Below are 48,462 nucleotides of genomic sequence, written 5' to 3'. Positions count from 1 at the left end.
TATGGACCCGAAGACCTCGAACACGTCGCCCAGGAACTCAACGCCCGCCCCCGCAAAACACTGGGCTGGAATACCCCAGCCGAACAACTACGTGATCTACTAAGAGCCAGCTAAACCCGGGTGTTGCAACAACCCCTAGAATTCAAGCCACGTTCGTGCGCAACCATGACGAACTTACCCTGGACAAGCTCTCTGAGACCGAGCGCCAGGAGGTGTTCGCTGCCTTCGGGCCCGAGGAGCGGATGCAGCTGTACGGGCGCGGGCTGAAGCGGCGGTTGCCGCCCATGCTCGACGGCGATCCGCGCCGGATCCGGATGGTGTACTCCTTGCTGTTCTCCCTGCCGGGGACTCCGGTGCTGTTCTACGGCGAAGAGATCGGCATGGGGGAGAACCTGGAGGTGGAGGGGCGCCTGGCGGTTCGCACGCCGATGCAGTGGACCGACGGGCCCAACGGTGGCTTTTCCACTGCTGATCCGGCCAAGTTGGTGCGGCATGTCGTGCAGGGCGGCTATGGACCAGCACATGTTAATGCTGCCGCAGCCAGACGCGATCCGGACTCGTTGTGGAATTTCATGGCGCGGCTGATACGACGCTACCGTGAGTGCCCAGAGCTTGGCTGGGGACGGTTCGAGGTTCTGAAGCAGCCATTGCATTCGGTGCTGGCACACCGGTGCGTCTGGGATCAGAACAGCATGATCCTGGTGCACAACCTGGCCGCTGAGCCAGCCACCGTAGTGCTCAACCTCGATCTGAAGGACCTCCCGGAGAAGGCGAAGGAGCGGCCCCTTCTGCTGGACCTGTTGCTCGATGCGGACGTTCCCTTGTCCCCGGACGGCACGATCGAACTACAGTTGGGCGGTTACGATTACCGCTGGCTCCGCATTCCGAATTCCGCCGACTCACGGCTGCCGTGAAGCGCCCGCGATTCCGCCTGCTAAACCGGTTCAAGCCTGCGAAATGGCGCTGTGGCCAAGAACCGCATGGACCCCCCAGGTCTCGTTGGCAATTTGGGTGATCCGCAGATCCACCACGGAACTCGCCAGCGCCAGGGCACTGGTCCGTTCCATTCCATAGAGGGCCTGCATCCAAGTCAGCATCGCTTTGAGTGCCTCGGCCGTGGCGGCATTCAAATCCGGATTGAAGCCAAAGGTGATTCTCGCCGTGGGCGTGATCGCATGTACCGAAGGCAACGCCGGATCAGCGACCAGGTCCACAATAATGCGGGATTCCATCCCGCACTCGATGGCCGTGCCACCAACTTCTCCATCTCCCTGGGCGGCGTGACCGTCGCCAACGCACAACATTGCCTCCGGGACAGTAACCGGCAGGAACAAGGTGGATCCGGCCACGAGTTCGCGGCAGTCAATGTTTCCACCGCCGTCCGCACGCGGAGGAGTTGTCGAAAACGAGCCCGGCCGCTGCGGAGGAACGCCGACGACGCCCAAAAACGGGCTCAGCTTGATGCTCTGCCCCAAATCATTGGTCCCCGTTTGCCGCACCGCATCCAACTGCCACAGCAGCCATTGCGGCACCCCTGGCTCGACGCCAAGGGCCCGGGTAAAGGCGTCGCTGCGGCGTCCGGCCGCGGTCCAGCCCCAGGAATCCGGTGTGAAGGAGACAAAATTTACTGCCAGCATGTCGCCCGGCATGGCGCCCCGGACGGCAATTGGTCCGGTCAGGCAATGCCCCAGGCGTTCGGGAAACATCTGGGCCTTGACTTCCCCGGGAACAGTCTGCGGCTCCAGGTGGCCCCAGGCATCCAGCGAGCGCACGGCTACCGTGTCGCCTGGATCAATTGTCAGGGCCGGTGGCGTCTTCCGGTCGAACGTCTGCGTGACGGTGTCGGGGGTGGGAATGAGTTGGTGAGTTCGCACGGTGGCCTTTCCACAGTTGTCCATCGGGAATGAAGGCAATACACGATTGCCTGCAACACTACGAAAACTACCCCCTTTTGTATACCAACCGCGCATCGGACCGTGCCGGAAGTGCCGATAATCGCGTCCCCGACTGCCCGCTGGCTAGGCTGGACTGAGCACACGCCCATGCGGGTGGAAACGCAGCAGTCGAAAAGATGGCAAACGAAGAGGATGAGACATGAGCACGCCCGGATTCACCGTCCACACGGCTATGGTGCTGGCGGAGGTCGCACACGATCGGCAAAAGGACAAGCTCAAGCGCCCGTACCGCGAGCACGTTCAGGCCGTGGGCGACGCGTTGGCGGACTTCGACGACGACGTCCGGATGGCGGGCTACCTGCATGACATTGCCGAGGACACTCCAATCTCCAAACGGGCACTGTTGGAAATGGGCGTCCCGCCCAGGGTCGTGGCGATCATCGAAAGGGTGTCCATAAACCTGCAGGACACCCCGGATGACTATCCTGCCTTCATCCGCTTCATTGCCGAAGACCGCGACGCCACACTGGTGAAAATAGCCTCCAACGCCCACCATTCGCTGCCCGAGCGGGTGCAGGCCTTGGCGGAAAAGTGGCCAGATAAGGCCCCCACCACGAGGTACAGCGAAGCCCGTGAAATCCTCTACCGGGCGGTTCCGGAAGCTGATGTGCTGCTGATCTTGAATCGGATCAATCCCGACCTGATCGCAGAACTCAGCCGGATTCCCGGCCACGACCCGCAGGCCTGACGCCGTCGAACGCTGACCCGCGGCGGTTAAGCTGTGGCCAAACCGCAACGCGACCGGGACGGCCACCGTGACCTCGGCGCGCAGGGGTGGGATAGGCTTCGGACCACTGCGCTACTTTGCACAGCTCAATGGAGAGAAGCATCATATGCGGTCCCGAATTGTCATCACCTCCGTTTTTGCCGCCGCTGCCCTGCTGCTCACGGGGTGCGTCGACAACAGCACGCCGTCGGCCGCCGGCCCCGCGTCGGACTCGGCCGGCACCACGACGGTGGCGAAGAACGACTCCATCGCCGCCCTGCTGCCGGACAAGATCAAAACCGCCGGCGTCCTGAACGTGGGGATGGCCAACAACTACCCGCCCAATGAGTTCAAGGATGACAATGGCAAGCCGGCCGGCTGGTCGGTGGACCTGACCAACGCACTGGGCCAGATGCTGGGGCTGAAGGTCAACTTCGACATAGGCACGTTCGACAACATTTTGCCCGCTATTAAGGCCGGCAAGGACGACATGGGGATGTCCTCGTTCACCGACACTGTGGAGCGGGAAAAGCAGGTGGACTTCGTGAATTACTACACTGCGGGCATCCAATGGGCCTCACCGAAGGGCAAGACGGTGGACCCGAACAACGCCTGCGGACTCAAGGTCGGGGTTCAGGCCACCACCTACGAGGACACGCACGAGGTGCCGGCCAAGTCCAAGGCGTGCACCGATGCCGGCAAGGCCGCCATCAAGATTTTCAAATACGATGCGCAGGATCAGGCCACCAACGCCCTGGCCGTTGGGCAAGTGGACGCCATGAGCGCGGACTCGCCGGTCACCTTGTATGCCATCTCCAAGACCAAGGACAAATTGCAGACCGCCGGCGATGCCTTCGAGGTAGCGCCGTACGGGATGCCTGTTGCTAAGGATTCTGCCTTCAAACCGGTGCTCCAGAAGGCGCTGCAAGCCCTGATCGACGACGGAAGCTACGGCAAAATCCTGAGCAAGTGGGGCGTTGAAAGCGGCGGATTGAAGACGGCGACCATCAATGTCGCAGCCAAACCGTAGGCTGCCATGACGTCGCGGGCACAGCGCGGAGCAGCCAAGCCTGATCCGGATTCCCCCTCTCCGGATCAGGAGGGAGAGGCCATCGAGGCCATCCCGCTGCGCCACCCCTGGCGGTTCCTGATCGCCGTCGTCCTGATCATTCTGGTGGCGGTGTTCCTTCTCGATGCGGCCCAGCGCGAGGACTACGGCTGGTCCGACGTCGGCAAGTACATTTTCGATAAGCGGATCTCCCAGGCGGCGCTGGTCACGCTCCAGCTCACCGTGTACTCGATGGTTCTCGCGATCGTGCTGGGACTGCTGCTGGCGATCATGCGGCTGTCACCAAACCCGGTGGTCAAGAGTGTCGCATGGCTTTACCTGTGGATCTTCCGCGGCACTCCGGTCTACGTCCAGCTGGTGTTCTGGGGCATCGTGTCGCTGATCTATCCGGTGTTCACCATCGGAATTCCGTTTATGGCACCGTGGATTTCGGTGCCAAATGGCATCTTCACCAACCTGTTCCTGACCGCCGTCATCGGGCTGGCCCTTAACGAGGCCGCCTACATGTCCGAAATCGTGCGTGCGGGGCTGCTCTCGGTCGACGACGGCCAGGAAGAAGCCTCGCGCGCGTTGGCCATGTCGTGGGGGCAGACAATGCGTTATATCGTCGTGCCGCAGTCCATGCGGATCATCATCCCGCCCACCGGCAACGAAGTGATTTCGATGCTCAAGACCACCTCGCTGGTGGCGGCGATACCGCTGAGCATCGATCTCTATGGCGTCTCGCGCGGCATTTCAGCCGTGACCTTCACCCCCGTGCCACTGCTGATCGTTGCGTCCATCTGGTACCTGCTGTTCACTTCGATCCTGATGGTGGGACAACACTTCATCGAGAAGCGCTTCGCACGTGGAACTGGTCAGCACAAGCCAGGCAGACGACGCTCCAGGATGATTGCGATGCCTGGCGCCGGCACCGGCATAGGTGAGCCTCCGGGCAACGACTTTGGAGGCAAGCATTGAGCCAGACAACCATGGTTTCCGCCGACCGCGTCTCCAAAAGCTTCGGCTCCAACCAAGTGCTAAAGAGCATTACTCTGACGGTCAAGGCCGGCGAGGTGCTGTGCATCGTGGGACCAAGCGGGTCCGGGAAGTCCACCTTCCTGCGCTGCATCAACCATCTGGAGAGGGTGGACGCCGGCCGCCTCTCGGTGGAGGGCCAGTTGGTCGGGTACCGCGAAAAGGCCGGCAAGCTCTACGAGCTCAAACCCAAGGAAGCCGCCTTCCAGCGCCGCGACATCGGCATGGTGTTCCAGCGCTTTAACCTTTTTCCGCATCTAACCGCGCTGGAGAACATCAGCCAGGCGCCGATGCGGGTTAAGGGACTGTCCAAGGCCAGGGCCACCGCGCGGGCCAATGAACTGCTGGAGCGCGTGGGCCTGGGGGATAAAGGTGACCACTACCCTGCCCACCTCTCCGGCGGCCAGCAGCAGCGCGTGGCGATTGCCCGCGCCTTGGCCATGGACCCGAAGCTGATGCTGTTCGACGAACCCACCAGCGCCCTGGACCCGGAGTTGGTGGGCGAAGTCCTGGATGTTATGCAGGAGCTGGCCAAGAGCGGCATGACCATGATTGTGGTAACTCACGAAATGGGCTTTGCCCGAGAAGTAGCCGACGCGCTGGTCTTTATGGACGGCGGCGTGGTGGTGGAATCCGGGAATCCACGCGAAGTGCTCGCCAATCCGCAGCATGCCCGCACCCAGGCCTTCCTCGCAAAGGTGCTCTGACTTTGTATAGTGAGCACATGGCACCTCAACGTCCCCTTGGATATTGGCTGAAGCTGGTTGATGGGCTCATCAACGAACAGTTCGATGCGCTCGTCGAAGAACACGGCGTGACCCGACGGCAATGGCAGATTATGAATGTGCTGGCCGGCAGTCCGTCATCGGAAGCGGAACTGACCGACGTCCTCAAACCCTTTTTCGGCTCCGGGCCGGAGGTTTCCGCGGCGGAACCCGTCGCCGAGCTGGTCGAGAGCGGATGGGTGGCGGTGGAGGACGACCTGTACACCTTGACCGAACTCGGCCGCGAAAGCCTGCACCGGCTCACCGGCGTCGTGGATCAGCAGCGGCAGGGGATCACTGCGGGGATTCCGGCAGATGAATACGAAGCTGCTCTGGATGTTCTGCAGCGGATGGCCCGCAATCTGGGCTGGAGCGAATAACGCGCCGTCCACGGCACGGCGGACATTGCCCGGCCCCGTATGGCACGCCGCTTAGAACGCGACGCCGCAGTACAGCGCCGCGTTGGCGTAGGCGGTTGCCTCGCCGGTGCGGATGAACAGTTTCGCCGAGGCACTGAGGTCCTTAAGGCTGTCGTGACTGATGTAGTCCAGCTGCGCAAAACGCCGCGTCAGCCAAGGCTGCGCCAGGGTCGATTTAACTTCCTCTGCGGCGACGCAGCGTTCCACCACAATGTCGGCCAGCAGTGCATCCAGCACCTGCTCCAAGCGCGGTATTCCGCGCACCAGGGCCAGATCCACCACCGTCACACCGGCAGGTGCGGGCAGGCCGCAGTCGGCCACCAGAATCAGATCGGTGTGCCCAAGCTTGCTGAGCGCAAAATTCAGTTCGGCATTGAGGATACCGGTTTTCTTCACGTGTGCACCGCCGGAAGCTCGTCGTTCAGCATGGGATAGGACGGCTGAGTTCCCTCGCTCAGCACCGCGAAGGCTCCGACACGCACGGCCAGCCGCACCGCCGCCGCGAGGGTGTCCCCGACAGCCAGCCGGGCGCTCAGCGCACCGACGAATGCGTCGCCGGCGCCCGAGGTATCCACAGCAATCACCGTCGGCGCCGGCATCTCCTGCGTGCCGGCGTCGTCCGCACAAATCGCACCGAGCGCTCCGCGCGTGAGAACCACGGAGGGAACGCCGCAGGCGCGCAGCCCCGCCACCAGTTCCACATCGGCCAGTTCCACACCTGCCAGTTCCACACCGGCACTGGATGGCTTGGTTTCGGCCCGCAGCGCGGACAGGACGAGGGCGGCTTCGTGCTCGTTGACCACCAACGGATCCGCGCGCAGGATCACCGCCGTCTCCAGCTCGATCACCGGCGCCAGGTTCAGCACCAACCGGCCGGTGGCCAAGCGCGCGGCGGCGGCGATGCCGGCAGCCGGGATCTCGCCCTGCAGCACCAGCACCGCTGCCCCGGCGATGACGCCGGCGGATCGGGTAACGCTCTCGCCGACCACCGCGGCGTTGGCGCCGGGCAGCACCACAATGGTGTTCTCGCCGTCGTCGGCAACGGTGATCAACGCCAGGCCTGAGGGACCCGGCACCCGCTGCACCGCGGTCAGATCCACTCCGGCGTCCAGCAGCAGCGCCGTCGCATCGTCGGCCCGGCCGTCGCTGCCCACCGCACCGACCAGGGCCACCGCGGCTCCAAGGCGGGCGGCTGCCACCGCCTGGTTGGCGCCCTTACCGCCCGGCAGCAGCACCATAGAGGTCCCGATCAGGGTCTCGCCCGGGCGTGGGTGCCGGTTCACGCGGACCACCTGATCCACATTGATCGAACCGACCACCACCACCTGACCGGAGACCGGAGAAACTACGGCAGGTTTATTCACTTGGCGTAGTCGCCCACATTTGCCTTGGTTACCGAGACAACCTGCACCGGAACCGTCTTGTCGACCTTTTCACCCTTGATGGCCTTCGCGGCCAGTTGGACGGCGAGCTGGCCAAGTTTGGCCGGCTGCTGAGCGATGGTGGCAACCAGGGTGCCCTTCTTGATGGCAGCCAGTCCGTCGGCGGTGCCGTCAAAGCCGACAACCTTGACGTCCTTACCGGCCTTGGCGCCAAGTGCCTGGATCGCGCCCAGCGCCATTTCATCATTTTCCGCGAACACGCCTGTGACGCCGGGATGAGCCTGCAGCAGGTTGGTGGTGACATCCAGTGCCGTTGCCCGATCGAAATTCGCCGTCTGCTTGGCCACCACCTTGATGTTCGGGAAGGCCTTCAGTCCCTCCGTGAAGCCCTGCCCACGGTCGCGGCTGGCCGAGGTCCCGGCCACGCCCTGCAGCACCAGAATGCTGCCCTTTTCGCCCATTGCCTTCGCCAGTTCCTCGGCCGCCTGCTTGCCGCCGGCCACGTTGTCGCTGGCCACCAGCGAGGTGAGGTCGGCGCCATTGACGGTCCGGTCCACGGCGATAACCGGCAGTCCGGCCTTGATCAAGGTGTTCACAGAGGACGCCGCGGCGTCCGAATCCACCGGATTCACGATGACGGCCTTGGTGCTTCCAGTGGCGGCGGTGGCCAGCTGGTTCGCCTGGGTGGCGGAGTCGTTCTGTGCATCGACTATCTCCAGCTGTACGCCGGCATCCTTTGCCGCGGCCTGTGCACCGTCACGGACCTCGACGAAGAACGGATTATTCAGCGTGGACAGGGCCATCACCACCTTGGGGCTGGCCGCACCGGCCTCTCCCCCACCTCGGTTGCAGGCCGTCGCTCCGGTGAGGAGAACGGCGGTGGTGGCTGCGACTGCGGCCAGTTGGCGGAATGAGAGCTTCATTGTTCTTTCCTTAGGTTGGGATTTTATCTGCGTTAGTTCTGCGGGAGTTGAGCGTTAGTTCTGCGTCAGGTTCTGCGGGAGTTGAGCGAAAGTTCAGCTGCTGCGGGTCTTGCGCCGGAGCACGTCGATGCCCACGGCCAGGGCGATCACGACGCCGATGACCACCTGCTGCCAGAACGAGGTGACGTTGAGCAAGTTAAGACCGTTGCGGATCACCACCAGCACCAAGGCGCCGACAAAGGTTCCGGAGATCCGGCCCAGCCCGCCGGCCAGTGAGGCACCGCCGATCACGACGGCGGCAATGGCGTCCAGTTCGTAGCCCGTGGCGGCCTGCGGCTGGGCCGAGTCAAGCCTCCCGGCCAGCAGCACGCCGGCGAGGGCAGCGAAAAGCCCGGCCAGGCCGAAGACGATGACAAGGATCCGCTTGACTGGCAAGCCCGACAGCCGTGCAGCTTCGGCGTTGCCGCCTACGGCATACATGGAGCGGCCGACGACGGTCCGGTTCAGCAGGAACGACGCCACCAGGGCGGCAATCACCAGGATCACGATGGGCATCGGGACCGGTCCCAGATTGCCACCCAGAAAGGAGACTTCCGGGGAGGTCTTGATGGGCCGGCCGTCGGATATCACCAGGGTCAACCCGCGGGCGACGCTCAGCATGGCCAAAGTGGCGATGAAAGACGGCAGTTTGCCGTAGGCGCTGGCCAGGCCGTTGACCACGCCGGCCAACAGTCCAGCCGCCAGTCCGCCCAGCAGTGCCAGCCAGCCGGGCAGCCCGGCGCTGACAAAAAACCAGCCGGAGACCATGGCGGAGAGCGCCGCGACCGATCCGACCGACAGGTCGATGCCGCCGGCCACAATGACAAAGGTCATGCCGAAGGCCAGCACCGCCACGGTGGAAACCTGAATGCCGATATTGAGCAGGTTCCGGCCGGTCAGGAAATCCGGTGTCGCTATGAACAGGGCGAGGCAGAGCACCACCAGGCCCACCAGCGCACCGTTGTTGGCCAGGAATTTTTTGTAGTCAAAACCGCGTCGTTTTGCGTCAAGGGTTGCAGCGGACATGAGGAACGTACCTTCTCTCTCAGTGCTCTTCGTCGACATCGCGGGCGGCGAGCGTCATGACTTTGTCTTGGGTGGCCTCGGCGGCGCTGAACTCGCCGGCGAGCCGGCCGTCCCGCAGCACCAGGATGCGGTCGCTCATGCCCAACACTTCGGGCAGTTCGCTGGAGACCATCACGATCGCTCCGCCCGCGTCGGTGATCGCATTCATCAGCTCATAGATCTCCACCTTCGCGCCGACGTCGACTCCGCGGGTAGGTTCGTCCAGCAGCAGCACTGTGGAGGCAGCAATAATCCAGCGGCCAAAGACGGCCTTTTGCTGGTTTCCACCAGACAGGGACCGGACCGGCTGATCGATGGTGTGCATCCGGATCCGCACGGTCCTGGCCACAGCTTCCGCCCGGCCGCGCTGGCCGGAAAAATCGGACAGCCCCATCCGTGCACTGGATGAAAGGGTGGCGTAGCCCAGGTTTTCATTGACCGAGGCGTCCAGCACCAGCCCCTGACCCTTGCGGTCCTCCGGGACGTGGCCAAGTCCGGCACGGATGGCGGCCTGCACACTGCCCTTGGTCAAGCGGCGTCCGCGGACCTTCACCTCCCCGGAGTCATACCTATCCGCCCCCGCAATGGCCCGGATCAGTTCCGTGCGCCCGGCTCCCACCAGCCCGGAAATCCCCAGCACTTCCCCTGCCCGGACGGTGAAACTGATGTCCTCGAACTTCCCTTTCGAGCTCAGGTGCTCCACGGCCAGGATCTCGGCGGGCAGGTCAGCGGCCGAAGACCGGCGCGGAAACTGGTCTTCGATGCTGCGCCCCACCATCAGCCGCACAAGTTCATCCTCGTCCGTGGACGCAGGAACTTCGGCGACAAATTCGCCGTCGCGCAGCACCGTCACGCTGTCGCCGATTTCGGCAATCTCATCCAAGTGGTGACTGATGAACAACATCCCCACGCCCTGCCGGCGAAGGTCCGCCACCACCTTGAAAAGACTCTGCGTCTCGTGCCGGGTCAAAGCGGCCGTGGGCTCGTCGAGAATGAGGATGCGCGCGGAAATGCTCAGGGCCTTGGCTATCTCCACCAGTTGCTGGCGGGCGATGCCCAGTTCGCCCACCGGGGTATCGACGTCCACGTCGAGCCCGATCAGCTCCATAGCAGCGCGTGCCTGCCGCCGCATCGCCTTCCGGTCGACCAAGCCGAACTTTTTCGGCATCCGGCCCAGCATCACGTTTTCCGCGACGCTCATGGTACCCACCAGGTTCAGTTCCTGGTGGATGGTCGCAATTCCGTGCTCTTCGGCGGCCCGCGTGGAGGGCAGGCTGACCGGCTTCCCGTCGATCAGGATTTGCCCGCCGTCAGGCTGGTACACCCCTGCCATCATCTTGATCAGCGTGGACTTGCCGGCGCCATTCTCGCCCAGCAGCACCTGTACCGCACCGGCGTGGACACTGACCGTCACATCCTTGATCACGTTCACCGGACCAAAGGATTTGCTCACCTGCTTCAGCGTGAGAAGGGGATGCTCGCTCATGTTAGTTCTTCCTTAGGCTGGAGACTGATCCCGCGGGGTTGGGCGTGCTGGAGGAGGCCCGGACGATGAGTTCGCTGGGCAGCACCACCGACTCCGGCGTGCCGCCGTCGATGACCTGCAGCAGCAGCTCCACGGCGGCGCGGCCCATGTTCTCCACGCTGTGCGAGATAACGCTCAGTGCGGGATTGAGCAGGGCAAACCACTCGATGTCATCGAAGGCCACCAGTGCGATGTCCGCTCCGATCCGCACATCCATCCGGTGCAGCATGGCCACGGCTCCCACGGCCATCGGAGAGTCCGCGGCCAGGATCGCCGTGGGCGGTTGATCCAGCCTCAGCAGCGCGTCCACGCCGGACGAACCGCTGGCTGCCTGGAAGTCGCCGAAGTACACCAGCGAGGGATCCTGCGACAGGAAATTATCAGCGACGGCTTTGGTGTAGGCAGTGAATCGTTCCCGGCCCGTGGAGATGGTCTGCGGACCGGCGATATAGCCGATCCGTGTGTGGCTCTGGCCGGCGAGGTGCTCCACTGCCTGCCGGATTCCGTGTCCGCTGTCGGTGGTGACGCTGGGAAGGTTGATGCCCTCCACCGTCCGGTCCACGAAAATGGTGGGGATCCGGCGGTTCAGGAGCGACCGGATGGCGCCGCTGCCATCCCCTTGCGGTGCGACAATGATTCCGTCCACCCGCTGTGAGATCAGCGTATTCAGGTAGCGGTCCTGCTGATCTTCACGCTCGTTCGCGTTGCCGAGCAAAATGACATATCCATGAGCCAGCGCGGCCTGCTCCACGGAATGGGCCAGATCTGCGAAGAAGGGGTTTCGCACATCGGAAACCAGCAGACCAATCGTGTGGGTGCGGGCGGAGCGCAGCGAACGGGCCTGGGCATTGGGGTGGAAATCCAAGCGTTCGACGGCGGCCGCGACACGTTCGCGGGACGCGGCCGATGTGGCGGGATTGCCGGACAAGACGCGGGAGGCGGTGCCGACGGAGACGCCGGCGGCCGCCGCAACGTCTTTGATGGTTACCGTCGTCATCCTTGCCACTTCCTCGTGAACATTCATGGAACCGATTCCATGGAACCGTTTCCACGATACGAGGACCACTCCGAATATGTCAAGAAAAAGCAGGTTACGGGCAGAGCGGCCCCGCTGTGCGCTCCAGCAACCCGGCAACCCGGAAGCAGCTGGCGCGGTACCACAGCGCTAGCCGACGCAGTCAGCTCGACGGGCACCGGGGGATCGGCGGAATAGTGCCCCGCAGGCCGTCGTTGGCGCAGGTATGACTACCGAATACCTAAAAACCTCCAGCCCGGTCTCGACCATCGATCTGCTGGACCTCGGGAAAGTGCACAGGCTCGGCTTCGGCGCCATGCGTATCGTCGGCGACGGCATCTGGGGAGAGCCCGCCGACCGGAAGACCGCCATCGCCGTCGTGCGCCGCGCCGTCGAACTGGGCGTGGACTTTATCGACACCGCAGACTCCTACGGACCGAACATCAGCGAGGAGATCATCGCCGAAGCCGTGCATCCATACAAGGAAGGGCTGCGGATCGCCACCAAAGTAGGCTTTACCCGCACCGGCCCTAACGCGTGGGTGCCGGTGGGGCGGGCGGAATACCTGCGCCAGCAGACCGAGCTGAGCCTGCGCAAGCTCAAAGTCGAGGCGCTGGATCTGCTGCAGCTGCACCGCATTGACCCCAAAGTCGACGCCGAGGAGCAGTTCGGCGTGCTGCGCGACCTGCAGCAGGAAGGCAAGGTCAAGGCTCTGGGATTGTCCGAGGTCAGCGTGGAGCAGCTGAAGGCAGCCGGAGAATTTTTCACTGTCTCCACCGTGCAGAATCGCTACAACCTCACCGACCGCAGTTCCGAGGTCGTGCTGGATTATGCGACCCAGAACGGAATCGGCTTCATCCCCTGGGCTCCAATTTCCGCCGGCAAGCTCGCACAGCCGGGCGGCCCGCTGGATGCAGCGGCCAAACGTCTGGGCGCCACCGCATCGCAGGTTGCCTTGGCTTGGCTGCTGCGACGCTCACCGGTCATCATGCCGATTCCCGGCACCGGTTCACTGCAGCACCTGGAGGAAAACGTGGGTGCCGCCGCAGTTGAGTTGGATGACGCCACCTATCAGGAACTCGACGCCGCGCGCTAAGAATTCGGCCTTGGATTCGCCGCTGCATAGTAATAAGACTGACCTGCGGTCCCGCATGCGCCGGGACCGCAGGTCAGTCTTGAATGCGGAACTCAATGCAGTCCGGGTCAGCGGATGAAACGTCTTGGACGATCCGTTCCACCCGCCCGGGTGCCTCCCTCGACCTCAGACGGAGCACGAGCTCCTCAACACTGGCCCGCGGACCTTGCGCGATCAGCCGCACTGATCCGTCCGATTCGTTGGCCACGGAGCCCGTTAGAGCCAGTTCGTCGGCCTGCCTTGCCGTCCACCAGCGGAATCCGACGCCCTGGACGGTGCCCCTGATCACGACCGTCGCGCGGATGAGATCCGCACCCTCCGCGTGTGCCGATGAATCGGATTCCGGACCAGACGGCATGTCACCCGCGGAATCCGGGGTCAGCGGATGGGTGGGATCGGCGTTACCGGCTGCTCCGGCCAGCCGGGCGGGTCCTCGACGGGATCCTTGCCTGGATCTCCAACGTGGCCTGCGTCCGGGTTTCCCTGGGGATCACCCAATGGATCAAGATCCGGATCCTGCGTCGGATCCCCCAGTGGCTTGGCATCCGGGTTCTCTGTGGGGTCACTGCCCGGAGGAGGCTCCGGCGCCGGCGTGGAACCGCCAGGTACGGTGTCCTCGAAGGGTTGCCTACCGCTGTTCGTCCTGTTTTCTGCTGCTTCCATTTCGTCTCCTCCTTGAGTGGTGCCGAGCCGACTAAAGAACCGGGCCCGAGACCTTCCTTTCACCCTACGCGTCGCCGCAGCAGCGCGAAAGGGTGGTGGGTAGGATCAGCGGATGGTCAGTTCCCCCATCCGGCCCCACCCTTCGGCGCCGATCTTTTCGCTGATAATCTGCGGGGTTTCAGCCAGTGCCTGCGGCATATCATCCATGGCTTTGGTGAAATGTCCGCTGTCCACATGGTCGCCAGCAGCGTCGTCCTGGAAGGCTTCCACAAGGACGAATTCATTTGGATTCTCCACACTGCGGGACCAGTCGAACCACAAATTCCCCGGTTCTTTCCGGGTCGCTTCCGTGAAGTCACGGGTCAATTCCAGCCAGCGCTCGCTCCAGTCCGGCTTGACGTTGAATTTGACGACGATGAAGATCATGTCCGGTTTACCTTCCCACGTTCGCAGCATCGCGCGCCGAAGCCCGGCCCGCAATTGCAGCTGCTTCTGCCATTCTGCCCCGGGCCATACCGGGCAGCTAAAATTCGCGGCTAGGAAACCGCTTCGGACTCGGTTCCCTCGCGGTGTTCAAATTCCTCATCGATATCCCAATGCCGGAATTCGGTTTCCGGGTCTGGCTCGCCCTCAACGATATATTCGCGGTCGAGCTGGCGCTGCACCTGACTGTCGAGAACCTGCAGCACCGGGTCAGAAAGGACGCTGAGATCTTCAGGGAAACTGTCTTCGGGGGTAAGGCGCAGCTGGCTCATCGCGGCGTTTCTTTCTCTGACTGGGACAATGCTCCGATTCTCCGGCAGATTGCCTTCCGGAACAAGTTACTGCGCCGGAAATCGGTGCGGTGTAGTTTGGTGCCGTGAACACGCACCACGTTCTCGTTGTCGGAAGCGGAGCAGCGGGCGCCAGCACGGCCTATGCCCTGGCTCGAAAGGGCGCCCGGGTCACGTTGGTGGACTCAGATTATGAGGGCCAGGCCACGGCCGCGGGCGCCGGCATCGTCCAGCCTTGGAGCACCGAGGCCACGGGAACGTTCCAGCACTTTTACACCGCCGGGGCGGAGTATTATCCGACGCTGATCGCGGATCTCAACGCATCGGGTGTGCCGGATATCGGCTACCGGCGATCTGGTGCGCTCATCGTCAGCAGGGACGCCGGCCGTTTGGACCAAGTTAATGACCGGGTGGCGGCACGGGCGCGCGGATCGGCGCTGGCCGGCGAGGTTGCGCGTATGGGTAATGCACGGGCCAGGGAGCTGTTCCCTCCGCTGGCCAAAGACCTCGAAGGCCTCTATATCAGCGGCGGTGCGCGGGTGGACGGCCGCACTTTGCGCAACGCTCTCATTCGTGCCATGTGCCGGCATGGCGGAAGCCTCGTGGCTGGCGTAGCACGACTGGAGCACTCCTCCTCCCATTCCGGCTCCTCCCACCCCGGCGTTTCGGTGTGGGTCGGTGACCACGCGATTCCGGCAGACGCCGTCGTCGTTGCCGCCGGCGCCTGGACGAACGCCGTGCTGCGCCCGCTTGGACGTAGGCTGCCCATCGAGCCACAGCGCGGGCAGATCACCCACCTGCGGCTGCCTGGTGCGGACACCGCGCGGTGGCCTACCGTGCATCCACTCACCGGCCACTATCTGGTGGCATTTGAAGATTCCCGTATCGTCATCGGCGCCACCAGGGAGACGGGCAGTGGTTTTGACCCGCGGGTGACAGCCGCCGGCCAGCTCCAGATCCTCACCAACGCACTCGAAATTGCACCCGGGCTGGCGGACGCGACGTTCATCGAGACACGCGTCGGACTGCGCCCGGTGTCCGGAAATGAACTGCCCTTCATCGGGCCAGTTACCGGCATTCCGGGCCTGTACGTCAATGCCGGCTTCGGTGCTGTCGGTCTTACCATGGGCCCCTACGCCGGGAATCTCCTCAGCGACCTGATTTTGCAGACAACCCCTGGAACTGCACCGAAAACTGATGAGGGCGGTCTGCTGACTGCGCTATGAGCACCGCGGCAGGTGGCTGATGGCAGCTGGCCGGGGACAGGTAACTGATGGCTGATGGCTGCTGGCCGGGGACAGGTAACTGATGGCTGATGGCTGCTGGCTGCTGCGAAGACGGACAGTTCTTACCCCGCTGCTGCCGGACCATAGCGTGGAACGGTGACGAACGCAGACATCAACTTTTACTTCGATCCCGTGTGCCCGTTCGCTTGGATGACCAGCAAATGGGTCCGGCAAGTGGTCAAACAGCGCGACTACACCGTGGACTGGCGCTTTATTTCCCTTCGGCTGATCAATGCGGAGGTGGACTATGACGCACGATTTCCGCCGGAATACGAGGCCGGTCACACCGCCGGTCTGCGGCTGCTGCGGGTAGCCGCCAAGACCCGGCAGGTGCACGGCGCACAAGCCGTCGCCGACCTTTATGCAGCCTTCGGGGCCCACATTTTCGACTCAGAGCCCGTCGCGCTGGATGACGCCCCGAACCGGGAACGCCGCGGTACCCGCAGCTTCGTCGAACCGATCCTCGCCGAGGCAGGGCTGCCGACGCAGCTGGCCGAGGCTCTGGATGAGAACTCCTTCGACGCTGTCATCCAGGCGGAGACGGATGAGGCACTGGCGCTCACGGGCAAGGATGTTGGCACCCCAATCATCCACTTCGAGCCGCCGCACGGGTTGGCATTTTTTGGGCCCGTCATCAGCCGCCTCCCCAGCGATGAGGACGCGCTGCAGCTCTGGGACCACGTTATTGGACTGGCCGGATTTGCCGGCTTCGCCGAGATGAAGCGGAGCCTGCGGGAGCAGCCACAGCTGCGCGCCCTCGGCGTCGCAACGGGACAGATTGGTAAAGCCGAGGATTGGCACGGCGGCAGCAGGCGGCTTCCGTAACGACCCCTGACAACGACGTGGCTTACGACGCCGGCTCCCCGAACCACGGACGCCGGGCTCACGGCAGCAGGGTTGACGGCTCACGGCAGCAGGGTTGCCGGCAGGGGTAACGTGGGCGGCGGTATCACTGGTGGGGGCGGTGGGAGTGGGTTGAAGTAGGTATTGCGATGGGGTGTTTGGGTTGGATCTACATCGGGCGGAGCCGTCCAATAAGGGATGCCCTCGATCAGGGTGACCGTGGCGCCGCCGTGGTGGATGACGTGGTGGTCGTAGCTGCAGGTCAGGACGCCCTCGTCGACGGTTGTGTTGCCGCCGTTTTCCCAGTAGGTGACGTGGTGGACCTCGCACCAGGCCGGTGGCATGCTGCAGCCGGGGCGGATGCAGCCCTTGTCCCGGGCGATGATGGCCAGTCGTTGGGATTGGGTGTGCAGGCGTTGTTTACGGCCTTGGTCCAGGATTTGTCCGGCGCTTCCCAGGACCAGGGGGATGAGATCCGCGTCGCAGGCGAGTCTGCGCACTCGTTCGGCGGTGACGGGGCCGGTGAAGGCGAAGGCCCCGGTGGCCTGCCCGGTGGTGAGAACGCCGAAGAGCTCTTCGTAGCCGATGGTGACCATGACTTGGGGCCGGTGCCCTCCGGTGCGGGGGAGTTCGTTGGTGCGAAGTGCGACCTGACAGGCACCGGTGAGGGCGTCCAAAAGTTTTTGCGGCCTTGTCCGGGGGTCCAGGGCTCGTTCTTCCAGGGTTTGGCTGCGTGGGTTGGTGCCGGTGTTCATCACGGTCGTCAAAGCCTCGTACTGAGACTGGTCCGCGTGGATGTCCAGGTGATGCAGTCCACGGTATTTACCGTGATAGTGGATGCCCTGACGGGCGGTAAGCTCGGCCGGGGACGGTTCTGTCCCGTTTTGGTCGATGCTCAGTTCCAGCGCCGCGGCCAAAGGCTTGAGCACACCTGGTTCCACGACCGGGATTTGGGAGACCAGGGCCTGTTCCATCCGGTCAAGTTCAGCCGCAGTCGCTTTCGGACGGACGTGGTTCAGGGCCGTAGCCACCAGGTACAGTGCCTCCGTGGACGCTTCGCCTCCCGCAGCGGCTTGGGCCAGGGTTGGGAAACGCGCTTCGATTGGCTGCCCGCTCAGTGACTGTGTGGGCAGGACATCGCGGCCAAGATGAACGCGCCGGTTGGCTTCGAAAAACGAGATCCGCAACCGGTCAACCAGGAAGCTCTGGACGTTGCGGTGCAGGGATTTCCGCTCCGTCGGGGTGTCCCACGTGAAGGCACTGTCGGTATCGGCGGTGCTGAACAGGTTCTGGGTATCCACGGCGTGGGCGGCGATTACCTGCAGATGCTGGACCAGCCTCGAGCCGCGTTCAATCAGGTCCGTGGCCTCCAGCAGCTGCGTTTTGCCCATCAGCGGAGCCGCGGAGGTGAACGACGCCGTAAAGGACTCAAGGACGGCCACCGCGTCCGTCAACTCGGCGGTGTCAGTAACTCCTGGGAATCCTTCGAAGGGCATACCCCAATCCTTCTCCGATTCCAGGCACAACAACAGCCGCAACCACTCGTAAGTGCGAAAACTGAGCGCCGAAACCGCCTGTGGAGGAGAAGATGACCATCCGCCACAAATGAACCGTCGGCAAAGCCAACCCGTCCGACGGACCCCGGAAACCCTACAGGCGGAGTCAGCCGGGGACGGCCGGCCCGCCAGACGCCCCAAACCCGGTCAGGGCCAGGTACGGCCCGCCGGCCCGCCAGACGCCCCAAACCCGATCCAGTCGGCGGAAGCCGGCCGCTGCTAAGCGCGGGTGCAGCTTGGGGCCCGGCCGGAAGCCGGACCCCAAGTCGTTGTCTGCGGTCGCTACACCTAGATCAGTGCATCAGAGAGGTGGTTCGGCGTGCCGAAGCGATGCGCCGTGATACTGACGGCCTGCTCCCGCACGAACGGAAGGATCTCGATCCGGCCGGCCGGCGTTACCGGCTGGGCGTAGATGGCCACGTCGGGCCGTCCGCCCGTGGCTTCCGCCAGCGCTTTGGCGTCGCCGCCAATCAGACGGATGCGCCCGGCGCCGAGCCCAACCGCCGCAGCCAGCCAGTCGTCGTCGTTCGCCACGGTGACTTCCAGCGACAGCTCCGCCAGCACCGCCCGCACGGCGGCGGGCAGCTCCAACGCGGACGAGACCCTTAGTCGGGAACCGGCCAGCAGACCCGCGGCCAGTACGCGCAGCAGGGCCACCAGAGGCTCGCCGTCCGAGAGGCGGACGGTGACCGGGACAGGGAGGTAACGGAACACGTTGCGTTCAGCCGTCAGGGCCGAGACGTCCTTTGCCACACCGAATTCCCCGGCCCAGATGTGGGCGTCGCTGCGCACTGCGCGGTGCAGCGACTGCACATCCGCTTCGGGCAGCACACCGCCGGCGGACTTCGCCGCGGTCAGCAGCCGCTGGGCAGCCGAGGTGTGCTGGGTGGACAAGCCATGCAGCGGGGCGTCGTAGATGCCATGCTCGGACTCAGGCGCGTCTGCTCCGCTGAGCTCGGCCGGTACCCAATCCCCCAGGCCAAGGAGATAGTTGGGTCCTCCCGCTTTGGTGCCGGCCCCGACGGAGGACTTCTTCCAGCCACCGAAGGGCTGGCGCTGGACAATAGCGCCGGTGATGCCGCGGTTAATGTAAAGGTTCCCGGCCTCGATGTTGTCCATCCAGTAGCCCAGCTCCTCAGGATTGAGCGAGTGCAGGCCGGCGGTGAGGCCGTAGTCGATTTCGTTCGCCATGGCGACGGCGTCCGCCAGCGTCTCGGCGGTCATCACGCCGAGCACCGGACCAAAGAACTCAGTGAGATGGAAATAGGATCCGCGCTTCACTCCACTGCGCACACCCGGGCTCCACAACCGACCAGTTTCGTCCAGCTTTTCCGGCTTGATCAGCCAGGATTCGCCCGCGCCGAGGGTGGTCAGTGCGTTGAGCAGCTTGCCGTTGGCGGGCTCAATGATCGGCCCCATCTGCGTGCTCGCATCGTCGGGATAGCCCACCTTCAGCGAGCTGACGGCGTCGATCAGTTGGTTGCGGAAACGTGGAGACTTGGCGACGGAGCCAACCATGATCACCAGCGAGGCAGCGGAACACTTCTGCCCCGCGTGGCCAAAGGCCGAATAGGCAACGTCCTTGGCCGCAAGATCAAAGTCTGCGCTGGGCGTGACGATGATTGCGTTCTTTCCGGAGGTCTCCGCGAGCAGCGGCAGGTCCGGGCGGAACGAACGGAACAGCTCGGCGGTTTCGTAGCCGCCGGTGAGGATGACGCGGTCAACGCTGGGATGGGCCACGAGCTGGCGGCCCAGCGCGCGCTCGCTCAGCTGCACCATCGCGAGCGCCTCGCGCGGCACGCCGGCGTCCCAGAGAGCCTCCGCCAGCAAGGCACCGGTGCGGGCGGCCTGCTTAGCAGGTTTGAGCACGACGGCGGACCCGGCGGCGAGCGCTGCGAGCGTTGAGCCGGTGGGGATGGCCAGCGGGAAGTTCCACGGCGGGGTCACTACGGTTAGCCGCGAGGGAACGAAGGTGGCGCCGTCGACCTTGTCGAGCAGGCGGGCCTGCTCCGCGTAGAAGTGCGCGAAATCGACAGCCTCGCTGACCTCGGGATCGCCCTGGTCGATGGTCTTGCCTGTTTCACTGGCCATGACCTCGATCAGCGCACCCCGCCTGGCGGCCAGGACATTCCCGGCCCGGTGCAGGATTTCGGCGCGCTCGGCGCCGGTCTTTTCTCCCCACGCCCTGCCCTGCTCGACGGCGGCACTGACCACTGCGTTCAGCTCAGCTTCGGTGTTCACGGTGGCTGCCACGACGCTGGCCTTACCCAAATCAGAACCTGCGACGCGCGCCAGAATCGTCCGGCCCCACGTCTGATTAACCGGCAGCGATGGATCGGTGTCCGGGGTGTTGGCGAAACCAAGCGCGGGCGCCGGCTGTTCCGGCTGGGTCCGGTCCTGCCTGCGGTTAGGCTCCGGAACCCGGTCATCGAGGTTTTCCAGCGAGGCCAGGAAGCGCAGCTTTTCGCGCTCGAAAAGGGCTTCATTTTCGCTGAGCTCAAAGACTGCGGACATGAAGTTGTCCTGGCTGGCGCCCTCCTCCAGCCGTCGGATCAGGTAGGCAATAGCCACGTCGAACTCGGCGGGGTGCACCACAGGCGTGTAAAGCAGCAGCGAGCCCACGTCGCGGCGCACTGCCTCGGCCTGACCGGTGGCCATGCCGAGCAGCATCTCGAATTCAATGCCGCTTTCCACCCCGCGCGCCTTGGCCAGCAGCCAGGCATGGGCCACATCGAAGAGGTTGTGTCCGGCCACGCCGATCTTGACTGCGTCCACGTGCTCCGGTGTCAGTGCGTAGTTCAGCACGCGCTTGTAGTTGGTGTCCGAGTCCTGCTTGGATCCCCAGGTGGCCAGCGGCCAGTCATGCACGGAGGCCTCGGCCTGCTCCATCGGCAGGTTGGCACCCTTGACCAGGCGAACCTTGATGCGGGCACCACCGGCGGCGCGGCGGGCCGTGGCCCAATCCTGCAGCCGGATCATGGCCGAGAGTGCATCCGGCAGGTAGGCCTGCAGGACGATGCCGCCCTCCAGGTTCTTGAATTCGGGCTTGTCCAGGATCTTGGTGAAGACCGCCATAGTCATCTCCAGGTCCTTGTACTCTTCCATATCCAGATTGATGAACTTGGGCTTGGCCGAGGCGGCGGCACGCTGATACAGCGGTGTCAGGCTTTCCACCACGTGCTGCACGGCTTCATCGAAGGCCCAGGCAGAGTGCGGGGCCACCGTGGAGGAGACCTTGATCGAGACGTAGTCCACGTCCGGGCGCGCCAGCAGCTTGTGCGTGCCCTCGAGCCGGCGGGAGGCCTCGTGCTGTCCCAGCACGGCCTCACCGAGCAGGTTCACGTTCAGGTGCACATTATCCTTGCGGATCTTGCTGATCGCCGGTCCCAGCTTGGCGTCTGTGGCGTCCACAATCAGGTGACCCACCATCTCACGCAGGACCCGGCGGGCAATCGGGATCACCAACTGCGGCAGCACCGGCGCCATGGCACCGCCCAGCCGGACGGCACTTCGCATGTACCAGGGCAGGAAGACCGGGACCTTGGGGGCGAGCCGGGCCAGGTTGCGGGCCGCGACATTGAGGTCCTCAGGCCGAATGACGCCGTCAACGAATCCAACAGTGAAGTCCAGACCGTTGGGATCCTTCAAAACGCCGGCCAGCTGTTTGGCGGACGCGTCGACCGGGACCTTGGCTCCTTCGGTCAGCCAGTGGCGCACGAGCGTGATGGCTTCGAGGGCCAGCTCATTCGGGGACTCTTGCGGGGTATCGCCGGAATTCACGTTGGTCTCCACAAATGTGTTGGTCATGAGGTATGGAACCGATCTTTCTGCTTCATGCATAGGTCTGCTTCCATCAGTATGGGACTAGAATTCGTGCAGGAAAAGTGGTCTTTTCTGATGGATATCCATTACTTTTACCGATGATTGAGGCAACCATGCTGGACGTACGCCGCCTGCGCCTGCTGCGGGAGCTCAAGCTCCGTGGAACGCTGGCCGAAGTGGCTGACGCGCTGCGGTTCAGCCCGTCCTCCATCTCCCAGCAATTGGCCCTGCTGGAGAAGGAAGCAGGGGTTGAACTGCTGCGCAAAACCGGCCGCCGCGTCCAGCTCACACCGCAGGCAGAAATACTGGTGGCACACACCGGTGAGCTGCTGGAAACCTTGGAACGGGCGGAGTCGGACTTGGCCGCGTCGCTGACCACCGTCACGGGCACCGTACGGCTGGCGGTCTTTCAGTCCGCCGCGCTGGCCTTGATGCCTGACGCCCTCACCACCATGTCCAACCTTTATCCGGACGTGCGGATTGAAATGGTCCAGCGGGAACCCGAGACCGCCCTGTATGAGACCTGGGCGCGGGACTTTGACCTGGTGGTGGCCGAACAGTACCCCGGCCACGCGGCACCGCATTATCCGGAACTGGACCGGAAGAGATTGACCACTGACGCCATCCGGCTGGCCGTGCCGCCGCCGGCGCTGAACCGCTTCGACGTCAGGTCGGTGGCTTCCGCCGCAAATGCCCCGTGGGTGATGGAGCCGCGCGGAGCCGCCTCCCGGCATTGGGCGGAACAGGCATGCCGCGGCGCTGGCTTCGAACCAGACGTGCGCTTCGAAACGGCGGACCTGCAGGCGCAGATTCGGCTGATCGAATCCGGCAATGCCGTAGCCCTGATGCCGGACCTGGTCTGGACCGGTCGTGAAACCGCCTGCCAACTGCTCGAAACCGACGGCAGTCCGCGCCGAACCGTCTTCACATCGGTCCGGCGGGCAAGCGCGCACCGCCCCGCCATCCTGGCCTTCCGCGACGTGCTCGAACACACGGCGGCAGCCGTCAATAAACCGGAATTGCAATAAATCGGCGGCCGCCACGCCGCGCCTGGTTGCGCGCGCCACTGACCGGGTGCACACTTTTAACCGAGTGCGGGAAACGATCGTTCCGGCACGTCCGCGTTTTTGCCGCAGGCGATACAACGCCCTCTCGACAATGCCGTCGTTAACCAGATCAAACGCATCCGTACGGTAACTGGGGCTAAACCCGTACGACCACCCGAAAGAACGGCACCATGAGCGAGAACACGACGGACCTGGTCTTGGAGGTCACCGCCACCGACAAGGCCTCGATGGACAGCGGGCTTGATTCAGCGGTCCAGATTGCCCGCGAGCATGCCATGCCGGACGGACGGCGCGGAATCTTGGTCACCCGTCATGGCGCGGAATTTTTTACCGTGGCGGTGAGCGAGCACGTTCCGTTCGGGCTCACGCAGGAGAAGCTCGCCTGGTGACCACCGCGTCAGGCACGCCCCGACGCAGCATGAGAGCATCAAGGAGTGCCCAACACCTCCCCGCCCCCGGCCTGGAAAAAGAGTCTCAACTTCCTGGTCCCCGGAGGGTCCGATGCCCGGAGGTCCGACGGCGACCCTGACACGGGCGCCGGGCCGGCTGGGACCAGCGGCCATGGGCCCGGCCAGGGTCAGGCGGACACGGCGATGGGGTTGCAGTTCAATTTGCAGGCCCACCCCCGGAACGGGGGTTTTCGGCTGGGCGTGCGCCCGGTGCTGCGCAACAACCGCGGCAAATGGGCGAAGGGCACGCTGAGCTGGAATACGGTCAGCTATCAGGCAAACCGGATGCATCTGGTTCCGGAACATCACCGCTGGTTCTGCCAATTCGCTCCACTGCACCGGGCCACCGGGCAGGTCTATTTCGCCCAGGACAACGACTGGCTCTATCTGGACGACTTCAGCAGTCCGCTCCTGTGGCCGCTGTTCGACGAGGCCGCCCGGCTGGATATTGCCCTGCTGGGCACCACAAAGGACGTGACAGTCGTCGTCGGGCGGCAGGCGGAAATTAGCCTGGATGTGACCACCATCGGGAGCGCCGGCGCGGACCTGCTGCTGGCTCCGGCGCTGAGCTTCGATGGCCGACCGCATCCGCCCGAGGGCGCCGGCATCATAGGCAACCACGGAATCTACGGTTACTCCGCAGCACCCACCCGGATAATACTTGCGCCGCTGGCCCGACCGGTCACGGCGGAACAGCGCACGCTGCTGGAACGGCATTCCGCCGTGAGCATTCCGGCAGTGGACATCGATGATTTCATGACCGGCTTATATCCGCAGGTGCGCCAGAGGGTCACCGTCACCAGCTCCGACGATTCGGTCCACTTCCCGGCACCCCCGCCACCGGTCCTGGTCCTGACCGCGGCCTTCGAACCGGCAGATAAACTGCGGCTGAGCTGGGACTGGGACTACCGGTACGGTGCAACCAGCAGCAGGAAAACGCTGCTCCCGCGTCCCGGCGAGCCGGGCTGCCGCAATGCCGTGGCCGAAGCACGGCTGCTGGAGCTGGCTGGCGCTGCTCTCGCCGCGGAGTACCCGGAACCGGAAAATCAGGCAACGGTAAACCCGGCGCCGGAAAACCCCGAAAACAAAGCACGGGAGGCGGAATCGGCCGCCGCCCGGTCTGACGAATCGGCCCGGCACGGGTCCACACTTGCACAGCTGCGCGCTCAGGAAACCCTCCTCGAGGGCATCGATGCGGCCGAGTTCTCCGGCCACATGCTGCCCACCCTGGAAAGGCTGGAGGGGCTGCGGGTGGATGTGCTGGGGCAGCGTCCGGATTACCGCGAGCTGACAGGTGTTCCACAGCTGACAATCAGCACCGTGGAATCGCACCGTCGGGATTGGTTTGACCTGGGGGTGATGGTCAAAATCAATGGCAGGACGATTCCGTTCGCCCCCATTTTTCGTGCTCTTGCGCAGGGAAAAACCAAGCTGCTGCTGGTGGACAAAACGTATCTTTCGCTGAACCAGCCGGTCTTTGAGCGGCTGCATCAACTCATTGATGAGGCCCGGGCGATGCAGGAATGGGACACCGGGCTGCGGATCAGCCGCTATCAGGCGAGTCTGTGGGCGGATTTCGAGGATCTGGCGGAGGAAACCGAGCCAGCGGTATCCTGGCGCGCCGCAGTGGGAGGCCTGCTGGATATGGCCGGAGTGGAACCGGTCCCGTTGCCATCCGGGGTCCACGCCGCGCTGCGGCCATACCAGCAGGAGGGCTTCAACTGGTTGGCGTTTCTTTGGCGGCATCGGCTGGGAGGAATTCTCGCGGACGACATGGGGCTGGGCAAAACGCTGCAGACGCTGGCGCTGCTCGCGTACGCCAAGGAGCGGCAGGCCGGTGGCGACGGCGGCCGGCACAGTAACGACGACGGCGGAGAAGGTGGCGACCGCGGCGGCGGAGGGCACCTGCCGTTTCTCGTCGTCGCCCCCACTTCGGTCGTCTCCAACTGGGTCACTGAATCCCGCCGCTTCACCCCCGACCTGGCCATCGTCGCCGTGGCCGACACGCAGGGCAAGAGCCGGGTGCCGCTGGCAGCGACAGTGGCGGGGGCCGACGTCGTCGTAACGTCCTATGCCCTGTTCCGGCTGGACTTCGAGGCCTACCGTGGCCTTGGCTGGAGTGCCCTGATCCTGGACGAAGCACAGTTCGTGAAAAACCGTGCCGCCCGTGTGCACCAGTGCGCCCGTGACCTGGACGTCCCCTTCAAGCTCGCCATCAGCGGCACCCCGATGGAGAACAACCTGATGGAGCTGTGGGCGCTGTTCTCCATCGTCTCCCCCGGGCTCTTTCCGTCCGCCCGGAAATTCACCGAAGATTACCAGCGCCCCATTGAATCGGGGGATGACTCCGCCCGGCTGGCCCAGCTGCGGCGGCGGATCCGGCCGCTGATGATGCGCCGCAGCAAAGAAGCGGTTGCCGCGGAACTGCCCGCCAAGCAGGAGCAGGTACTGGAGGTGGAACTGGGTGCGGCGCAGCAGAAGATTTACCAGACCTTCCTGCAGCGGGAACGGCAGAAACTTTTCGGTCTGATCGAGGACCTGGATCGGAACCGCTTCATCGTCTTCCGCTCGCTGACCCTGCTGCGACTGCTGAGTTTGGACGCCTCGCTGGTGGATGACCAGTACGCGTCAGTCCCCTCCGCCAAACTTGAGGCCCTCCACGAACAGCTCGAGGATGTATTGGCAGAGGGACACCGGGCCTTGATTTTCAGCCAATTCACCTCGTTCCTGAAAAAGGCGGCGGCCCAGCTGGATGCGCGGGGCATCGACTACTGCTACCTGGACGGATCCACCACGCAGCGGGCGGAGGTGATCAACCGCTTCAAGGCCGGCTCAGTTCCGGTGTTCCTGATTAGCCTGAAGGCAGGCGGATTCGGCCTGAACCTGACCGAGGCGGACTACGTCTTCCTGCTCGACCCCTGGTGGAATCCGGCCGCCGAGGCGCAGGCCGTGGACCGCACGCACCGCATTGGGCAGCAGCGGAACGTGATGGTTTACCGAATGATTGCCAAGGACACCATTGAGGAAAAAGTGATGGCACTCAAAGAGCAGAAGGCCAAGCTTTTCGACGCGGTCATGGACGACGACGCCATGTTCAGTTCCACGCTGACGGCAGAGGACATCAAAGGATTGCTCGCGTAGGGCCCGCGCGCGAGGACGTGCCGAAGTAGGCTACGGCTTTACGGCCAAGCGGTTGAAGGCCAACTGCGCAAGCGCCGCCGCCTGATCGCCCAGCACCGCGTCGTCGAACAGGACCCGTGGGGAGTGGTTCCATGCCGCCGTCGCCGGATCCACGTCCGCCGGGGAGCACAGGAGGAACAAAAAAGTGCCCGGGATTTCGTTCAGCACCAGCGAGAAGTCCTCGGAACCCATCAGCGGATTGTCCGCCTCCACCACCCGGGTATCGCCGAAAAGCGACCGGAGCCCGTCCATGGCTTCACGCGTCCGCTCCACATCATTGACTGTGACCGGATAATTCACGTCGAAGCGCACCTCCGCCGTGCAGCCATGGGCCGCGGCAATACCGTCGGCCAGTTCCTTGGTCGCTGTGATCAGTTTGTCCACGGATTCCTGCGACAGTGTCCGGACGGTCGCCCCCAGTCGAGCGGTATCGGGGATAACGTTGATTGCGCTCCCCGCCGCCAACTGGGTGACGGTGACCACGATCGGATCGAAGACGGAGAACCGGCGGGTGGCCATATTCTGCAGGGCGGTGACCATCTCCGCCAGCGCGGGCACCGGATCCATGGCGGTGTGCGGCTGCGAGCCGTGGCCTCCAGAGCCATGGACGGTGATGCGCAGTTCATTTGCGCCGGCCATCAGCGGTCCGCCGCGGCTGGTGAACACGCCGCTGGCGCCCGGCGCCACATGGATGCCGTAGGCGGCGATAGGCCGATCGCCCGCCGCCTGCAGTACGCCCTCTTCGATCATGAGCCCGGCACCGCCGTCGCCCTCTTCTCCCGGCTGGAACATGAAAATCACATTTCCAGCCAGCTCGTCCCGGTGCGCGGCGAGCAACTTCGCAGCACCAACCAGACCACTGACGTGCAGGTCATGCCCGCAGGCATGCATGCTGCCATTGGTCGAGGCGAAGTCAACCCCGCTCAACTCGGTCACCGGCAACGCATCCATGTCCCCGCGCAGCAGCACCGTTGGCCCGTCCTGGCCGCCGCGCAGCACGGCAACCACTGAGGAAAGTTTCTTCCCCAATGTGATCTCCAGATCCAGCCCGGCCAAAGCGGCGATGATGCGGGCCTGGGTGTTGGGCAGCTCCAGCCCCACCTCGGGCGCCAGATGCAGTTCGCGGCGCAGGGCCACCAATTCGGGGAGGAGTGCAGCACCCTCTTCGATGAATGTCATTCGCTGTGCCTTTCGTCCGCTGACCCGCTTCTCATCCTCCGACGGTATCAAGTGCAGCGCCGACCTGCGACGTCAGCTCCAGCCCGCGTCCAGCAGCGGAGAGTATGCTCGCGGCAAACCGTCGTCCGCTCGGGTGCAACCTGCGCGTCGGCGCTGGGCGGCGCACGGCGGCGCACGGCGCTGGTCGGCGGCGCACGGCGCTGAACGGCGCTGAAGCCACTGCACGCCGGTGGACGGCACCGCCGAACATGGTTAACGAACGGGGAGTAGTCCATGACTGAATCCATTCCGCTGCCTCTGCGCCGGGACGGCAAATGCCCGTTCGACGTGCACCCCAAGGTGGCCAGAATGCGCGATGCGGGCGGGGATGCGGGCGGGATTGGCCGCTTCGAGCAGCGGTTGGAGGGCGGTGCCGGAACGGCGAACGGACATTTGGTGTCGCGTTATGAGCAGGTGCGCGCCGGTCTTTCCGACCCGCCCGCGGCTAGCCAACGGTGCACACGTGGCCGCGCAACCCGGGATGTTGCTGCGAATGGACGGTCCGGAGCACCTCGCAGTGCGCCGCATGGTGGCCAAACACTTTACGGTCCGGAAAATTGCCTCTTGGGAAGCGCGCATCGCCGCGTTGGTGGAACACTACCTCGACGAGATGGAAAGCGCGGAAAGTCCGGCGAATCTGGTGTCAGCGTTTGCGCTGCCAATACCCTCCATTGTCATCTCCGATCTTCTGGGCGTACCGGAAAGGGACCGGACCTCGTTCCAAAAAAACAGTGAGGTTCTGATTGACTTGGCACAGCCGCAGGAGATCCGGGGCGCGGCCGCCGCTGCCATGCAGAATTATGTCTACACACTGGTGCAGGCGGCCCGGGATTCCCCCGGCGGTGACATTCTTGGCGAATTAGTGCGGGACCACGGTGCCGAACTCAGCGACGCCGAAATCACCACGATCGGCTTCCTGCTGCTGATCGCCCGCCACGAAACCACGGCCAACATGATTGCACTCGGCGCGGTGGTGCTGATGGAACACCCCGAACAGTTGAAGGCCATGCTGGCGGACCCGGAGGCGGTGGGTCCGGCAGTGGAAGAGCTGCTGCGGTACCTCTCGGTCGTTACGGCCAGCCTGGAACGTACGGCCACCGAGGATATCGACATTGCCGGCCACCACATTTCCGCAGGGGATTATGTGACGTTTTCACTGCTGGCGGCGAACCGCGATCCGGCCCAGCTGGGCAACCCCGACAGCTTTGACATCAGCCGCCGGCCCACCGCCCACACGGCCTTTGGTTTTGGGCCGCACCACTGTCTGGGTCAGCAGCTAGCCCGGCTGGAACTGCGGATCGCCTTTCCCGCCCTTTTCCGCCGGTTCCCGCACCTGCGGCTGGAAAAGCCCGCAACGGATCTGGACTTCCGGAAGACAACCTTCGTCTACGGGCTGTGGGACCTTCCCGTTGCCTGGTGAGCGATCCGCCTCCGTCAGCTCCGTCAGTTACTGCGGCTTGCTGATCAGCCCCTCATCCAGCATCCAGTTGAAGGCGACATCCGCCGGTTCCTCGCCCGCGACGTCCACCTTGTAGTTCAGCGACTGCAGCACATCATCGGTCAGCTTCGGGGTAATCTGGGCGAAAATATCCGTCAGCTGCGGGTACTTCTGCAGCGTTTCCGTGTAAAACTCGGGTCCCACGTTGTAGGCCGGGAAGAAATTCTTGTCGTCCTTCAGGATAGTCAGGTCCAAGGCCTTGATCCGCCCATCGGTGGCGAAGACTTCGCCAAAGTTGCAGGCCCCATTATCGGTGGCGCTGTACACGGCTCCGGTGTCATAGATGCCGATGTTGTCTTCCGGAACTCCCTTGGCCGCACCGCGTTTCAGTCCGTACTTCTCCAGCATCGGGTTAAAGCCGTCCGGACGGGAATTGAACTCGGACTCGATGCAGAAGGTGCGGTCCTTGACGGGGAGCTTGGCTATGTCGGAGAGCTTGCTGATCCCACCCAGCTTGTCCACGGCCTCACTGCGAACGGCCATGGCGTAGGTGTTGTTCATTGGCGCCGGCTTGCCCCAGGTGATGCCGTTTTTCAGATCCGCGTCATGGACGGCCTGCCATTGTTTCGCCTTATCCGCGATGCCGGCCTTCTTGCCCAAATAGGTCAGCCACGCGGTTCCGGTGTATTCCCAGCCGATGTCGGCCTCTCCCGACAACAGCAGGTCGCGGGCAGGTTGGCTGCCGGGCACATTCGTGAGGTCCGTGACATGGAAGCCGGCAGCCTTGGTGGCCAGCACGGCAATCTTGCCCAGTACCAGCTGTTCCGTGAAGTTCTTGGAGGTGACGGTGATATCCGCCTTCCCCAGTCCCTCGATGCGCTTGATGCTGCCGGGGCCAACCGCCGGAACGTAGGACGTGGCTGGCTGCAGTCCGCAGCTTGAGAGCAGGAGGACGACGGCGGCAAGGCCGGCCGCCGCGGCGGTCCGCCGGGCTAGGCGTACAAACATGTCACAATCCCTTCGGTCGGGCGAGGTGTTCAACAACCCGGCCGACCCAATCGATAAACAGGGCGAGCAGTGCCACCAGCACGGAGCCGGTGACTAGTACCCCTGTCAGCTTCAGGTTCACTCCGGTGGTGATCAGGATGCCCAGACCACCGCCATTGATGAAGGTGGCCAGGGCGGCCGTACCGACCAGCAGCACCATGGCGGTCCGGATACCGCTGAGCATCACCGGCACGGCCAGCGGAAGCTCCACCTTCAGCAGCACCGAGCTGGAGCTCATGCCCATACCCCGGCCGGCCTCCACCAACCGGGCATCCACCTGCTGCAGGCCCACCATGGTGTTCCGCAGAACCGGCAGGATGGCGTAAAGCACGAGGGAAACGATCGCGGCCCAAAAGCCGAAACCAAGCCAAAAGGCCAGCAGCACCACGAGCCCGATCGCCGGCGCGGCCTGGCCGATATTGGCAATTGCCAGCACGGGTCCGGTGAGGAAACGCAGCGGTTTGCGGGTCAGGGCAATCCCCAGCGGAATGGCGATCACCAGCACGATCAATGCGGCCAGCAAGGTCAGCTGCAGGTGCTCCACCGTATAGCCCCATAGGGCCTTGGGTGCCAGCGTCGTCAGTTCGGTGGCCGAAAGGTCCGCCGTCAGCAGCCAGATAATGAGGACCAGCAAAACCACGGCAATGCCCGCGAGCTGGTAGATCAGCCCACGCCAGGAATGCCAGCGGGCGCGGCCGCGGCCTGCCGGCGCGGGCCCCGCTGCCAAGTCCGGTTCCGTGGTTTCCATGGTTCCCGGGGAACCGCCTGGGATTTCGGTGGAGCTGCTCATGCGCCGCTCCGTCCCGTTTGGTCGGAATCGCGGTCCTCGTCGGAATCGCGGTACTCGTCCGCCGAGTGAGTGCTGCCTGTCCCGCCGTCGTCGGTCCGCGCCTCCCCGGCAAGCACCGCGGCGGAGGAAATCGAGCCGGTGTTCAGACCCACCGGGGCCTCGTCCGAGTCAAGCGCGGCGGCGGCGTGCGCCTTAGTGATGGCATCCATCACCGTCTCCACGTCGATGACGCCCTCAAACACGTCCCGTCGCCCGGTCACCAAGGCCGCGCCGGCGCTGGAGACGAGCATGGTGTCCAGCGCGTCGTTCAGCGTGGCGCGGCTGCCCACCAGCGGCAATTTCGGATCCGTGCGGGAGTCGATGGTCTCCAAGCGGCCGAGCTGGCGGCGCGAAAGCCACTGGATCGGGCGCTTGCGTGCATCGAGAACCACGGCGTGGCCATGACCGGCGGCGGTAACCCGCGAGAGCACCTCGCTGGCGGCCTCGCCCGGGGAGGCAACGACGGCCTCGGCCAGCCGAACCTCGCTGACGCGGGTGAGGGTGAGCTGTTTGAGCCCGGCACCGGAGCCGATGAAGTTTTCCACAAAATCGTTCGCCGGGTCACCGAGGATGCGCTCCGGGGTGTCGTACTGCACCAATTGGGCGCCCTCGTCAAAGATGGCAATCCAGTCGCCCAGCTTCACGGCCTCGTCGAAGTCGTGCGTGACGCAGACGATGGTCTTCTGCAGCTCGGCCTGGATGTTGATCAGTTCGTCCTGCAGCCGCAGCCGGGTGATCGGGTCAACCGCGCCGAACGGTTCGTCCATCAGCAACACGGGCGGATCCGCCGCCAGTGCCCTGGCCACACCGACCCGCTGCTGCTGGCCGCCGGAGAGTTCTTTGGGAAAACGGTCACGGTACATGGCCGGATCGAGGGAAACCAATTCCAGCAGTTCGTCCGTGCGGGCCGCGATGCGTGCCTTGTCCCAGCCGAGCATCTTGGGCACAATGGCGATGTTCGCCGCGACGCTCATGTGCGGGAAGAGACCGCCCGCCTGGATAACGTAGCCCATCTGGCGGCGGAGCTTGTCGCCGTCCATGGACGTGACATCGTTGCCGTTGAGGATGATTTTGCCCTCGCTGGGCTCGATCAGCCGGTTGATCATTTTCAGCGTGGTGGTCTTGCCGCAGCCGGACGGGCCAACGAACATTACCAGCTTGCCGGCCGGAATTTCCATCGTCAGGCCGTCCACCGCGGGCTTGTCCTGGCCGGGGTAGCGTTTGGTTACATGGTCCAGAAGGATGCTGGCGCCCGTGACGCCGTCCTTCCGGGCGGAGTCCGGCCCGCCTCTGCGGGCAGCGGCGCGGGAGGAGTTCCCCGGGGAGCCGGAGGCCGGACCGGGGGTGGAATCAGCAGGGAACGCTTTGGCGGTTTCAGACACGGATACCTCGCGGGGTTGTGAGTCGGCCCAAGCCGACCAGGAGAAGATCAAGAATCAGGGCAAGAACAATGACGCCAACGACGCCCGTCACGACGGACTCAAGCGAATTCGCGCCACCCAGCCGGGACAGGCCGGAGAAAATGAAGCCACCGAGCCCGGGCCCCAAGGCATAAGCGGCCACGGCGGCCACGCCCATCACCATCTGCGCCGAGACGCGCACGCCAACCAGAATCACCGGCCAGGCCATGGGCAGTTCGATTTGGAGCAGCGTGCGCAGCCTGCTCATGCCGATGCCCCTGGCGGCTTCGGTGATGGCCGGGTTGATGCCGGCGAGGCCGACGACGGCGTTGCGCAGGATGGGCAGGGTGGCAAAAAACGCCACCACGATCACTGCCGGGACCACGCCGAATCCAAAGGGTGTGATCAGCAGGCCGATCAGCGCGAAGGACGGAATGGTCAGCCCGATCGCGGAGACAGAGTTTGCCACCGATGTCAGCGTCTTGCTCCGGTAAACCAACGCAGCCAGAACCACTGCCAGCACTGTGGCCAGGATCAGACACTGCACGACGAGGCTGAAGTGTTGCCAGCCGGAAAAAAGGACCTGTTTCAACCGGCCCGAAAGGAAATCCAGCACAAATAAACTCTTCTCATCATCGGTTACGTATCAGTGTCAGCCATGGCCCGTGTGGACGGTGCCCATAGTCATAGATTCTGCTTATTGTGCGCTTCACGCGGCCTGGCGGGCCTGCTGAAGGAAGGCGGCGGGCCGCCTGGAGGGCGGGATTCGGCGCCGAATTGGCCGCGGTCGCGAGCGGCCCGCGGGTGGCCATCCAGCTAAGTCTAACCCGTGGTGGGCTCCTGCAGCCCAATCGTGACCGGCCTTCAGGCCCAAAAATGGAGGTTGGAAGCGGGCAAAACTGCTGGCTGCGGCGGCGGGGCCGGGGCTGGCAGGAGTGCAAGCTTCCACGATCCGGATGCTGGGCGCCGCGTGCGTGGGGAGCCGATAAACTTCAAGTGCATCCATAATCCGCTGTGCATTCCGACGACCGGCAGAAGGACTCCACGTGACAGGCGTACTGAGCGGATTCGCCGTGGTCTCAGCGGTGATTCTGGTCGGATACATTGCCGGCCGGTTCCAGATCGCAGGACCCCATGCCGCTTCGGCGCTGACCCGCACCGCTTTCTTCATCACTAATCCGGCCTTGCTGTTCACCGTACTGGCCAAGGCGGACCTCAGCGGCGCGCTCTCGGCCTATGCACCAATTGCCCTGCTGCTGGCTGGGATCTCCGCCGGCACGTTCGTCCTGTGCAGCCGGATCTGGTTCAAACGTCCCGCTGCTGAGACCGCCCTGGGTGCCATGGCCAGTTCCTACGTTAACGCGAATAATATCGGCATTCCGATAGCTGTTTATGCGCTGGGAAGTGCCGCCCCCGTGGCGCCGGTGTTGTTGGTTCAGCTGCTGCTTCTTGCCCCGCTCTACCTCACCATTCTTGACATAGCGTCAGGGCGGAAGCCGTCGCTTCGGATCATCCTGACCCAACCGGTCCGAAACCCGATGATCATCGCATCCATATTGGGTGTGCTGGCCTCCCTGAGCGGGATCGAGCTGCCCACGCAGGTTTGGGCCCCGCTGGAAATGCTGGGAGGGGCGGCCGTTCCGCTGGTGCTGATGGCCTTCGGGATGTCCCTGTTCGGCAGTCGGCCGCTGCAGGTCCGCGAGGGGCGCATCGACGTCATCGTCGCCACGGTATTGAAGTCCGTCTTCATGCCCGCCATCGCCTACCTGCTGGGCCGGTTCCTGTTCCACCTCGAACCTCCGCATGTCCTGGCGGTGGTCGTGATGGCCGCCCTGCCGACGGCGCAGAACGTTTTTCTCTTTGCCAGCCGTTACCAGCGCGGTGTCGCTGTGGCCCGCGACACCGCACTTGTGACCTCCGTGCTGGCCGTTCCCGTACTCATCGTGGCCGCCTGGCTGTTGGCCTGACTGCCAGCGGTTTTCCTACAGCGCCAGTGCCGGATAGTCGGTGTAACCCTTGGCGCCTGCTCCATAGAAGGTCAGCGGATCCGGCGTGTTCAACGGCAGATCCTCCTGCCAGCGGCGGACCAGATCCGGGTTGGCAATGGCAGGACGGCCGACGACGACGGCATCGGCGTGGCCGTCGGTAAGCAGGGCCACCGCTTCCTCGCGGCTCGTGACCAGCCCGAATCCACTGTTGATCAGCAGTGGGCCAGCGAAACGTTCCCGCAGATCCTGCACCAGTTCTCCAGCAGGGTTGTGGTGCAGGATGCTCAGGTAGGCCAGCTGCAGGGGCGCGATCGTGTCCATCAGCACGCCATAGGTGGCCCGGACGTCGTCGGCGTTTATTTCCAGCGCGTCCTGGATATTGTGCTCAGGCGAAATGCGGATTCCCACCCGGCCGGCACCAATCTCGGACGCCACAGCCTGCACCACCTCGACCACGAAACGGGCGCGATTGGCGGGGGATCCGCCATGGCCGTCCTGGCGCTGATTCGACGCCGGTGAAAGAAATTCATGCAGCAGGTAGCCGTTTGCAGCGTGCAGCTCCACGCCGTCGAACCCGGCGTTAACCGCATTCCGCGAGGCCTGGACAAATTCCTGCACCACCGCGGGCAGCTCCTCGGCCGTCAGCTCATGTGGAACCGGGAACGGCTTCTTGCCAGTATTCGTGCGCGTTTCCCCGTCAATGGCAATGCCGCTCGGGCCCACCACGGCGTGACCGCCATTGGTATCGGAGTGTGTGACCCGCCCGGCATGCATCACTTGAGCAACGATCCGGCCGCCGGCCTCATGAACAGCCGAAGTGACCCGTTCCCATCCGGCCAACTGCTCCTCGGTGACAAGCCCAGGCTGGCCGGAGAAACCCTGACCCGCCGGGCTGGGGTAGGTGCCCTCACTGACGATCAGACCCAATGAGGCGCGCTGCCGGTAATGCTCCGCAACCAGGGGACCAGGCACCCCGTCCTGACCGGAACGAACCCTGGTCAGCGGCGCCATCACCACACGGTTGGGCAGTTCCAACTCACCAAGGATCAACGGGGAGAATAGGTTCACGGGTGCCTCTTTCGGTCTCAAATCCGGTCATCGGTTACTTCGGCGTAACCGAACCCACGACCGTCCTATTCCGGACGAGACGCGGGCCACTGCAGTTCAGCGCACCTGCGGCAGCCGGTCTTTTGCCTCCCGGACTACTTCTTTTCCTCCAGCCGCAAGGCTAAGCCGATGGCGAAGAACGTCGGCGCCCAGTGCCCCACGAAGATGCCCCAGCGGTCCGACTGCGCCTTGGAGTGCTTCCTGTTGCCCCGGCTGATCAGCCAGGACGTCAAGGACAGGCCAATCGACGCGAATCCACCCAGTAAGGCGTACTCACTTTTGATGCCCATTTCGCTCAACTTTTCAATCAACGTTGGTCTCCCTGCTAGTGAACCTGCATTCGTAACATCAGCAGCATTTCACAGAAGGTAGTCGATCGAAAGGGTACTGATGAATCGCAACCGGCCAGCGACCGCCTGCAGGGCGTTTGGGCAAAGAAAAACACCCCGATCCATGGATCGGGGTGTTTCTGTTGCCCACAATCTGCAGGGCATTGCGTGCGCGAGGGGGGATTTGAACCCCCACGCCCTTTCGGACACTGGCACCTGAAGCCAGCGCGTCTGCCGTTCCGCCACTCGCGCGCGTCTGAAGTATCCTGCCGGAGATCCGTGGATCATGGCCCAAACAACAGCGAGCTTAAGCATAACGGACCGCTGCGGGAATTACCTAAACGGTTGCACTGGGTGCCGTCGTGGGTTTGGCGAAGCCGGTGTCCGGACGGCAGTAAGCGCCGGCTGGCACGGTCGCGGGCAGTGCCATGCCAGGCTCCACCCCCGGGCAAGACCGGAACCAGTAAGCACGCACCACCCTTGGACCAAGACCAGGTCAGCACTCAAGCACCACCCCGGCGCGGGACGCTGCGGGACCTCTTACACCTCTCTTTGTGCGGCCTTCTTTGGGCGGCCTCCGCGGGCTTGCACCTCCCTCTTAGACCATCATTGGGGGCATAATCCGTGTGGCCTAAGCTTGATGACCGGGCGATCCCCAGAATCGCCACGTAGTATCAAGGCCAGTAGTATCGCAGGAAGTGCGGCTGCCGGACGCCGCTGCGAGCGCGCCCGGCTGCAGTCGTTGACCTCGATGGGCTGCCTGCCGGGGGTGATCCTGGACTGGAATACAGATGAACGCAGGACAAGGAAAGGAGAAGGCGGCATGGGATTGCTGGACAACGTCGAGCGGGGCATCGAAAAAGCCGTGCGCGGTGCCTTCTCCCGTGGATCCAAGGCGCAGGTACAGCCGGTTGAGATAGCCAGCCGGCTGCGGCGGGAGCTCGACGACAAGGCCATGACGCTGGCGGCCGGACGAACTCTGACGCCCAACGTCTTTGACGCCAGGCTCAGCGAGCCGGATTTCGCGCGGGTCCGCAGTTGGGGCACCGCCTTGGCCGAGGAATTGTGCGATGTGGTGATCAAGCATGCGCGCAGTCAAGGCTATATACTGCAGGGTCCGGTACGGGTTTCCTTCACCGAAGATGCCGATCTGAAGCCGGGGACCTTCGAGATCGATTCCAGAACTGAACGTGCCGACCCCGACGGCGACAGCGAGAAGCACGACTTGGGCCAGCCCCCCGCCGCGGCGGCGTACTCAAATCCAGGACAGCCCGCCGTCGACCGTCCGCAGCCCGCATACCCTGCCAACGTTCCCACCGCCCCCGCCCGTGCGCCGGGTCGGCTGCAGCCCGTGCTGGACATTGATGGTCAGCGATATTCCCTCAATGCGGAGTCGATCGTGCTCGGCCGCTCCTCCGAGGCGGACATCCTGATCGATGACACGGGTGTCTCACGGCGGCATTTGGAGATCCGCTCGATGAATGGACGCTGCACCGCCGTTGATTTGGGGTCAACCAACGGCAGCTACGTCAACGGCCGCAAGGTTGACGGCACGGCTGAGCTCGCTGATGGAGCCAATATTTCGATGGGCCGGACCAAGATCATTTTCCGCCTGCTGCCCCCGAAGGGCGGCCGCGGATGAGCGAACTGACCGTAACCGTCCTGCGCTTCGGTTTCCTGCTGCTGCTGTGGATCCTGATCTTCAGCATCGTCAGCGCCATGCGCCGGGACTTGGTCATTGGCCGCAAAACAAAGGTGGGTGGCCCCACCGCCCGGCAGGCACGCAAGCATCCGGAACTGGTGGAGGAGCCGCCACCCGCCCGGCAGCAGGCTCATCACCTGGTGGTGACAGAGGGACCCTTGGCCGGCACCATGCTGGAACTGACGGGAACGCCCATCCTGCTCGGCCGCGCGCAAGAGGCCACCTTGGTGTTGGAGGACGACTATGCCTCCGGCCGCCATGCACGTCTTTTTCCCCAGGGCAGCCGGTGGTTCATTGAGGACCTCGGCTCCACCAATGGCACGTATCTGGGCGACGCACAACTGACCCGGGCCCTGCCCGTCGAACTCGGCGCCCCAGTTCGGATCGGTAAGACGGTCATTGAATTGAGGCCGTAAGCATGGCTGGGCGTCCAATGGTCCTGCGCTATGCGGCGCGCTCGGACGTGGGACTGATCAGGGGCAAGAATGACGACTCCGCGTATGCGGGTCAGTATCTGGCCGTGGTTGCCGACGGCATGGGCGGCCACGCCGGAGGTGACGTCGCGAGCGCGTCCACGGTGCTGGATCTGATCCACTTGGACCGGGATGGTTACACCGGTAATGCCGCGACGTATCTGGCCGACGAAATCCAGACGGCCAACTCCCTGCTGTCCGAACTTGTCCGTGTCCAACCCACGCTGGCCGGGATGGGCACCACCGTCACTGCGCTGCTGCTGTCTGGAGAGAAACTGGAATTCGCGCACATTGGCGATTCCCGGGCATACCGGCTCAAGGACGGCGTTTTCGAGCAAGTCAGTGTGGACCACACCTACGTGCAGCGGCTTATCGATGAAGGCCGGCTACGGCCTGAGGACGCGGAGACACATCCACATAAAAATGTACTAATGCGCGTGTTGGGCGATGTCGACGCCTCCCCGGAACTGGACCTGAGCACTTTCGACGCGGCGGTGGGAGAGCGCTGGCTGCTCTGCTCCGACGGGTTGAACTTCGTCCCTGCCCAGGTGGTGGAGGACGTGGTGCGTCATACCCCGGATCTGGGCGCCTGCGCGGACAAACTGATAGAGCTGACGCTGGCGGCCGGGTCTCCGGACAATGTCACGGTGGTGCTTTTCGAAGTGGCGGAACCGACGGCGGACGAGCTTGCCACCGCTTCGCTGAGGACGATAGACGCGCCGCGGACCACAAATCAGGACGACGACGCTCCCGCCGCGGCTGTCCGCGGACGGCAGCAGCGTAGCGGCGGCGCCAAAGCAGCCGGCGAGCGGGCTGCGGCCAAGAATGCGGGCTTTGGCGCGCTGTCCGCCCCCGATCCCACCGGAGACGATGTCACCGCAGCTGCGGACGCATCCAGCGAGCCGCCGCCGGCGGCAGCGGCCCATGCCGGTACCGGGCAGCCCACCACTTCCACGCCCGCCTCCAATCCCGCCTCTGCCGCCGATGGTGGCCAGCCAAATGAGCTCGGCACCCACATCTCTGCCGACGTCGTCCGGGAGGAATTGGCGGCACGGCCGCACGAACTGGTTGGGGCCGCTTTGTCCGCGGCCGTCGAAGGCACGATCCCCGCCGTCGCCGGACGCGCCGCTGCCCGGCGTGCGGCCACCGTGCTGACCCACAAGACGGCACCGGCCGGAACCGCCGAAGCCGATGAGCCGACCGACGATGAACCGCCCCGGACCCGGCGAACGCTCATCTCAATTGCCGCGGGAGTCGCCGTGGTAATCCTGGTGCTGGCAGCTTGGCTCGGTTATGCCTGGACCCAGACCCGCTACTATCTCGGTGACGCCAACGGCCACGTAGCCATTTACATCGGCGTTTCGCAGTCGCTGGGACCGGTGCAGCTCTCACACCTGTACAGCGAAACCGGGATTACTGTCGCCTCGCTGCCGGATTACTCGAGGCAGCGGCTGCAACAGACCGTGCCCGCTGCCGGCTTGGATGATGCGCGCCAGATCATTATCGACCTTCAGCTCGGCACGGGGGCGCCGTCCTGCCCCCCTGCCTCACCCTCGGTTGCCTCCTCGGCGTCGCCGTCATCCCGCGTTCCGGCCAGCGGTACGGCAACGGCCACGGCAGGCGCTACCACCACTGGGGGTGCCGGAACGGCAACGGCAGGCGCCAGCAGGCCAACCGCCGGCGCATCCAAGTCCTCCAGCACCCCCAAATCTAGTTCCACTGCAGCGCCGCGGCCGAGCCCATCCACGTCGCCGTCCCCGTCAAGCTCGGGGACACCAACAGCGGTCCCCTGCGCGCAAGGAGCACCATGAGCCAGGTCCAGACCGTTCCCAAACCCCGGCGCCTGGTGGAACTCTTCCTGCTGCTGCTGGCCCTCGCCGTGGGCATTGGCGCCAACGCACTGGTGAACCTTAACCAAGGGCGCAGTTTCGACGCTGACTTCCTCAGCCAGGCCGCCGTGCTGACGGTACTGGCCCTTGGCATGCACGTTACCCTTCGGCTCAAGGTGAAATATGCGGATCCGGTAATACTTCCCGTGGTGATTGCCCTCAACGGGATCGGATTGGCGATGATCCACCGGCTGGACATCGCGACCGGAGACAGTGCAGGGCCGCGGCAATGGCTGTGGACCACCGTGGCAGTGATCGCGTCCATTGCCGTTATCTGGTTCCTTCGGGACCACCGAGTGCTGCGCCGCTTCACCTATATTTCGCTGCTGGTCAGCGTGGTCCTGCTGCTTCTGCCGCTCGTGCCGGGCATCAGTGCCGGTGACGTCAACGGGGCTAAGGTCTGGATCCGGGTAGGGAGCAGTTCCTTCCAGCCGGGCGAGATCGCGAAGATTACCCTCGCCATATTCTTCGCCGGGTATCTTTCATCCAACCGGGACCTTATTCTTTTGGCGGGCAAGAGGCTGGGCCCGCTGCAGCTGCCCCGGGCCCGCGATCTTGGTCCGATGATTGTCGCCTGGCTGGCGAGCGTGGGCGTTCTGGTTTTCCAGCACGACATTGGCTCCTCCGTGCTGTTTTTCGGTCTCTTCTTGACCATGATCTATGTGGCCACGAGCCGCGTCAGTTGGGTCGTCATCGGAGTGCTACTCATCGCGGTCGGCGGCTTTGCCGCCGCGAAAATCTTTCCGCACGTCTCTTCACGCATCGACGTTTGGGCAAATGCCTTCGATCCGGAGGTGGTCGGGGGTGGTGGATACCAAGTGGTGCAGGGGCTGTTCGGAATGGCCAATGGCGGCCTGATCGGAACCGGTCTGGGGCAGGGCCGTCCGGACATGGTTCCGCTGGCCAACAGTGACATGATCATCGCCTCCCTCGGCGAGGAACTGGGCATGATCGGTCTGTTTGCGGTTGTGCTGATGTATCTGCTGTTGATCACCCGCGGTTTTCGAGCCGCGCTGGGCACGCGCGATGCCTTCGGCAAACTCTTGGCCTGCGGTTTGTCCTTCGCCATTGGTCTGCAGTGTTTTATCGTGATCGGCGGAGTCACCCGCCTCATCCCGCTAACCGGCCTCACCACGCCGTTCATGGCCGCGGGCGGCTCCTCGCTGCTGGCCAATTGGATTATCGTGGCATTGCTGCTGCTCATTTCCGATGCCGCCCGGCGGCCCATTTCCACAACACCGGCCACTTCTGAGGGAACACCGGGCCCGAACCGCGGCCGCACAGGCCGGACAGGCACCCCAGCCACCGGCGGCATACCTACCGAGGCGGTGAAGTCCCTGTGAACCAAGCCATCCGAAGTTCCTGGATCGTAGCCATTGCACTTTTTGCCCTGGTCTTCGGCTCCATTACGTATGTCCAGTTCTTCGCCGTCGACGATTTGAAAAGCAATGCCAATAACAAACGGGCGCTGATCCAATACTTCTGCGATGACCGCGGCTCCATTCTGGTGGGTGGTCAGGCCGTTGCGGAATCGGTTCCGTCCAACGACAAGTGCAAGTACCAACGCCAGTATCTGCAGCCGAAACTGTATGCCGGGCTGACCGGATTTCTGACGCAGGCCTACGGACAGACCGGAATCGAGGCCGCGGAAAACGCGCAGCTGACCGGAAACTCGGATGACGCTTTCTATGACCGGATCACTCAGGTCCTCTCTGGAGCGCAGCCCAAGGGCCGTTCGGTGGAGCTGACGATCGATCCAGAAATCCAGAAGATGGCCTTTGACATGATTCCGGACGGTCAGATCGGGTCCATAGTGGTCATGGATCCCAAGACCGGAGCCATTATTGCGATGGTTTCCAAACCGTCTTACGACACCAATCTGCTCGCCAGCCATGACCCGGCCACGGTTGCCGCCAATTACAACAGACTGGTCAAAATACCGGGCATTAATATGTACGGCTCCAAGGCCTACAAGGAGCTCTATTCACCCGGTTCAGTCTTCAAGCTGGTGGACACAGCCGCGGCGCTGGCCTCCGGAAAATACAACAAGGACAGCGTGCTGGACAATCCGCCCGTCCTTGACCTGCCGGGCACCAGTGTTGGGCTGCCGAACTATGCCGGTGGGGGATGCGGCGCGCGGGCGAAGGCGGACTTCGCCTTCGTTTTGGAACAGTCCTGCAACACGCCCTTTGCGCAGATCGCTTTGGGTCTCGGTCAGGATGCCATTACGGAGCAGGCGACGAAGTTCGGCTTCAATCAAAGTGGGCTGCATATTCCGGACAGCGTCACCGGCAGCAAATTCCCGGGCAGCAAGGGGCAGCTGAGTCCGGCGGACCTGGCCCGCAGCGCGGTCGGTCAGCAGGACGTCAAAGCCACTCCGCTGGAAATTGCGATGATGACGGCCGCGATCGCCAATGGGGGAAAGCAAATGGCACCCAATATGATTAAGTCCATCCGCACGCCGGACCTGAAACCGGTCGAGGAGTTCACTCCCCGCTTTCTGCGCCAATCCACGACACCCCAGATAGCGGCGCAATTGACACAGTGGATGACCGGAGTGGTGGACAACGGCATTGCCCACGCAGCCGCCGTACCAGGCGTTAAAGTGGCCGGGAAAACCGGCACCGCAGAGGGAAACACGGCGGATCCGCTGAGCAAGAACAACGCCTGGTTCACGGGATTCGCTCCCGCCGACAATCCCAAGGTGGTGGTGTCGATCATGATGGCGGACGTCGACATCGCCACCGGGGCGCAACTGACCAGTCCTAACGCAAGCAAACTTATCGAGGCGGTGTTGAATAAGTGAGACCTACTTCGGGAATCACTCTAGGCGGCAGGTTCCAGCTCACTACGCGCATAGCCATCGGCGGCATGGGTGAGGTCTGGAAGGCAAAGGACTTGGTCCTGGGCCGGACTGTGGCCATAAAGATCCTCAAGGAGGAATACACCGGGGACCCGGGTTTCCTTGCGAGGTTCCGCGCCGAAGCCAGGCATACCGCGCTGCTCAACCACGTCGGGATCGCCAACGTTTTTGATTATGGCGAGGAAGATGGTTCCGCCTATCTGGTTATGGAGCTGGTTCCAGGGCATCCGCTTTCCAGCATTATCGAGAAAGATCACGTGCTGTCCTCGGACCGGACGCTCTCGATCATCGCGCAGACAGCCCGCGCGCTCTCCATTGCCCATGCCCAGGGGTTGGTGCACCGGGATATCAAGCCGGGCAACCTGCTGATCACCCCGGAGGGCCGGGTCAAGGTCACGGACTTCGGGATTGCACGCCTTGCCGATCAGGTCCCGTTGACGCAGACCGGCCAGGTAATGGGCACCGCCCAGTACCTGGCCCCGGAACAGGCCACCGGGCAGATTGCCACTGGCGCCAGCGACATCTACTCCCTGGGCATCATCGGCTACGAGTGCATCACCGGCCACCGCCCGTTCTCGGGTGAATCCCAGATTGCCATTGCACTCGCCCAGGTCAACGATGCGCCGCCGCCGTTGCCGGAGACCCTCCCGACACCGGTACGCGCGCTGCTCATGTCCATGCTTGCCAAGAACCCGGCGAACCGTCCGGCCAATGCGGACCAACTGGCCGAAGCCGCGGAAGCCATCCGCAACGGCGACATCAAAGCAGCGCACGCCGCGGTACCGGGCATGCTGCTCTTTGAAGCAACGACGGGTCCGATTACTGCCCCTGTCGATCTCCACGCGACGAGCGCCACGACTGTCCTCGGGGCGCCGGCAGCGGCTTATGGCCCTGCCACCTCTGCCCTGCCGACGGTCGCCGGAGCCACCGTGGCCGGCGCCGCTGCATTGGGCGCCGAGCGCGACTGGATCCAGGAGGACGAGGAACCGGCTGAGTCGCCGGCACCGCGCGGACGCAGCCCGTGGACTTGGCCGCTGCTGGCACTGATCCTGCTGCTGCTCTTTGTGGTAGGTGCCATCCTGCTGCAGCAACTGGGCGTTTTCAATCATAAGAGTGCCCCTGCCCCCTCGGTCACCAACTCCAGCACGGCAGTGTCCTCGGCCGCTCCTTCGACGACGGAGACCAGCGCCAGCGCCCCCGAGACCACCCCCAGCAGTCCGCCGGCAAGCAGCAGCGCCGCGTCGGACATAGTTACCCTTTTCCCGGATCAGTACAACGGCCGGCCCTTCTCCGAAGTCCAGGACGCCCTGATTGCCAAGGGCATGGGCGTCAACCCGGCACCAGTTTTCAGTGCCACCGTGCCAAAGGACGCGGTGATAAGCATTGCGCCTTCGGGAGCCCAAAAGAAGGGCACTACCATCACCGTGACCTATTCGAAGGGGCCGAAGGGGCCGGAAATGGTAACGGTACCCGCCGTTGCGGCCAACAGCAGCGTCTCCGCCCTCAATTCGGCTTTGACCCAAGCGGGGCTGGTGCTCGGCAAGGAGACCGAAGCGGCCAGCGACACGGTCGATAAGGGCGCGGTCATCTCGATCACGCCCCAATCCGGAACATCGGTCGTCAAGGGATCAGTTATTAATTACACCGTCTCCACGGGTCCTTCGCCCGCGCCGGCGCCCGCGCCGACGTCGTCAGCTCCCGCACCGCCGACGTCGTCATCGCCTCCTGCGGCGGCAGGGCCTTCCTCGGCGCCTCCAGCCGCAGCCCCGCCACTGGCGACACCATCCGCACCCACATCGCCGTCCGCACCGGCCACCCCTTAGTCCCAATCCAAGCAGACACGGCGGCTTGCACCGCCGTCGTGCGCTACCAAAACCAACCACTTCCTGCACCCTGAAAGGACCACCGATCAGTGAATGAACTTCGTGTCCTTAACGGGCGTTACGAACTGGGCAAACTGCTGGGCCGCGGCGGAATGGCGGACGTCCACATGGGACGCGACATCCGGTTGGGCCGCACCGTGGCCGTCAAGCTCCTGCGCGCGGACCTGGCCAGGGACCCGCAATTCCTGGCCCGGTTCAAGCGTGAGGCTCAGGCCGTGGCTGGCCTGAACCACACCTCCATCGTCGCCGTCTACGACACGGGCGAACAGGTTGGGACGGATACTTCCCCTGACGCAACGCGGGTGCCGTTCATTGTGATGGAATACGTTGCCGGGCGCACGCTGCGGGACCTTATCCGAGCCAAGGAGCTAACAACGGCTCAGGCCATCGACTACTCGCTCGGGGTTCTCGGTGCACTGGAGTACAGCCACCGTGCCGGAATAGTCCACCGCGACATCAAGCCTGCGAATGTCATGGTGACCACAGACGGCTCGGCAATCAAGGTGATGGACTTCGGCATTGCCCGTGCCATTGCCGACTCGTCCGCCACCATGACTCAGACCCAGGCCGTCCTTGGCACGGCTCAGTACCTCTCTCCTGAACAGGCCCGTGGAGAATCCGTGGACGCCCGCAGCGACCTCTATTCCGCGGCCTGCCTGCTCTACGAGATGCTCACCGGACGCCCCCCTTTTGTGGGCGACAGTCCGGTGTCAGTGGCCTATCAGCATGTTCGGGAAACGGCCGAACCCCCGAGCCACTTCAACGACCAACTCTCGGCGGCGGTGGACAGCGTGGTGATCCGCGGACTGCAAAAAAACCGTGCGGATCGTTTCCAGGATGCGGCAGCCTTTCGGCGTGCGTTGCGTGCGGCAAAAAGCGGCGTCGTGCTGGCGCCCTTTTCCGCCAGCGAGGCGCCCACCGATCCTCACGGACTGGAACAGCCGGCTCCAGCGGCCGCCCGTTCCAGGGTAAGCATTTCCACAGCGGCGGTGCAGCGGTCCGGCAGCGCCCATTCCACCCGGCAGCATGCCGGCCGCTCAGTTTCCGGTGCCGCCGTTGGCTCTTCCGCTGCCGGCAGCCCTTCCGGCCAGCCCGGCAGTAAACACTCCGGCAGCTACAGCGGGAGCGAACCGGCCACCCGCGCGATGGCCAAGGTGCCGACTGGAAACCCATTGACCAACGGTCAGCCGGGCAACGACCGTGAGCTCGCGCTCGGACTAACGCTCGAACATGAACGTGACGCGGCCTCCAAGCACCGCCGCCGGGCCTGGATTACCACCTTGTTCGTCGTCCTGGCCGTGGTCCTGGCCGGGGCAGCCCTTCTCGGCTACAACCTGCTCCATGCCAGGCCGGTCGCGGCTCCACGCACGGCAATCCCCACGGTGCAGACACTGAACGAAACCGATGCGCTGGCCAAACTCTTCAACGCCGGGCTGCGGCCCACGATCGATCGGCGCAACAGCGATTCCGTGCCTAAGGGGAAGGCGGTGGGAACGGACCCGGCGGCCGGGAAGTCGGTGGCGCCAAACTCTGCCATCACACTGATTGTCTCCAATGGACCATCCACGGTGACGATCCCCAGCACCTTGGTCAAACGGACCGAGGCCGAAGCCCGCGATGCGCTCAATTCCATTGGATTGGTGCCAGGGGACACCAGCGCTGTCAACGACGCAAGTGTTGGCGCGGGCATGGTGGTCACAACAAATCCATCTCCCGGTCAGGTCGTGGCGGCAGGTTCCACCGTTGATCTGATGGTGTCCACCGGAAAAGTCACTATGCCTGCCCTGTTCGGGCTGAGCCAATCCGATTCCCAAAAAGCCATTAAAGACGCCTCACCCACACTTCAGGTGACGTTCGTGCCGAAGGAAAATTCCGTGGTTGACCCGGGGAAGGTAACCAGCCAGTCAGCCGAGGCAGGCTCCAGCGTTGCCCAGTTCAGCACCATCACGGTGGAAGTCGCCAAGGCCCCGGAGGCACCACCGGCCAGCGCTCCAGCCAGCGCCCCCGCTAGCGCTCCGGCCAGCGCTCCGGCCAGCGCTCCGGCTAGCGCCCCCGCGAGTTCGGCACCCCCCAGTTCTCCGCCCGTTGCCTGTGCTCCTTCGAAAGGGACGACGTGTCCTTCGCCGCCGGCAACAAAGGGCAGTTCAATGTCCTCGGGTCCAGACGTTGGCCGCCTGGACCCGCTGCGGCAGTTCAAGCGCCCCTGATGCCGCCAGCCTGCTGCCGCTCAGGCCACACGGTCCAAGCCTCGGGCTCCGGGCCCATGCGGTCCTGGCCATGACTTTGCGATCTATTTTGTGATCAGCGGGCTCAAGGTGGCGGCTTGAGCCGCTGCACCTTTTAGGCCCAGCGATTCCAGCCAATTCCCCAGCAGCAGGTAGCCGCCTTCAGTCAGCACAGATTCGGGATGGAACTGCACACCGTAAAGCGGTGCTGAACGATGTGCCAGACCCATGATTACCCCACTGGCCGTAGTGGCCGTGACCTCCAGCTCATCCGGAACCGCCTCCGAAACCGCTGCCAAAGAATGGTAGCGGGTGGCGGTGAACGGGCTGGGCAGTCCGGCGAAAACATTCTTTCCGGTGTGAGTCACCGGGGACGTCTTTCCATGCATCAGCTCCGCCGCGTGCGTCACCATTCCGCCGTAGGCCTCGGCCAGTGCCTGATGCCCCAGGCACACACCCAGCATCGGTTTCGATTCCTGCCCGCACCACTTGATGAGCTCGACGCAGATACCGGCCTCGGCTGGATTCCCGGGCCCGGGAGAGATCAGCACGCCATCACGCGGCCCGGCCAGCTCCACCGCTTCCGCCAGGGTGACGTCGTCGTTCCTCACCACTGTTGTCTCAGCACCAAGCTGCTGGAGGTACCCGACCAGCGTATAAACAAAACTGTCGTAGTTGTCGACAACCAGAATCCGTGTGCCCATGGTGGGAATGCAACCAATCTTTGAGTCGGTGCGCGCCTGATCCGGGACAGCCATCGGCGGCCACCCGCCCGGTTGCCCGGATTCACCGCGCATGCAGATAGAATTACAGCCAGAAAGCAAGCAGAGCCGTTTCTTGCCGTATTCCTGGCATCAGGATACCAAGGGTCGTTTCTGTCCCCGATACAGCAGCGGTCCATCCTGTGCGTGGTGCCGCCTCAAGGAGAATCTGTGCCCGAGTCAAAGTCCCGCCGCCGTTCCACCGGCGCGAGCCAGCAACAGAGCGCGGTTCCCGTCTACAAGCCGAACCCTGTCTGGTTCAAACCGGTGATGTTCTCCCTGATGGTGATCGGCCTGATCTGGATCATCGTTTACTACATCACCAACGGACAATGGCCCGTACCGAATATCGCCAATTGGAACCTCGTCATCGGTTTCGGCATCGTCATCATTGGTTTCCTGATGACCACCCGCTGGCGGTCCTGACAGGGTTTCCAGCGGCCACCGCCGGCCCTCCGTCCAACCAGGCTCTCTAACGCCCACCGCCGGCCCTCCTGACGTGCTGGCTCCCTAGGACGGTGCTGATTAATCGGGGGCGTTAAGGCGCGCCTTCGAACGGTTTCCCGGGATTGCGGAAGACTGGATTCATGCAGGGTATTGATGATGGTCAGCGTCAGCTTTTGGATGTTGGTGTGCTCGCGGGCCATTTGCTTCCGG

43 protein-coding genes and 1 tRNA gene are annotated in these 48,462 nt (G+C 63.9%); 22 read left to right on the top strand and 22 right to left on the bottom strand.

Going from position 1 to position 48,462, the window contains the following annotated elements; genetic code table 11:
* The first annotated feature begins 155 nt into the window (after window positions 1–155).
* Window positions 156–914 carry an alpha-amylase family glycosyl hydrolase gene (locus tag IV498_RS10930; protein WP_330059473.1) on the top strand — a complete coding sequence of 253 codons (759 nt, stop codon included), beginning with the start codon at window positions 156–158 and terminating at the stop codon, window positions 912–914.
* 30 nt (window positions 915–944) lie between these two features.
* On the opposite strand, the gene IV498_RS10925 is transcribed toward IV498_RS10930, so the two are convergent.
* Window positions 945–1,874 (bottom strand): acetamidase/formamidase family protein, encoded by a 930-nt coding sequence (locus IV498_RS10925; RefSeq protein WP_269046588.1) that lies wholly within the window; start codon window positions 1,872–1,874, stop codon window positions 945–947.
* Window positions 1,875–2,094: 220 nt separating this feature from the next.
* On the opposite strand from IV498_RS10925, the gene IV498_RS10920 reads away from it, so the two are divergent.
* The 5 genes from IV498_RS10920 (at window position 2,095) to IV498_RS10900 (ending at window position 5,891) form a co-directional block, all read left to right on the top strand.
* On the top strand, window positions 2,095–2,643 hold the full coding sequence (locus IV498_RS10920) for a phosphohydrolase (protein ID WP_269046587.1): 549 nt from the start codon (window positions 2,095–2,097) through the stop codon (window positions 2,641–2,643).
* A gap of 145 nt (window positions 2,644–2,788) precedes the next feature.
* On the top strand, window positions 2,789–3,691 hold the full coding sequence (locus tag IV498_RS10915; protein ID WP_269046586.1) for an ABC transporter substrate-binding protein: 903 nt from the start codon (window positions 2,789–2,791) through the stop codon (window positions 3,689–3,691).
* Window positions 3,692–3,697: 6 nt separating this feature from the next.
* Window positions 3,698–4,690, top strand: a complete 993-nt coding sequence (locus tag IV498_RS10910) for an amino acid ABC transporter permease (RefSeq protein WP_269046585.1) — start codon at window positions 3,698–3,700, stop codon at window positions 4,688–4,690.
* 11 nt (window positions 4,691–4,701) lie between these two features.
* On the top strand, window positions 4,702–5,454 hold the full coding sequence (locus IV498_RS10905) for an amino acid ABC transporter ATP-binding protein (protein ID WP_269046591.1): 753 nt from the start codon (window positions 4,702–4,704) through the stop codon (window positions 5,452–5,454).
* Window positions 5,455–5,471: 17 nt separating this feature from the next.
* On the top strand, window positions 5,472–5,891 hold the full coding sequence (locus tag IV498_RS10900) for a MarR family winged helix-turn-helix transcriptional regulator (protein ID WP_269046584.1): 420 nt from the start codon (window positions 5,472–5,474) through the stop codon (window positions 5,889–5,891).
* A 51-nt stretch (window positions 5,892–5,942) separates the two neighbouring features.
* Here IV498_RS10900 and rbsD read toward each other — a convergent pair whose 3' ends face one another.
* The 6 genes from rbsD to IV498_RS10870 all read right to left on the bottom strand — a co-directional run bounded on the left by rbsD (window position 5,943) and on the right by IV498_RS10870 (window position 11,888).
* A complete protein-coding gene (gene rbsD, locus IV498_RS10895) occupies window positions 5,943–6,326 on the bottom strand; it encodes a D-ribose pyranase (RefSeq protein WP_269046583.1) in 384 nt (127 codons plus the stop codon).
* A complete protein-coding gene (locus IV498_RS10890) occupies window positions 6,323–7,294 on the bottom strand; it encodes a ribokinase (protein WP_269046582.1) in 972 nt (323 codons plus the stop codon). Before IV498_RS10890 ends, rbsD begins: the two co-directional genes overlap by 4 nt.
* Window positions 7,291–8,235 (bottom strand): substrate-binding domain-containing protein, encoded by a 945-nt coding sequence (locus IV498_RS10885; RefSeq protein WP_269046581.1) that lies wholly within the window; start codon window positions 8,233–8,235, stop codon window positions 7,291–7,293. The genes IV498_RS10890 and IV498_RS10885 overlap by 4 nt, the downstream gene beginning before the upstream one ends.
* Window positions 8,236–8,328: 93 nt before the next feature.
* Complete coding sequence (locus IV498_RS10880; protein WP_269046580.1) at window positions 8,329–9,300, bottom strand: ABC transporter permease; 972 nt, start codon at window positions 9,298–9,300, stop codon at window positions 8,329–8,331.
* A 19-nt stretch (window positions 9,301–9,319) separates the two neighbouring features.
* A complete protein-coding gene (locus IV498_RS10875) occupies window positions 9,320–10,825 on the bottom strand; it encodes a sugar ABC transporter ATP-binding protein (protein ID WP_269046579.1) in 1,506 nt (501 codons plus the stop codon).
* A gap of 1 nt (window position 10,826) precedes the next feature.
* The gene (locus IV498_RS10870) at window positions 10,827–11,888 is read right to left on the bottom strand and encodes a LacI family DNA-binding transcriptional regulator (RefSeq protein ID WP_269046578.1); all 1,062 of its coding nucleotides are present in this window, start codon (window positions 11,886–11,888) and stop codon (window positions 10,827–10,829) included.
* A 217-nt stretch (window positions 11,889–12,105) separates the two neighbouring features.
* On the opposite strand from IV498_RS10870, the gene IV498_RS10865 reads away from it, so the two are divergent.
* On the top strand, window positions 12,106–12,975 hold the full coding sequence (locus IV498_RS10865; RefSeq protein WP_269046577.1) for an aldo/keto reductase: 870 nt from the start codon (window positions 12,106–12,108) through the stop codon (window positions 12,973–12,975).
* 73 nt (window positions 12,976–13,048) lie between these two features.
* On the opposite strand, the gene IV498_RS10860 is transcribed toward IV498_RS10865, so the two are convergent.
* From IV498_RS10860 to IV498_RS10845, 4 genes are all read right to left on the bottom strand, one after another.
* Entirely contained in the window at window positions 13,049–13,372 is a 324-nt protein-coding gene (locus IV498_RS10860; RefSeq protein ID WP_269046576.1) for an acylphosphatase, read from the bottom strand.
* Between the two features lie 20 nt (window positions 13,373–13,392).
* Window positions 13,393–13,677, bottom strand: coding sequence for a hypothetical protein (locus IV498_RS10855; RefSeq protein ID WP_269046575.1), 285 nt, complete (start codon window positions 13,675–13,677; stop codon window positions 13,393–13,395).
* Window positions 13,678–13,782: 105 nt separating this feature from the next.
* Window positions 13,783–14,103, bottom strand: coding sequence for a putative quinol monooxygenase (locus IV498_RS10850; RefSeq protein ID WP_269046574.1), 321 nt, complete (start codon window positions 14,101–14,103; stop codon window positions 13,783–13,785).
* Between the two features lie 110 nt (window positions 14,104–14,213).
* The gene (locus IV498_RS10845) at window positions 14,214–14,432 is read right to left on the bottom strand and encodes a hypothetical protein (protein WP_269046573.1); all 219 of its coding nucleotides are present in this window, start codon (window positions 14,430–14,432) and stop codon (window positions 14,214–14,216) included.
* A gap of 104 nt (window positions 14,433–14,536) precedes the next feature.
* Between IV498_RS10845 and IV498_RS10840 the strand changes: the two genes are divergently transcribed.
* Together IV498_RS10840 and IV498_RS10835 are read left to right on the top strand one after the other, a co-directional pair.
* Complete coding sequence (locus IV498_RS10840) at window positions 14,537–15,676, top strand: NAD(P)/FAD-dependent oxidoreductase (protein WP_269046572.1); 1,140 nt, start codon at window positions 14,537–14,539, stop codon at window positions 15,674–15,676.
* Window positions 15,677–15,832: 156 nt separating this feature from the next.
* The gene (locus IV498_RS10835) at window positions 15,833–16,561 is read left to right on the top strand and encodes a mycothiol-dependent nitroreductase Rv2466c family protein (RefSeq protein ID WP_269046571.1); all 729 of its coding nucleotides are present in this window, start codon (window positions 15,833–15,835) and stop codon (window positions 16,559–16,561) included.
* Between the two features lie 80 nt (window positions 16,562–16,641).
* On the opposite strand, the gene IV498_RS10830 is transcribed toward IV498_RS10835, so the two are convergent.
* Complete coding sequence (locus IV498_RS10830) at window positions 16,642–18,075, bottom strand: HNH endonuclease signature motif containing protein (protein ID WP_269046570.1); 1,434 nt, start codon at window positions 18,073–18,075, stop codon at window positions 16,642–16,644.
* A 348-nt stretch (window positions 18,076–18,423) separates the two neighbouring features.
* Window positions 18,424–21,942 (bottom strand): bifunctional proline dehydrogenase/L-glutamate gamma-semialdehyde dehydrogenase, encoded by a 3,519-nt coding sequence (locus IV498_RS10825; RefSeq protein WP_269046569.1) that lies wholly within the window; start codon window positions 21,940–21,942, stop codon window positions 18,424–18,426.
* Between the two features lie 128 nt (window positions 21,943–22,070).
* Here IV498_RS10825 and IV498_RS10820 point away from each other — a divergent pair, with 128 nt between their 5' ends.
* The 3 genes from IV498_RS10820 to IV498_RS10810 all read left to right on the top strand — a co-directional run bounded on the left by IV498_RS10820 (window position 22,071) and on the right by IV498_RS10810 (window position 26,614).
* Window positions 22,071–22,985 carry a LysR family transcriptional regulator gene (locus tag IV498_RS10820; protein WP_269046590.1) on the top strand — a complete coding sequence of 305 codons (915 nt, stop codon included), beginning with the start codon at window positions 22,071–22,073 and terminating at the stop codon, window positions 22,983–22,985.
* 209 nt (window positions 22,986–23,194) lie between these two features.
* Window positions 23,195–23,413: a hypothetical protein gene (locus tag IV498_RS10815; RefSeq protein ID WP_269046568.1), complete on the top strand. Its 219-nt coding sequence runs from the start codon at window positions 23,195–23,197 to the stop codon at window positions 23,411–23,413.
* Window positions 23,414–23,458: 45 nt separating this feature from the next.
* Entirely contained in the window at window positions 23,459–26,614 is a 3,156-nt protein-coding gene (locus tag IV498_RS10810; protein ID WP_269046567.1) for a DEAD/DEAH box helicase, read from the top strand.
* Between the two features lie 30 nt (window positions 26,615–26,644).
* On the opposite strand, the gene IV498_RS10805 is transcribed toward IV498_RS10810, so the two are convergent.
* Window positions 26,645–27,832 carry a M20 metallopeptidase family protein gene (locus IV498_RS10805; protein ID WP_269046566.1) on the bottom strand — a complete coding sequence of 396 codons (1,188 nt, stop codon included), beginning with the start codon at window positions 27,830–27,832 and terminating at the stop codon, window positions 26,645–26,647.
* A gap of 502 nt (window positions 27,833–28,334) precedes the next feature.
* Here IV498_RS10805 and IV498_RS10800 point away from each other — a divergent pair.
* Window positions 28,335–29,291, top strand: coding sequence for a cytochrome P450 (locus tag IV498_RS10800; RefSeq protein ID WP_269046565.1), 957 nt, complete (start codon window positions 28,335–28,337; stop codon window positions 29,289–29,291).
* A 27-nt stretch (window positions 29,292–29,318) separates the two neighbouring features.
* Here IV498_RS10800 and IV498_RS10795 read toward each other — a convergent pair whose 3' ends face one another.
* The 4 genes from IV498_RS10795 to IV498_RS10780 all read right to left on the bottom strand — a co-directional run bounded on the left by IV498_RS10795 (window position 29,319) and on the right by IV498_RS10780 (window position 33,201).
* The gene (locus IV498_RS10795) at window positions 29,319–30,317 is read right to left on the bottom strand and encodes a glycine betaine ABC transporter substrate-binding protein (protein WP_269046564.1); all 999 of its coding nucleotides are present in this window, start codon (window positions 30,315–30,317) and stop codon (window positions 29,319–29,321) included.
* Window position 30,318: 1 nt separating this feature from the next.
* Window positions 30,319–31,146 carry an ABC transporter permease gene (locus IV498_RS10790; protein ID WP_269046563.1) on the bottom strand — a complete coding sequence of 276 codons (828 nt, stop codon included), beginning with the start codon at window positions 31,144–31,146 and terminating at the stop codon, window positions 30,319–30,321.
* On the bottom strand, window positions 31,143–32,429 hold the full coding sequence (locus tag IV498_RS10785) for an ATP-binding cassette domain-containing protein (protein WP_269046589.1): 1,287 nt from the start codon (window positions 32,427–32,429) through the stop codon (window positions 31,143–31,145). Before IV498_RS10785 ends, IV498_RS10790 begins: the two co-directional genes overlap by 4 nt.
* 130 nt (window positions 32,430–32,559) lie before the next feature.
* Window positions 32,560–33,201, bottom strand: coding sequence for an ABC transporter permease (locus IV498_RS10780; RefSeq protein WP_269046562.1), 642 nt, complete (start codon window positions 33,199–33,201; stop codon window positions 32,560–32,562).
* Window positions 33,202–33,631: 430 nt separating this feature from the next.
* Between IV498_RS10780 and IV498_RS10775 the strand changes: the two genes are divergently transcribed.
* Window positions 33,632–34,552 carry an AEC family transporter gene (locus IV498_RS10775; protein WP_269046561.1) on the top strand — a complete coding sequence of 307 codons (921 nt, stop codon included), beginning with the start codon at window positions 33,632–33,634 and terminating at the stop codon, window positions 34,550–34,552.
* A 15-nt stretch (window positions 34,553–34,567) separates the two neighbouring features.
* Here the strand turns inward: IV498_RS10775 and IV498_RS10770 are convergent, their stop codons facing one another.
* The 3 genes from IV498_RS10770 to IV498_RS10760 all read right to left on the bottom strand — a co-directional run bounded on the left by IV498_RS10770 (window position 34,568) and on the right by IV498_RS10760 (window position 36,261).
* Complete coding sequence (locus tag IV498_RS10770) at window positions 34,568–35,641, bottom strand: alkene reductase (RefSeq protein WP_269046560.1); 1,074 nt, start codon at window positions 35,639–35,641, stop codon at window positions 34,568–34,570.
* A 134-nt stretch (window positions 35,642–35,775) separates the two neighbouring features.
* The gene (locus IV498_RS10765) at window positions 35,776–35,970 is read right to left on the bottom strand and encodes a hypothetical protein (protein ID WP_269046559.1); all 195 of its coding nucleotides are present in this window, start codon (window positions 35,968–35,970) and stop codon (window positions 35,776–35,778) included.
* Window positions 35,971–36,178: 208 nt separating this feature from the next.
* Window positions 36,179–36,261 (bottom strand) — tRNA-Leu (locus IV498_RS10760).
* A 571-nt stretch (window positions 36,262–36,832) separates the two neighbouring features.
* Between IV498_RS10760 and IV498_RS10755 the strand changes: the two genes are divergently transcribed.
* The 7 genes from IV498_RS10755 to pknB all read left to right on the top strand — a co-directional run bounded on the left by IV498_RS10755 (window position 36,833) and on the right by pknB (window position 47,026).
* Window positions 36,833–37,651, top strand: coding sequence for an FhaA domain-containing protein (locus IV498_RS10755; protein WP_269046558.1), 819 nt, complete (start codon window positions 36,833–36,835; stop codon window positions 37,649–37,651).
* Window positions 37,648–38,127 (top strand): FHA domain-containing protein FhaB/FipA, encoded by a 480-nt coding sequence (locus tag IV498_RS10750; RefSeq protein WP_269046557.1) that lies wholly within the window; start codon window positions 37,648–37,650, stop codon window positions 38,125–38,127. The genes IV498_RS10755 and IV498_RS10750 overlap by 4 nt, the downstream gene beginning before the upstream one ends.
* Window positions 38,128–38,129: 2 nt before the next feature.
* Window positions 38,130–39,995 (top strand): PP2C family protein-serine/threonine phosphatase, encoded by a 1,866-nt coding sequence (locus tag IV498_RS10745; protein WP_269046556.1) that lies wholly within the window; start codon window positions 38,130–38,132, stop codon window positions 39,993–39,995.
* Window positions 39,992–41,416: an FtsW/RodA/SpoVE family cell cycle protein gene (locus IV498_RS10740; RefSeq protein WP_269046555.1), complete on the top strand. Its 1,425-nt coding sequence runs from the start codon at window positions 39,992–39,994 to the stop codon at window positions 41,414–41,416. The genes IV498_RS10745 and IV498_RS10740 overlap by 4 nt, the downstream gene beginning before the upstream one ends.
* Window positions 41,413–42,879: a peptidoglycan D,D-transpeptidase FtsI family protein gene (locus IV498_RS10735; protein ID WP_269046554.1), complete on the top strand. Its 1,467-nt coding sequence runs from the start codon at window positions 41,413–41,415 to the stop codon at window positions 42,877–42,879. Before IV498_RS10740 ends, IV498_RS10735 begins: the two co-directional genes overlap by 4 nt.
* On the top strand, window positions 42,876–44,759 hold the full coding sequence (locus tag IV498_RS10730; RefSeq protein ID WP_269046553.1) for a protein kinase domain-containing protein: 1,884 nt from the start codon (window positions 42,876–42,878) through the stop codon (window positions 44,757–44,759). Before IV498_RS10735 ends, IV498_RS10730 begins: the two co-directional genes overlap by 4 nt.
* 89 nt (window positions 44,760–44,848) lie before the next feature.
* Window positions 44,849–47,026, top strand: coding sequence for a Stk1 family PASTA domain-containing Ser/Thr kinase (gene pknB / locus IV498_RS10725; RefSeq protein ID WP_269046552.1), 2,178 nt, complete (start codon window positions 44,849–44,851; stop codon window positions 47,024–47,026).
* Between the two features lie 83 nt (window positions 47,027–47,109).
* Here the strand turns inward: pknB and IV498_RS10720 are convergent, their stop codons facing one another.
* The gene (locus tag IV498_RS10720) at window positions 47,110–47,748 is read right to left on the bottom strand and encodes an aminodeoxychorismate/anthranilate synthase component II (RefSeq protein WP_269046551.1); all 639 of its coding nucleotides are present in this window, start codon (window positions 47,746–47,748) and stop codon (window positions 47,110–47,112) included.
* A 228-nt stretch (window positions 47,749–47,976) separates the two neighbouring features.
* On the opposite strand from IV498_RS10720, the gene IV498_RS10715 reads away from it, so the two are divergent.
* Window positions 47,977–48,231, top strand: coding sequence for a cell division protein CrgA (locus tag IV498_RS10715; RefSeq protein ID WP_269046550.1), 255 nt, complete (start codon window positions 47,977–47,979; stop codon window positions 48,229–48,231).
* The last annotated feature ends 231 nt before the right edge of the window (window positions 48,232–48,462 follow it).

This window comes from Paenarthrobacter sp. Z7-10 (assembly GCF_026932795.1).
GTDB lineage: Bacteria > Actinomycetota > Actinomycetes > Actinomycetales > Micrococcaceae > Arthrobacter_M.
This window is presented reverse-complemented; position numbering and strand designations above follow the sequence as displayed.

Coding starts and splice junctions, on each gene's coding strand:
- IV498_RS10920 (WP_269046587.1), top strand. CDS start 2,095: ATGAGCACGCCCGGATTCACCGTCCACACGGCTATGGTGCTGGCGGAG.
- IV498_RS10915 (WP_269046586.1), top strand. CDS start 2,789: ATGCGGTCCCGAATTGTCATCACCTCCGTTTTTGCCGCCGCTGCCCTG.
- IV498_RS10910 (WP_269046585.1), top strand. CDS start 3,698: ATGACGTCGCGGGCACAGCGCGGAGCAGCCAAGCCTGATCCGGATTCC.
- IV498_RS10905 (WP_269046591.1), top strand. CDS start 4,702: ATGGTTTCCGCCGACCGCGTCTCCAAAAGCTTCGGCTCCAACCAAGTG.
- IV498_RS10900 (WP_269046584.1), top strand. CDS start 5,472: ATGGCACCTCAACGTCCCCTTGGATATTGGCTGAAGCTGGTTGATGGG.
- IV498_RS10885 (WP_269046581.1), bottom strand. CDS start 8,235: ATGAAGCTCTCATTCCGCCAACTGGCCGCAGTCGCAGCCACCACCGCC.
- IV498_RS10880 (WP_269046580.1), bottom strand. CDS start 9,300: ATGTCCGCTGCAACCCTTGACGCAAAACGACGCGGTTTTGACTACAAA.
- IV498_RS10875 (WP_269046579.1), bottom strand. CDS start 10,825: ATGAGCGAGCATCCCCTTCTCACGCTGAAGCAGGTGAGCAAATCCTTT.
- IV498_RS10870 (WP_269046578.1), bottom strand. CDS start 11,888: ATGAATGTTCACGAGGAAGTGGCAAGGATGACGACGGTAACCATCAAA.
- IV498_RS10865 (WP_269046577.1), top strand. CDS start 12,106: ATGACTACCGAATACCTAAAAACCTCCAGCCCGGTCTCGACCATCGAT.
- IV498_RS10860 (WP_269046576.1), bottom strand. CDS start 13,372: ATGCCGTCTGGTCCGGAATCCGATTCATCGGCACACGCGGAGGGTGCG.
- IV498_RS10855 (WP_269046575.1), bottom strand. CDS start 13,677: ATGGAAGCAGCAGAAAACAGGACGAACAGCGGTAGGCAACCCTTCGAG.
- IV498_RS10850 (WP_269046574.1), bottom strand. CDS start 14,103: ATGATCTTCATCGTCGTCAAATTCAACGTCAAGCCGGACTGGAGCGAG.
- IV498_RS10845 (WP_269046573.1), bottom strand. CDS start 14,432: ATGAGCCAGCTGCGCCTTACCCCCGAAGACAGTTTCCCTGAAGATCTC.
- IV498_RS10830 (WP_269046570.1), bottom strand. CDS start 18,075: ATGCCCTTCGAAGGATTCCCAGGAGTTACTGACACCGCCGAGTTGACG.
- IV498_RS10825 (WP_269046569.1), bottom strand. CDS start 21,942: ATGACCAACACATTTGTGGAGACCAACGTGAATTCCGGCGATACCCCG.
- IV498_RS10820 (WP_269046590.1), top strand. CDS start 22,071: ATGCTGGACGTACGCCGCCTGCGCCTGCTGCGGGAGCTCAAGCTCCGT.
- IV498_RS10815 (WP_269046568.1), top strand. CDS start 23,195: ATGAGCGAGAACACGACGGACCTGGTCTTGGAGGTCACCGCCACCGAC.
- IV498_RS10805 (WP_269046566.1), bottom strand. CDS start 27,832: ATGACATTCATCGAAGAGGGTGCTGCACTCCTCCCCGAATTGGTGGCC.
- IV498_RS10795 (WP_269046564.1), bottom strand. CDS start 30,317: ATGTTTGTACGCCTAGCCCGGCGGACCGCCGCGGCGGCCGGCCTTGCC.
- IV498_RS10790 (WP_269046563.1), bottom strand. CDS start 31,146: ATGAGCAGCTCCACCGAAATCCCAGGCGGTTCCCCGGGAACCATGGAA.
- IV498_RS10765 (WP_269046559.1), bottom strand. CDS start 35,970: ATGGGCATCAAAAGTGAGTACGCCTTACTGGGTGGATTCGCGTCGATT.
- IV498_RS10755 (WP_269046558.1), top strand. CDS start 36,833: ATGGGATTGCTGGACAACGTCGAGCGGGGCATCGAAAAAGCCGTGCGC.
- IV498_RS10750 (WP_269046557.1), top strand. CDS start 37,648: ATGAGCGAACTGACCGTAACCGTCCTGCGCTTCGGTTTCCTGCTGCTG.
- IV498_RS10745 (WP_269046556.1), top strand. CDS start 38,130: ATGGCTGGGCGTCCAATGGTCCTGCGCTATGCGGCGCGCTCGGACGTG.
- IV498_RS10740 (WP_269046555.1), top strand. CDS start 39,992: ATGAGCCAGGTCCAGACCGTTCCCAAACCCCGGCGCCTGGTGGAACTC.
- IV498_RS10720 (WP_269046551.1), bottom strand. CDS start 47,748: ATGGGCACACGGATTCTGGTTGTCGACAACTACGACAGTTTTGTTTAT.